Genomic DNA, 55201 nt, shown 5'->3' with positions numbered 1-55201 from the left:
TGACGGCGGTGCCCTGACGGCCTGGACCCGAGGGCGCGGCCCAGCAGGTCGGGTCTCGACCGCTACGACTTCCCGGTGCCGCCGCCCTTGCCCGGCGTCACGACCGACAGCGGGCTCGTGATCGACTCGAGCGACTTCCGCTCGGCCGACACCCCGAAGACGAACGCGATCACGCCTCCCGCGAGCATGATGCCCGCGCCGAGGAAGTACCCCGTCGTCAGCGGCCCGCGGTCGGTGCCGTCGCCGATCAGCGAGCCGTAGAGGGTCGGGGCGACCGCGCCGGCGATCTGGCCGAGGGCGAAGAAGTAGCCGATCACCTGGCCGCGCAGCTCGAGCGGGAAGATCTCGCTCACCGTGAGGTAGGCCGAGGAGGCGCCCGCCGACGCGAAGAAGAACGACACGCACCAGAACACGGTCTGGGTCGTCGCGCTCAGGACGTCCATGTGGAACAGCACGGCCGACACGGCGAGGACGACCGCCGAGACCCCGTAGGTCAGGAAGATCATCTGGCGGCGGCCCCAGGTGTCGAAGAGGTGGCCGAGCAGCAGCGGGCCGAGCAGGTTGCCGATCGCGAAGGGGAAGAAGAAGTACTGCGTCGACGCCGGGTCGGTGCCGTAGAAGTTCTGCAGCACGAGCGCGTAGGTGAAGAAGATCGCGTTGTAGAGGAACGACTGCGTGATCATCATCGTCGCGGCGACGAGGGTGCGCTTCGGGTAGTCCTTGACCAGGGTGCGGAGGATGACGCTGAACGGGATCCGGCCCTGGTCGGTCACCTCGAGCGCCTGGTCGTCGCTGACCGGCTCGAGGGTGCGTCCCTCGGCCTCGACGCGGTGCTCGATGTCGGTGACCGTCGCCTCCGCCTCCTCCTCTCGGCCGTGGGTCATCAGCCAGCGGGGGCTCTCGGGGATGTGCCGACGCAGGTAGATGATGATCAGGCCGAGCACCGGGCCGATGAAGAAGCCGATGCGCCAGCCGACGTTCTCGGCGAAGTAGTCGGTGTTCAGCAGGAACAGGTTGGCGGCCGAGCCGAGGGCCGCCCCGCCCCAGTACGTGCCGTTGATCGCGATGTCGACGCGGCCCCGGTAACGCGACGGGATGATCTCGTCGATGGCCGAGTTGATCGCGGCGTACTCGCCGCCGATGCCCATGCCCGCGATGAACCGGAACACCGCCAGGAACGCGAAGCTCGGCGACAGCCCGGCCAGACCGCTGGCGACGAGGTAGATCGCCAGCGTGAGGATGAAGAGCTTCTTGCGGCCGAGCGTGTCGCTCAGACGGCCGAAGATCAGGGCGCCCGCCACCTGGCCGAGCAGGTAGATCGTGCCGAGGTAGCCGACCTGCGCGGCGGTCAGGCCGAGGTCGGCCTGGAACCCGGCGGAGGCGACGATCTGGATCTCGAGGCCGTCCAGCACCCACGAGAAGCCGAGCCCGACGACGATCGTCCAGTGGAACGTGGTCCACGGGAGTCGGTCCATGCGGGCCGGGACCAGGCTGCGGACGCTGCCGCCGCCTCCTCGGGCCGTGGTCGACGACGAGCTGCTCATGGTGATCTCCCCTGTGCGCGGTGTGCATTCGTGCAGAGGGTGCACGAACACCGGCGACGGTACTCCCGGCGCCGGACGCACGACCGCCCTCCCCGGTGGTCGGGGAGGGCGGTCGTGGGGGAGGTGCGGCTAGTGCGCCACGATCGGCTCGGCGCCCTCGGTCACCGGGGGCCGGCGGACGAAGAAGGCGCCGGCCACGGCGAAGAGCGAGATGATCGCGCCCACCAGGAACGCGGCACGGACGCCGGCGCTCGCGGCGGCGATGTCGCCGGCCCCGCCGCTCGCCGCGGACACGGTGGCCAGCGTCATGACGGTCACGAACACGGCGGTGCCGGCCGCGCCCGCGACCTGCTGCACCGTGCCGACGATCGCCGAGCCGTGCGAGTAGAGACGGCCGGGCAGCGAGCCGAGGCCCGACGTGAAGAGCGGCGTGAACATCAGCGCGAGGCCGACGCTGAGGGCGACGTGCGCGCCGAGCACCATCGGGATGGGCGTCGACTCGGACACGGTCGAGAGGAACCACAGCACCGCGCTGACGAGCATCGTGCCGGGCACGAGCAGCACGGTCGGACCGTGCTTGTCGAAGATGCGGCCGACGATCGGCGAGAGCACGCCCTGCAGCAGGCCGCCGGGCAGCAGGAGCAGGCCGGTCGCCAGCGGGTCGAGGCCGTGGACGTTCTGCAGGTAGATCGGCAGCACGATCAGGGTGCCGAAGAGGGCGATCATGCCGACGCCGAGCACGAGGACCGACGTGGTGAAGGTGCGCGACAGGAAGGTACGGAGGTCGAGCAGCGCCTTGTCGTCGCGCTGCAGGGCGCGCTGGCGCAGGACGAACGCGAGCAGGGCGACGACCCCGACGCCGATCGGCAGCCACGCCGGCACGGCAGCCTCGGCGCCTTCCCCGATCGAGCTGAGCCCGAACACGATGCCGCCGAACGCGAAGGCGGACAGGATCACCGAGAAGACGTCGAGCGGCACCGTGCGGGGGGTGGTGACGTTCTTGACGCGCGCGGCGCCGAGGGCGAGGGCGCCCAGCGCGATGGGCAGCACGAGGATGAACATGAAGCGCCACTCGAAGACGCTGAGGATGATCCCCGAGATGGTCGGCCCGATCGCGGGCGCGACCGAGATGACGATCGAGATGTTCCCCATGGTGCGTCCGCGGGTCGCGGCCGGCACGAGCGTGAGCACGGTGGTCATCAGCAGCGGCATCATGATCGCCGTGCCGGACGCCTGCACGACACGGCCGAGCAGCAGCACGCCGAAGCCGGGCGCGATCGCCGAGATGGCGGTGCCGAGGCTGAACAGGCTCATCGCCGTGATGAAGACCGGGCGCGTGTTGAACCGCTGCAGCAGGAACCCGGTGATCGGGATGACGACCGCCATCGTCAGCATGAAGCCGGTCGTCAGCCACTGGCCGGCGGTCACGGTGATGTCGAGGTCGCGGGTCAGGCTCGGCAGGGCCACGCCCATGATCGTCTCGTTGAGGATGACGACGAAGGCGCTGACGAGCAGCAGGCCGATGACGAGCTTGTTGCGGGCCGCGAGGGCTGCGTCGTCCCCGTCGGGGGTCGCGCCGACCGAGCCGGTGTCGGCGGCGGTGGACGCGGCGATGTCGCTCGTCATGTGATCTCCCTGGTGGGGCTGGCGGGTGGCGGTGGCGGTGTCTCGCCGTCGAGACACCGGTGCAGCGCTCGCGAGGCGTCGTTCATTCCCGATCCGAGGTGGACGACAGGGGGCGGGCGTCGGAGCTGGCGGCAGAGCAGGCGGCAGAGGGGCACGAGGCGAAGGGCCGACGCGACCGGGTGGTCGCGTCGGCCCCTGCCGCCGAGGAGGCGCGGCTGCGGACTAGACGTCGCGTCGCTTCACGAGGGCGAGCGCGATCGCGAACAGCACCACGACCCAGCCAACCAGCACGAGCAGCGCCTGCCACGGCTCGAGCACGAGCGAGCCGTCGAGGCCCGGCAGCGCGGTGAGCGACTGTCCGTCGACCGGGTAGTCGTAGACGCGCGTCGCGGCCTGCGGCGGGATGAACTCGTAGAGCGAGTAGATCCACGGCTTCGCGATCAGCGCCTGGCCGATCGAGAAGATGATCGGCAGCACGAAGACGATCCCGATCGCCGAGGCGATCGCGCCGGCCCCGTTGCGGATGATCGCGCCGAGGCCGAAGGCGATCATGGCGATGAACCCGATGGTCGCGGCGCCGCCGAGCATCGACAGCCAGATGCGTCCGTCGGCGAGGTCGGTGTCGACGCCCGAGCTCGAGAGCAGCGGCGTGGACACGAGCAGCGCGACAGCCAGCGCGAGGGCCGACACGACGAAGGTCGTGACGCCGATGAGCAGGACCTTGGCGACGAGCGCCGGCGTGCGGCGGGGGACGGCCGCGAAGGTGGAGCGGACCATGCCGGTGCCGTACTCGCCGGTGATGACGAGGGCGCCGAGCACCGCGGCGACGAGCTGCGCGAACGGCACGCCGATCGTGGCGACGCTGACGGCGAGCGACTGCTGCTGCTCGTCGGTGGCCGGTGCCCCCTCGAAGCCGGACGCGAAAGCGCCGAACAGCAGGGCGAAGCCGATCAGCAGCACCACGATCACCGCGAAGCACCAGGCGGTCGAGCGGAGGCTGCGGAGCTTGATCCACTCCGAGCGGAGCACGTGGGCGAACGAGACCCCCGAGCCCGCCGTGTGGGCGTGGGGCGTCGGGCGGGGCGTGGTGGTCGTGGTCATCGCGTCGCTCCCGACGTCGTGGCGGATGCGGCGTCGGCGGCCGCGGGGGCGCCTCCGGCGTGATATTCGACCGAGTCCTGGGTGAGGGTCATGTAGGCCTCCTCCAGCGATCGGACCAGCGGGGTGAGCTCGTGCAGCACGATGCCCTGGGCGGCTGCCGCCTCGCCGACCTGTGCGGCGGTGACGCCCCGGAGGTCGAGCGCGCCGTCCTCGGTCGTCGTCACGACGACCTCGGTGCGGCTGCGGAGCAGGTCGGACAGCTGGGCGAGGTGCGGGCTGCGCACGCGCACGCCGTCGCCGGACGCCTGGGCGATCACGCTGCTGACGGGGGCGTCGGCCAGGACGCGGCCCCGGCCCAGGACGATGAGGTGGTCGGCGGTCTGCGCCATCTCGCTCATCAGGTGCGAGGAGAGGAAGACGGTGCGGCCCTCGCTGGCGAGGTGGCGGGCGAGGGTCCGCACCCACACCACGCCCTCGGGGTCGAGGCCGTTGACGGGCTCGTCGAAGATCAGGGTCGCCGGGTCGCCGAGCAGCGCGGCGGCGATGCCGAGGCGCTGGCCCATGCCGAGAGAGAAGCCGCCGACGCGCTTCTTCGCGACGGACTCGAGGCCGGTCAGGGCGATGACCTCGCGGACGCGGGCCTTGCCGATGCCGTGCGTGGCGGCCATGGCCAGGAGGTGGTCGTGGGCGCTGCGGCCGCTGTGCACGGCTTTCGCGTCGAGCAGCACGCCGACCTCGCGGAGCGGCGCGCGGTGGTCGGCGTACGGCCGGCCGTTGACGGTCACCGAGCCGGAGGTGGGCCGGTCGAGACCGACGATCATGCGCATGGTGGTCGACTTGCCCGCGCCGTTGGGGCCGAGGAACCCCGTGACGACGCCGGGTCGCACGGTGAAGCTGACGTCGTCGAGCGCCACCTTCGAGCCGTATCTCTTCGTGAGTGATCGAGCTTCGATCATGGGGGTGCCTCTCGTCGTCGTGCGGGTGCCGTCGCCCCGGGCACGCATCGTCGCGTACGGGGGCTGCCGACCTGCGTCGAGACTAGGAGAGGGGCACGGCCGCCGACATCCGCCGACCGGACGACACCCGCGGACGGCGGCCTGCGACCACCGGGGGAGGAGGCAGGCCGGAGGAGGCTGTCGTTACACTCGCCCGGTGACGACAGCCACCCTCCTCGCCTCCCTGCCCCTCGCCTCCGGCGGCTTCCTGCTCTTCGACCCCGAGGCGCTGCTGCCGGCGCTGGGCCCCTGGGCGCTCGCGGGCATCTCGCTGATGGTGTTCATCGAGTCGGGCGTGCTGTTCCCGTTCCTGCCGGGCGACTCGCTGCTGTTCACGGCAGGTCTGCTGCACGAGGCCCTCGAGCTGCCGGTCTGGCTGATCGCCCTCTGCGCCTTCGCCGCCGCGTTCCTCGGCGACCAGGTGGGGTACTTCCTCGGCAACCGCTTCGGCCGGCGCTGGTTCAAGCCCGACGCGCGGGTGCTGAAGACGGCCCACCTCGCCAAGGCCGAGGCGTTCTTCGCCAAGTACGGCGGCCTCTCGCTCATCCTCGGGCGCTTCGTGCCCATCGTGCGCACCTACGTCCCGCTCGCCGCGGGCACGGCGGGCTACCGCTACCCGGCGTTCCTCGCGTTCAACGTCATCGGCGCGTTCCTCTGGGCCGTGGGCCTCACGGTGCTCGGCTCGCTGCTCGGCGGCGTTCCGATCATCGCCGACCACATCGACGTCTGGGCGATCGTGATCGTGCTCGTCTCGGTGCTGCCGATCGTGATCACGGTCCTGCGCAAGGCGATCTCGGCGCGGCGCGCGACGCCCACGCCCGGCGCCTGACGCGAGCTCGGTCGTGACGTCGCCAGCGGACCTGCCGGCTCCGGGTCCTGACCCGATCGCCGTCGACGACGCCGTCGAGAGCCTCGTCGGCCTCCGGGCCAGGACGGGTCGGCGCGTCGTGGTCGGCCTCGCGGGCGAGCCCGGCAGCGGCAAGAGCACGACCGCGACGCTGCTCGTCGAGGCGCTCGTCGCGGCCGGCACCCCGGCCGTCGTCGTGCCCATGGACGGCTTCCACCTCGCCGGCGCGACCCTCGCCCGCCTGGGTCGGCTCGACCGCAAGGGCGCGATCGACACGTTCGACGGGACGGGCTGGCTCGCGCTCCTCCGTCGCATCCGACGGCTAGGGACCGGCGAGACGGTCTGGGCTCCCGACTACGTCAGGGGCCTCGAGGAGGCGGTGGCCGGCTCGATCGAGGTCGCCCCCGACGTCGAGGTGGTGATCGTGGAGGGCAACTACCTGCTCGTCGACCAGGAGCCGTGGCGGAGCGCCCGCGCCGAGCTCGACCTCGCCTGGTGGGTGGAGGTGCCGCAGGTCGAGCGGCTGCGGCGCCTCGTCGCGCGGCACGTGCGGCACGGCATGTCCGAGGAGGCGGCGCTCGCCTGGGCGTCCGGCCCCGACGGGCGCTCGGCCGCGCTGGTCCGTGCCACCCGCGAGCGCGCCGACGCGGTGCTCGCCGGCTGCCCCGCGCCCGGGGCGGTGTCGGCGGCCGTCCGTAGGGTGGTGAGCCATGCGCCTCTACCTCATCAGACACGGTCAGACCCCCGACAACGTCCGCGGCGAGCTCGGCACGACCGTGCCCGGCCCGGGCCTCACCGACCTCGGCCTCGAGCAGGCCGCCGCCCTGCCCGGGGCGCTCGCCGCGGCGGGCATCCGGGCGCTGTCGACCAGCACCATGCTGCGGACGCAGCTGACCGCGGCCCCGCTCGCCGCCTCCCTCGGCCTCGTGCCGACCGTCCGGGACGGCCTGCGCGAGGTCGAGGCGGGCGAGCTCGAGCTGCGCTCCGACCACGAGGCCGTGTCGACCTACCTCGGCACCGTCCTGCGCTGGGTCGACGGCGACCTCGACGCTCGCGTCCCCGGCGCCGAGGACGGCCACGCGTTCTTCGCCCGCTTCGACGGCGCCGTCGAGAGCGCGGTCGCCGAGTCCTCGTCACGGGGTGAGGACGTCGTCGCCCTCGTCAGCCACGGGGCGGCGATCCGAGGCTGGGCCGGGCGACGGGCGTCGAACGTCGACGCCGACTTCGTCCGTGCGCACCAGCTCGCCAACACCGGAGTGGTCGTCTGCGAGGGCAGTCCCTCCGAGGGCTGGCAGCTCGTCGAGTGGGCCGACGAGCCCGTCGGCGGTGCCCTCCTCGCCGACCCGGCCGCGAGCGACCCGACCGGCGAGGCCGTCTGACCTGCGGTCCGCGCGGCGGGGTCGACCGGCTGACCGACCACGCTCGCCGAGCCCGGATCGGGGGACAGATCACGGGGGCGCTGTGACTCGTGTGACTCGTGTGAACGGGAGTGGCCCCACATCTGGGGGTCGTCGGGTGACACCCGAACCTTCTACCTCGGGTTTACCCTCGCCCTCTTCCGCCGTAGGGTGGTCACGCATCCGACCTCGGTGACGAGCTGCCGACAGGCAGCTCGACGCAGGTCGCCCCCCTCGAGTCAGGACACGACCACGTGAGTTCTCTGCCGCCTGCACCGCTGCTCCCGGCCCTGCGTTCGCGCAGCGCGTTCGCCGTCGTCTCGACGATGCTCCTCGCGCTGGTCTTCGTCGTCGCCGGTGTCGTGGTCGGCGGCTCGCCTGCGCGCGCAGCGACCTACCCCACCTGGGACGACGTCAAGGCTGCCCAGGCGAACGAGTCGTCCAAGCAGGCACAGATCTCCGAGCTGCAGGGGCTGCTCGACCAGCTGCAGTCCGACGCGGTGAACGCGCAGGCCGAGGCCGAGCGCCTGGGCGCCGCGTTCCAGGCCGCACAGGACCTCGCCGACCAGGGCGCCGCGAAGCTCGCCGGGCTGGAGGCGCAGGTCGACGAGAAGAACGCGATCGCGGACGAGAGCGAGAAGCGCGCCGGCCAGGTCTCCGCGCAGCTCGCCCGCACCGGCGGCGGCGACGTCTCGACGCAGCTCGTCGGCGACGGCGAGGCCGCCGACGACCTGCTCTACCGCCTCGGCGCCATGAGCAAGATCACCGAGCAGGCCGACGGCATCCGTCAGCAGGCCGTCTCCGACCGCAACGTGGCCCAGTCGCTCGGCGACCAGGCTGCGGTCGCGAAGGAGGCGCTGGTCGGCCTCCGCGACACGGCGCAGGTCTCGATGGACGAGGCGCAGGCCGCGGCCGACGCCGCGACGGCTGCGGTGACCGCGCAGCAGGAGAACGAGTCGCGCCTCCAGGCGCAGCTGGCCGTGCTGCAGGACACGACCGCACAGACCCAGGAGCAGTACGAGGCCGGCGTCGAGGCGGAGCGCCAGCGCGTCGCCGCCGAGCAGGCCGCGGCTGCCGCCGAAGCTGCCCGCCAGGCGGAGGAGCTGCGTCAGCAGCGTGCGGCGGCGGCCGCAGCAGCAGCCGCGGCTGCCGCCGCGCGTCCTGCCCCGAGCGCCGGTGCCCCGGCCCCTGCCCCGGCGGCGCCCCCGGTGTCCTCCGGCGGAGGCGGCGGGTCGGGATCCGGCTCCGGCTGGGTCCGCCCCAGCGGCGGCGGCATCTCGAGCGGCTACGGCTACCGGGTCAACCCGGTGTCCAAGGAGTGGAAGCTGCACGACGGCGTCGACCTCGCGCCCGGCTGCTCCACCCCGATCTACGCGGCGGCCGCGGGCACGGTGAACTACGCCGGTGCCTACGGCGGCTACGGCAACTATGTGCGGATCGCCCACAGCGGCGGCCTCAGCACGGCCTACGGCCACATCGTCAACGGCGGCATCAAGGTGCGCAACGGCCAGTCCGTCGTCGCCGGCCAGCTCATCGCCCTCGTCGGCTCCACCGGCAACTCGACCGGCTGCCACCTGCACTTCGAGACGCGCGTCAACGGCGCCTCGACCGACCCGGTGCCGTTCATGGCCGCCCGGGGCGTCAGCCTGCGCTAGCGGGCACGGGGTCCGGAGTCTCCCGGCTCCGGCGCGACGTGCACAGCGTGCAGGGAGTTCCGGGGCGGCGATGGCAGGATGTCTCGGTGACGAACGCCGCTCCTCCTGCCCAGGTCTTCCCTCAGCCCTCGCCCCTCGAGGCGGGCGTCCCCGCCGCCTCGTCCGGGGCGGCGCTGCACGTGCAGCACGTCGCGTGGGACGACCCTCGGGCCCTCGAGCTCCGGGCGCGCATGGACGCCGAGATGAACGAGCGCTACTCCGACCCCGGCGTCGTGGAGGACCCGGCGGTCACGGCCGCCCGCGACGACGCCCTGCGCGTGCACCCCGAGCAGGTCCACGCCACCGTCCTCGTCACCGACGACGCGGGCCGTGCCGTCGCGCACGCCGTCCTGCGCGACCTGCACGGCGAGTGGGAAGTCAAGCGCGTCATCGTCGACCCGACCGAGCGCGGCCGTGGCCTCGGCCGGGTGCTGATGGCCGAGGTCGAGGCCGTCGCGCGGGCCGCCGGGGCGCCGCGGCTCATCCTGCAGACCGGTGATCGCCAGCCCGAGGCGGTCCACCTCTACGAACGCGTCGGCTACCGGCCGATCCCGACGTACGAGCCCTACGTCGAGGCGCTCCCGAACTCGATCTGCTTCGAGAAGGTGCTGGTCGCCCCGTAGGCTGGGCGCGATGATCACGCGACGAGACGCTGCCCTGCAGCTCGACATCCCGCTCGAGATGGCGGTGCGGCACGGCATCCCCGCGACGCTGACGCTCGACGAGCTGCTCGAGCTCGAGAAGTCCCCGCCCGCGTGGCTGCTGCAGTCCCGGGCGAACCGCACGGGCAAGCCCGTCTGGGTCGATCTGGCCTGCGTGGTGTGCGGCTACCACGAGGCCGCCCGGCCCAAGAAGTGGTGGCCCTCCTGGACGCACCTCAGCTGCGACGACCACGGTGTCGACGAGCTGCCCGAGCCCGAACAGGGCACGGCGCGCAGCGAGGTGACCGGCGTGGGCAGCCGCTTCGTCGCCATCGTCGACTGGCGGCCGTAGTCCCCGTTCCCGTCCCCGTGCCCGGCAGGTCTGTCCCGAGCGTGTCTCGAGCCCGCTCGGCCGGTCAGCCGCGGTAGCCCACCGACGCCGGCGCGTCGAGTCCGGCCAGCAGGTGCACCAGCGCCTGGCGGGCGTCGTCGGCGAGCATCTGCCGTTGGATGTGCTGGTCGTGCCAGTGGACCAGGTCGGCCGGGACGACGTCGGCCGGTCCCTCGGCCGGGCCGGCCTCGACCTCGTCGACCACGACGTAGCGGAACGCCCAGGGGTCGCCCTCGTCGGCGAGCGTGGTCCGGTGTCCGAGCAGGCGGCCCGTCGAGACGTCGACGAGGACCTCGTGGCCAGGGTCGCCGGGGTCGGGCAGACGGACGTCGACCCTTCCGTGGCCGGACCCGGCATTCGGCCCGGCGACGCGGGTACCCAGGACTGCCGTGCCGATCGTGCGGCCGGGGGCGTCGTCCGAGTCGTCGACAGCGTCGCCGTCAGCCGGCGTCGAGGTGAGCCGAGGAGGTGCGCTCCGGTCGAGCCCCGACACGACGTCGTCGACCACCCGGGTCACCGCGGCCTCGACCGCGTCGGCCTCGGACGCGAGCCGTCGCGCGGCGTCGCGGAGCCACCGCTCGAGGGCGACGAGGTCGTCGGACGAGAAGGGCTCCGGCTCGAGCGAGTGGACCGAGAAGTCGGCAGCCTCGACCGACCACTCCCACGACAGCACGACACGCACCATCGCGGTGCTGCGGGGCAGCAGCGCCAGCACGCCTCGTCGCAGGCCGGGCGTCCAGTGCAGCTCGGGGTCGTCGAGCAGGGGGCGGACGAGGTCGGCCGACGCCCTCGCATCGACCGGGACGTCGAACTCCGCCACCACGTCGCGCCAAGGGGTCGCCCGATCCGGCACGACGTCGTGCTCGCGCCAGAGGGTCAGGACGGTCGCGGGATCGTCCGTGAGGCGTCGTGGGCCCCGCGCGTCGGGGACGTCACGGGCGGCAGGATCGGGAGGCACGAGGACGGATCCTGCCACGCCCACCTCCGGCCGAGCCGAGCCGGCCGGGCCGAGCCGAGCCGAGCCGGGCGGGGCCGAGCCGGGCCGAGCCGGGCGGGGCCGAGCCGGGCCGAGCCGGGCGGGGCCGAGCCGGGCCGGGCCGAGCCGGGCCGGGCCGGGCAGACCCGGGCCGAGATCCGATCCGACCCGGCGTGCCCCGCTAGAACGTCAGCTGGTCGGGCGAGTCGAGCGGCACCCACCCCTCGGGGAGCCCCGACGGCGGCCGGACCGTCGGGACGACCTGCAGGGAGTCGGCCTCGGCCAGCTGCGCGAGCTCGAGCCCGGTCAGTGCGGCGATGTCGCGCACCGGCACCTGGAAGGTGCGGTACGGCCCGAGCGGGGGCAGCTCGCCCTCGTCGCCGGCCCGGGCGGTCGCCTGCCCGAGGTCGGCGTCGTCGAGCTGGGGCGACTGGTCGAGCAGGTAGGCGGAGGTGCGCAGCGCGGCGCCGTCGCGCGTCGACCAGGCCGCGATCTTCCAGAATCGGAGCGGCAGCTGGACGCCGCGGTAGGTCGGGTCGCCGGGGTGCAGCACCGGACCGGTCAGCACGGTGAGGCGCTGCTGGTGCACGGCCGCGTACTCGAGGACCAGGTCTTCCAGGCCGAGCCAGAGCTCGGACGACTGGTTGAAGTCGCCGGCCTGCGGCGCCGCGTTCGTGTAGGTGAACGAGTCGAGGTTCGCGCGCGACGCGATCGCCGGCGTGCCCCAGACCGGGTCGCGGCGCCGCACGAGGTGGCCCCGGTCGAGGTCGTTGCGGGCGTAGACCTCTGGCCCGCACTGCTCGTCGGCCGCGACGCGCTCGTCGAGGTGCCAGTCGTCGCCCCGCTCGAGGTCGACGAGCGAGGACCCGTCGACGTTCACCGCGGTCAGCGCCGCCAGGCGCCGGCCGGGATCGAGCAGCACGGTGAAGTGCGCGTAGGGCAGCTCTCGCACGGCACGGGGGCCGGGGCGGGGCAGCGGCACCTGCACGGCGAGGAACCCGGGGTCGTACCCGAGGGCGGCTGCCGCCTCCGGCTGGTCGTCTGCGATCGTCATCCGCGCCTCCTGGTGGTCGGTGGGTGGTCCGAGCCCATCGTGCACTGCCCCTCCGACACCGGCCCGTGCCTCCGTGCCGTCGCCGCTCAGGCGCGGGCCACGAGCGCCGTCTCGCAGAGCCGCCGCAGCTCGGCGGGGCCGCCGCGCCGCACGGCCGCGCGCTGCCGCTCGGCGCCCGTCCCCTCGGTCGTCACGCGGTCGAGCAGGGCGCGCGTCCGTTCGTGGTCGCCCGACGCGTCGAGCGCGTCGCCGACGTGCACGAGGAGGCGGTGCAGCACCTCCCGGGACCCGCGCAGCTCCCCGGCGACGGGGTCGAGCAGCTCGCCGCCGAGCCCGTCACGGGCGGCGTGCCAGAGGCCGGCGTCGAGCAGCTCGGGCTCGACCTCGAGCGGGGCGACGTCCGCCTCGGCCTCCGCGCGGGCCGTGTCGACGAGGGCGCGCACCAGGGTCGCGGCGAGCAGGGCACCGCCCGTGTCGAGCTGGGCGTCGGCGACCCGGACCTCGACGGTGGGGTGGTCCTCCGCGAGTCGGGCGTTCCACCAGATCGTGCGCGTGTCGTAGGTGCCGCCGACGCCGACGAGCCGACGGATCCGCCGGTCGTAGTCGGCCGCGTCCGCGAAGGGAGGCGGGCAGCCGCCGGTCGACCAGCGCCGCATGTGCATCGCGCGCCAGCTCGCGAAGCCCGTGTCGGCACCGTGCCAGTACGGCGAGTTGCCCGTGAGGGCGAGCAGCGTCGGCAGCCAGGTGCGCACCCGGTTCAGCACAGCGACGCCGACGTCCCGCGACCGCACCCCGACGTGGACGTGCGTCCCGTTGATGAGGTGGTCGGTGACGAGGCCGCGGAACTCCTCCTCGACACGGTGGTACCGCTCGGTGTCGGTCACCGCCGGCCAGCCGCTGCACATGAAGGGCGTGCCGACCGCGGCGGCGACGACGCCGCGACTGCGGGCCTGGGCGGCGAGCCGGGTACGGAAGGTCACGAGGTCCGCCTCGGCCTGGTCCATCTGCGTGAAAACGGGGCTCGAGCGCTCGATCTGCGACGCCAGGAACTCGTGGCTGACGAACTTCGACTCGTGGGCCGAGCCGAGCAGCTCGGCGTGCACGGACGCGGCGACGTCGGCCGGCGTCAGGGTCACGGGGTCGACCAGGATGAACTCCTCCTCGATGCCGAACGTCGTCATGCGGCCCCCTGTCGTCGGGGGGATGCTAGCGACCCGGCCGGGGAGCGCCCGCCGATCGGCCGAGAGGCGACCGTGACGACGGGGTACGCGCGTCCTGTGCGCGGGACGGGGGAGACGTGCGGGGCCGAGCTCCGGGCCGTCGCCGAGGGGGCACAGGAAGGAGGCGCGGTGCAGGCGTGCCTGCACCGCGCCTCCTGGGCGGGACCCGTCCGACGTCAGTCGGCGAGGATCGCGTAGAGCGCGCGCCGCGTCTCGTCGAGCTTGGCGGTGGCCGCCGCGCGCTGCGCGTCGGTCACGCCCGAGCGGAACTGCTGCACGACGCCGAAGAGCTTGCCGAGGCTCTCGCGGAACTCGTCCGAGGCCTCGTCCCCGGTCGTGGCGGCCCAGGCCGCCTCGACGGCGTCCGCGTGCTCGGTCACGTAGGTGCGGCCGGCCTCGGTGAGCGAGTACTCGCCCTTGGCGGCTTCGTCGCCCGCGACGATGAGCTCTTCGTCGACGAGCTGCTGCAGCGTGGGGTAGACGGAGCCGGGGCTCGGCTTCCAGACGCCGTCGGTGCGCTCGGCGATGGCCTTGATCAGGCCGTAGCCGTTCGACGGGGCGTCGGCGAGCAGCGACAGGACCGCGAGGCGGACGTCGCCCTTGCGGGCTCGGCCGCGGCCGCCGCGGTGGCCGCCGGGGCCGAAGCCGGGGAACCCGGGGAAGCCGCCGAAGGGGCCGGGGCCCCCGGGGCCGAAGCCGGGGCCGAAGCCGGCGCTGCCGGGGCGGCCGCCGCGGGCGAAGGGGCGACCGAAGCGGCCGCCGCCGGCGAAGCGGTCGTGCTGGTCACGGCGGTCGGAGTGGTCGGGGTGGTCGGGGTTCATGTGGTGGTGTGCGTTGCCCATGGGGAACGTCCTCTCGATCTCAAGTCTGTGTCGCGGTGGTTGTCGCGATGTATCAAAGATATGTCGTTAACTATCGCTTGTCAAGGGTCGACAAAAAGAAGGAGGCGCACCCTGGTGGGGTGCGCCTCCTCGGCTCTGCTCTCGGTCGGCTAGCTGGCCGGCGCGACGCCGAACGCCGTGGCGAGCTTCTCGATCTTCTGCGCGCGGCCGAGACGGGGCAGGTCGCTGCCGTCGCGGATGACGCGTCCGCGGCCCTCGAAGTCGGCCAGGAAGTCCTGGGCCCAGGCCACGTCGGACGGCGTCGGGCTGATGACCTCGTTGATGACGGGCAGCTGCTCGACGTCGAGGCAGAGCTTGCCCGTCAGGCCGAGCGCGACGGCGACGCCCGCCTGCTCGCGGAGCACGGGGTGGCTGCTGCCGACGGTGGGGCCGTCGATCGGGCCGGGCAGGCCGCCGATGCGGCTCGCGACGACCAGGCGGGAGCGCGGGTAGGCCATGGCGAGGTCGTCGGCGCTCGTGCCCGTGTCGCGGCGGTAGTCGCCGCTGCCGAAGGCGAGGCGGAACGCGCCGCGCGCCTTGGCGATCGAGGGGCTCTCCTCGATGCCGAGCGCGGACTCGACGAGCGCGAGGACCCGCACCGCGCCGCCCAGCCGGTCGAACGTCTCGGTGACGTGCTCGGGCGCCTCGGTCTTGGCGAGCATGACGCCCTGGAGGCCCGGCAGGCCGAGGAGGGCGTCGACGTCGTCCGACCAGAAGTCGGTCGAGCGGTCGTTGATCCTGACCCAGGCGCTGCCGCCGGCAGTGAGCCAGGCGACCACGTCGTCGCGGGCGGCGGGCTTGCGGGCCGGGTCGACGGCGTCCTCGATGTCGAGCACGATCTGGTCGGCGCGGGAGTGCGCGGCCTGGTCGAAGCGCTCGGGGGCCGTGCCGGGCACGAGCAGCCACGAGCGGGCGATGTCGGCCGGCGGCTTCGAGCGGCCGGTCGTGGTCGAGCCCGTCGTGGTCGTTCCCGTGGCGGCGGAGCCGGACGGGGCGGCGTCGGGGGCGCCGGCGGTGGTGGCTGTGTCGGTCATGGGACGTCCTCGTCTGTCTCGTCGTCGCGTCTCGCCGGGTCCGCTCGTCGCGGGCGGCGTGCCCCACCACGCTACCGGGCCGCCCGGAGCCCGCGGGCGACGGCGCGCAGCGACGCGCGGCCACGGGTCTCCGCCCGGCAGGCGAGGGGTCCAGCCCTGACGCGGCTGTCGGGCGTACCGTTCAGGAAGACCACAGGCGACACCCGGGGTCACGGAGCACCGGCGACGTGCCCCGGGGCGTCGCGAGGCCACGATCACGAGGAGCTGCCATGACCGACGCGAACACCCCGAGAGACCGCGCCGACGAGGGCGACGCCCGCGACCGCGCCCCGCGCGAGCCCGCCCGCGACCCGCTCGACGACGCGGCGCTGACCCGCGACGACCGCGACGCCGACACGGGCGATCGCCCCGCCGACGGCCCCGCCGTCGACTTCGGCGCTCCCGCTGCCGACCGGCCCGCGGTCGACTTCGGCGCTCCCGCTGCCGACCGGCCCGCCGTCGACTTCGGCGCACCGTCCGACGGGCCTGCCGAGCCCGCCGTCGCACCCGAGGACCGCGTCGAGGATTCAGGTGCGGGCGACCGCGACGGCGCGGCCGACCGTCGTGCCGACGACACGTCGACCACGTCTCCTGACTCGTCGACGGGCCCGGCCGCGCCGCCTGCCGTCGCGTTCGGCGACGCCCCCGCCGACCGGACGAGCGACACGGGCTCCGCCGACGTCGACCGTTCAGGCGACGCCGACGTCCGTGGCGGCACCGGTGCGTTCGCCGCACCGGCCGCGACGACGACGCCTGATCCCTCGTCCGACGACGAGCGCCTGCCGGGCTCCGACGAGCGTGCGTCGTCCGACCACGCCGACACCGAGGTCCTCCACGACCGCGTCGAGCCCGCGCCCCGCGACGACGCCGACCTGCGAGACGACGACCACGCCGACCGTCGTGACGACGTCGACCGTCAGAGGGACGCCGACCGCGCGAGCGACCGCGACCGTGCGGACGACGCCCGCCGCGCGGACGACGCCGACCGTCGTGACGACGAGGCCCGGGTCGTCCCGCCCGTCGTCGCCCCGACGCCCCCGGCGTCGCGCGCCTGGTCCGCCTCGCCCCAGGACGACTCCGGCCGTCCCCTGCACGACGACGACGCCCTCCGCGCCGCCGAGGCCCACCGTGCCCCCGGCGACGACGGCTCGCGGGTCGACGGCGACGCCGCGGACGACGGCGACCGACGCGACGACTCGCCGACCGTGGTCGCCCCCGTGGCGGCACCCGGCCGCGGCGACGACGCCCCCACCTCCTCCTGGCGCACGGACGACGGCCGTGTGGCCGGTCGTCCGGGAGGCGCCGGTCCGGCCACCGGGTCGCAGGCGTACCCGCTCGTGGCCGAGACCGCGGACCCCGTCGCCCTGCGCCGTGAGCTGCTCACGGAGCAGAAGCAGGAGTTCTCCGGCATCCGCTTCGGCGCCGGCCTCCTCGGCTGGTTGGCCGCGACGGGCTTCGGCGTCTCCGTGTTCGTCGTCTTCGCCGCGATCGCTTCCGCCGTCGTCGCCGCGTCGTCCGGCTCGAGCTCGGGGGGCTTCCGCGGCTACCTGGGCGAGAACGCCGAGGTCCTCTCGATCACGACCGGGATCGTCGTCCTGGTGATCGTCTTCGCCGGGTACTTCGTCGGCGGGTTCACGGCCTCGCGCGTCGCCCGGTTCTCCGGCTTCAAGCAGGGCCTGGCCACCTGGCTGTGGGGCCTCGTGATCACGATCGTCGTCGGCGTGGTCGGCGCCGTCATCGGTGTCCAGGCCGGCGACCAGTCCGCGCCGAACCCGATGATCCCCTCCATGGACGACATGTCGTCGACCTCGGTCGAGTCGATCGTCTTCCTGGGCCTCCTCGTGGTCCTGAGCTTCGCCGGGGCCGTCCTCGGCGGCCTCCTCGGACAGCGCTGGCACCGCAAGGTCGACCGCTTCGTGCCCGAGCACCAGGTCTGATCCCCGGGTCCTGACGGCGGCCAGGTCGCCGTCGGGGCCCCCGCCGTGAGCGGGTCCGGCAATCCGGCAGGGCCCGCGAGCCGAACCACCGACGCACGGACGCACCGAACCACCGACGCACCGAACCACCGACACCGGCCCGCGACGCCGCGCAGCAGCGGCGACACGGGCAGCGACACGCAAAGGACCCTCATGCACCTCCTCGACCGCTCCTCCCTCGTCCGCAGCACCCTCGCCGTCGTCGCGGCGGGCACCCTCGTGCTCGGCCTCGCGGCCTGCTCGTCCACCTCCGACTCGGAGAGCAACAACACCGCGCCGACGCACCCCGTCAACGCGACCGAGCCCGCCGAGGAGTCGACGGAGGAGCCCCTGGCGACGATCCCGGCGCTCACGGGCGGCGTGGACACCCAGGTCGCCGTCGACGCCTCGTTCGTCGACGCGCTCGGCACCCTCGGCCTCACCCCCGGGGTCGTCGGCGACGCGACGTTCACCGACGGCACCTTCTCGTTCCCCATCACGGGCGGGAACGTGACCTACTACGACCCCGAGGGCGACGTGCGCCCCTACGTGCAGGGCAACATCGACCACGACGCCTCGGGCCTGTCGCTGACCGCCGCCGACGGCACGGTCGTCGAGCTGAGCGACTTCCGCATCGACCCGGGCGAGAGCAAGCTCTACGGCACCGTGACCGCGAACGGGACGATCGCGGCGCAGGACGCCTACCTCTTCAACCTCTGGGGCGGCAGCCTGGAGCCCCTCCGGACGGAGGGCGCGAACGCCGTCCTCGAGGGCACGACCGTGCACGTGAGCCCCGACGCGGCGGCCCTGCTGAACGCCACGTTCGACACCGACGCGGTCCAGGACGAGATGCTCGTCGGCGTCGCGAAGATCACCGTCGCGACCGAGTAGCCGAGCAGGAACACCGGCGTCGGCACCTCGACGCCGGGACAGGAGCCCCGTGCCGCGTCTGCGGGACGGGGCTCCTCGCGTCGCCCGGCCGGCGCCTCCTCCGCACCCGCTCAGCGCGGTGCAGTGCAGGCGGTTTCACGGTGCAGCAAGTGAAAGTTCGGGTCCCCGAAACCTGTGTAGGGTCGAGGCATGGCGACGACACGACCCCCCGGCCCCGCCGTGCAGGAGGCGCCCGACCGTCGACCGGCACGGCGCCCGCACCCCAGGCCGCGCGGCACCCTGCTCGGCCCGGCGTTCGTCGCCGCCATCGCGTACGTCGACCCGGGCAACGTCGCGGCGAACCTGACCGCCGGCGCGCAGTTCCAGTACCTGCTGCTGTGGGTGCTCGTCGCCGCGAACGCGATCGCGGTGCTCGTCCAGTACCTGTCGGCCAAGCTCGGCGTGGTCACGGGGCAGTCGCTGCCCGAGGTGATGGGACGCCGGCTCCCTCGCCCCGCCCGGCTGGCGTACTGGGGACAGGCCGAGGTCGTCGCGGCGGCCACCGACGTCGCCGAGATCATCGGCGGTGCACTGGCGCTGCAGCTGCTCTTCGGCGTCCCCCTCGTCGTCGGCGGCCTGATCACGGGCGTCGTGTCGCTGGGGCTGCTGATGCTGACGCAGTACCGCGGGGGCCACGTGTTCCAGTCGGTCATCATCGGGATGCTGGCGATCCTCACCGTCGGGTTCTGCGCCGGCCTGTTCTTCTCGCCTCCGTCGGGCCCCGGCATGCTCGAGGGGCTCGTGCCGCGCTTCGAGGGGGCGCAGTCGGTGCTGCTGGCCGCCTCCATGCTGGGGGCGACCGTGATGCCGCACGCCGTCTACCTGCACTCCGCCCTCGTCCGTGACCACCACGGCACCGTCACCGAGGGCGACGACCGTCGTCGGGTGCTGCGGGCCACGCGGTGGGACGTCGTGCTGGCGCTCGTCGTCGCCGGCGGGGTCAACATCTCGATGCTCGTGCTGGCCGCCTCGACGCTGCCCGGCCGGACCGGCACCGACACCATCCCGGGCGCCCACGACGCCATCCGCGACGCCCTCGGGCCGGTCGTGGGCGTGCTCTTCGCGGTGGGGCTGCTCGCGTCGGGACTCGCCTCGACCTCGATCGGCTCCATGGCCGGCGCCGAGATCATGCACGGGCTGCTGAAGGTGCGGGTGCCCCTGTTCGTGCGCCGCGTCGTCACGCTCGTTCCTGCCCTCGTGCTGCTCGCGACGGGCGTCAGCCCGACCTGGCTGCTGGTGCTGAGCCAGGTGGTGTTGAGCTTCGGGATCGCGTTCGCCCTCGTCCCGCTCGTCGTGGTGACGAGCGACGCGCGCCTGATGGGCACGGGGCGGAACGCGACCGGCACGCGCGTCGCCGCGTGGGCGGCGATCGCGGTCGTCATCGCGCTGAACGTCGCGCTGATCGTCCTGACGGTGACGGGCGCGGGCTAGGGGCCGCGAGCCTGGGAGCAGCGAGCCTAGGAGGCGGTGGTCCGGCCGTCCCGCTCGGTGCTGCCAGTGCGGCTGCCGTCGTCGGCGTCCTCGTCGTCGGCCCGCGCCTCCTGGTCCGACTGCGCCTCCTCTGACTGCTCGTCGGCTCGGCGTCGCTCGGCGCGGTCGTGGGCCGCGAGCATCGCCTCGGCGTGCTCGGACTTGGCCTCGCCGATGGCGGCGTCGTCGCCGCGGGCGATGGCGACGCCCTCGCGGACGGTGGCCCGCACCGCCTGCGCTGCCTCCTGCGGGGTGAAGTCGAACTCGCCCCGCTCGGTGCCGTCGCCGGCGTCCGCGTAGTGCTGCAGCTCGCCGCCCTCGCCTGGCCGCGGGGGCTGCTCGGCGTGCTCGACGCAGAGCCGCGCCACCTCCTCCGCGTGCGCGTGCATGACGGAGTGGGCCGCGCCGGGCATCTCCCAGAGCCGCGACGACGGCACGAGCCGCCCGATCTGCTCGACCCAGCTGCGCGGTGCGACCGCGTCGTGCTCGCCGCGGATGACGAGCGTGTGGGCGCGTACCTTCGGCAGCTGCTGCTCGATCGGGTAGGTCATCATCTTCGGCAGGACCTGCGAGAACCAGTGCACGCCGCAGACGAGGTAGGCCCGCAGCGCGAGCACCTTGACCCGGCCGGGCTCGTGCCAGGCGGCCTGCAGGAACCGCCGTGCCGCGACGGTCACGCGTCGCTCGGCGGGGTTCACGACGGGGCCGATCAGCACGAGCGTCGACAGCTCGGGGCGCCGGGCCGCGAGGTCGGTGACGATCTGGGTGCCCATCGAGTGGCCGACGACGATGGGGTCCTTGAGCCCGAGGTCGTCGATGGCGGCGCCCACGAGGTCGGCGAACTGGCGGATCGTCAGGGCCTTGCGGGGATGCGTCACGCCCGCGAAGCCCGGCAGGTCGAGGGCGTGCACGGGACCGAACGAGTTCAGGTTCGGGGCCAGCCGCTCGAAGTAGTCGGACGAGACCCCGATGCCGGGGACGAGCACGAACGGGCGCTCGCCGGTCGTGCCGATGGTGCTCACGCGCACCCAGAGGTCGCCGCGCTCGACCCGGCTGACGCGCACGCGGGTGCTGGACTCGTCGCGGCCTCGCCTGCGCGAGCCGGTGCGTGTGACGGCCATGCGCCTCCTCGTCGGTGTCCGCGCCACAGCGCTGCCGGGGGCAGGAGGTGCGGGACGGTGGGCGACCAGTCTCGCACCCCGGCGGGGGCCGAGGCTCAGCGGCGCAGGACGGGGTCGAGCGCGCGGAGGTTGCGGCGCAGCAGGAGGCGCAGCGCGAGCCCGGACGCCGGGCCCGCCAGGCGCATCCACCAGGCTCCCGGGCGCCAGACGACGCGGATGTCGAGGGTGACGCGGTCGTCGGGGTGGTGCGTGACGAGGTAGCTCTCCCAGCCGCGCTGCGGGTGGCCGACCAGGGCCGCGTGCAGGAACCCCGTCGAGCGGGGGAGCACCGGGGTGCCGCCTTGCCGTGCTGATCCGCGTGGGTCGGCGGAGTCGTCCGCGACGTCGGCGACGGGCTCGTCGTCGAGCACCCGGACGACCTTGCACGCGACCCGGGGGCGCAGCGGCCCGAACGGGATCGCCCAGCAGCTGACCGCGCCGACCTGCACCCGGTCGGGCGCCCGGAGCGGGACGAAGCCGGAGCGCCGGTGCACCTGCCAGCCGAGGACGGCGTCCCCGGCGATCCGTGCGTCGTCCGCTCCGTGGCCGACGAGTCGCGACACCGCCGTCACGTGGAAGCCCTCCGGGACAGGGCCCGACAGCGTGGGCTCGCCCTCGAAGGCCCACGCGTCGACGAACCCGGGCGGGACGCTCTGTGACGACATGGGTCGAGCCTGGCACGTCCGCCGGCCGGGCTCGGGCAGGATCGGCGGATGACGACGAGCGCGCCCGGGTTCCTGCTGCTGCACGGCTGGCAGAACAGGCGCCCCGCCGACCACTGGCAGCACCTCCTCGCCGACGAGCTGCGGGGGCGCGGCCTCGCGGTGCGCTACCCGCAGCTGCCCTCGCCGGACGAGCCCGACCTCGCAGCGTGGGAGGCGGCGGTCCGGTCGGAGCACGCCGCCCTCGGCCCCGGCCCGGTGACGGTCGTCTGCCACAGCCTCTCGACCCTGCTCTGGCTGCGGATCCAGGCCGGGGCACGCCCCCTCGCGGCCGACCGGGTCGCGCTCGTGTCGCCTCCGTCGCCCGAGCTCATCGCGGGGCAGGACGTCGTGCACGCGTTCGTCGACGGCGACGGCGGCGACGGCGACGGCGACGGCGACGGCGACCGTGACGGTGACGGCGGCGCCGACGGCTCGGACGCGGATGCAGGTGCGCGGGACGTGCTGCTGTTCGACAGCCGTCTCCTGGGGACGGGTGCCGTCGGCGACTCGGTCGTCGTGGCCGGCGACGACGACCCGTGGCTCCCCCTCGGCCTCGGCGACACCTGGCGCGGCCGCCTCGACGGCCGCCAGGTCGTGGTGCGCGGCGGCGGGCACCTCACCCCCGACTCCGGCTTCGGGGAGTGGCCGGCGATGACCGCGTGGGCCCTGGGCCAGCGAGGAGAGGTCGCTCTCGGCTGACGTACAGGGCGGCCGTCGGTCGGCGGCCGCACGGCTGCGCCGGCGAAGCGGGCGGGTTCGTCCTGCACGGGCGCTCGTGACGGACCGCTGACGACGGACCCGCCCGCCCTGCGAGCACGAGCCCCTAGGAGGCGGGGGCCAGGAACGCAGCGGCGGCAGACGAGAGCGAGGCCGGGTCGTCGACGCCGCAGAGCTCGCGCGCCGAGTGCATGCCGAGCAGGGGGACGCCGACGTCGATCGTGCGGATGCCGAGGCGGGTCGCCGTGATCGGCCCGATGGTCGAGCCGCACGGCACGCTGTTGCTCGAGACGAACTCCTGGAACGGCACGCCGGCCTGCTCGCACGCCCGCACCCACTCGGCCGCGCCGAGACCGTCGGTGGCGTAGCGCTGGTTCGCGTTGATCTTGAGCAGCGGCCCGCCGTTGACGACGGGCTGGTTCGCGGGGTCGTGCCGCTCGGGGTAGTTCGGGTGGACGGCGTGCCCGGCGTCGGCGCTGAGGCACCACGAGGCCGCGAGCGCGCGCCGGTGGTCGGTCGCGTCGGCGCCGAGACCCGCCGAGACGCGGGCGAGGACGTCCTCGAGGAACGGCCCGGCGGCCCCGGACGGAGTGGCCGACCCGACCTCCTCGTGGTCGAACGCGGCGAACACGGCGACGTGGTCGAGCTCGGCGTAGGCCGTCGCGAGGAGGGCCGCCAGCCCCGCGTGGGTCGACGAGAGGTTGTCCATCCGCCCGGCCGCGAAGAGCTCGCCCGAGAGGCCGAGCACGGCGGGGGCGGCGGTGTCGGCGACGACCACGTCGTAGCCGACCACGTCCGAGCCCGAGAGGCCGGCGAGGCCCGCGAGGTGGCCGAGCACGTCGGCCTGGTCGAGCGGTCCGGCGCCGACCACCGGGGCGAGGTGACGCTGGGGGTCGAGCTTGAGCCCCTCGGCGTTGACGCCCCGGTCGAGGTGCACCGCGAGCTGGGGGATGCGGAGGAGCGGCCCGGTCCGCACGAGGTGGGTCTCGCCCGAGCGGGTCACGAGCCTCCCGGCGAACTCGAGGTCGCGGTCGAGCCAGGAGTTGAACAGCGGGCCGCCGTAGACCTCGACGCCCGCCTGCACCCAGCCCCGCGTGCCCGTCGTGGGCTTCGGCTTGAGCTTGAAGCCGGGGGAGTCGGTGTGCGCGCCCACGACCCGGAACGGAGTGGTCGACGAGGCGCCGCCCGGCTCGACCCACGCGATCACGGCGCCGTCACGGACGACGTAGCGCCGTCCAGGACCGGTCGGCCACTCGGCCGTCTCGTCGAGGGCCGTGAAGCCGGCCGCGTCGAGCCGACGAGCAGCCTCGGCCGCGGCGTGGAAGGAGGAGGGGGACGCCTGGATGAAGGAGGCGAAGTCGTCGAGGTGCGCGCGCGAGGAAGTCATCCCCACCAGCTTGCACCATGCCGGCGACGGGGCGGCGTCGTCAGCGCCCGCCGCTGCCCGTGACCTGGGCGCCGGGCTCGGCCCCGCTCTCGCCACGGCCGTCCTCGTCGTCGGCGGTCAGCCCGTCCGTCCGGTTCCCGGAGACACCCGCGGGGTCGACGGCGACGTAGCCGTCCTCGCCCGACAACGGGCCGCCGAGGCGCTCGGTGACGTCGCCCTCCGGAGTCGCGTCCCCGTCCCCGGCGGGACGGCCCTGGGTGTCGGTGGCTCCGTCGGCCGGGTGCCCGGCGGAGGTCGGGGCGGCGTCGTCGTGGGAGGCGAGCGCCGCCTCCTCGAGGCGCTCCTCGAGGGCGCTGCCCTCGGTGGCGTGGCTCTCGGTCGCGTCGTCGTGGGGCTCGTGGTCGTGGCTGGTGCTCATGGGGTCGTCCTCTCGTGGGCGGTGCCGTTCCGACAGTAGGCGTCGTGCGGGGGGCAGGTCAGGGGACGGTCGGCAGGGCGTGCGACCACAGGTGGAAGAGGGCGTAGGCGCGCCACGGGGCCCAGGGCGCGGAGGCGACCTCGGCCTGCTTCGTGGTCACGCCGCCGAGCGCCCGCCTGAGCACGAGGTCGCCCGCCGGGTACGCGTCCCGGTCGCCCAGGGCCCGGACCGACAGGTAGTCGACCGTCCACGGACCGATGCCGGGAAGGGCCAGCAGCGACGCGCGGACGGCGGCGACGTCGCGATCGGGTGCGATGACGAGACCGCCGGCCACGGACTCGGCGACGGCGTGCAGGGTCCGGCCCCGGGCGCCGGTGACCCCGACGGCGGCACGGAGCTCGTCGACCGGCAGGGCCGCGACGACGTCGGCGCGGGGGAACCTGCGGAGTCCCGTCCCGGGCACGTCGGCGCCCAGCGCGGCGACGAGCCGTCCCGCGAAGGTGCGGGCCGCGGCGAGCGAGACCTGCTGGCCCAGCACGGTGGTCACCGCCGCCTCCCACCCGTCGGGGCTGCCGGTGATGCGGATGCCGGGCCGTGCGCGGACGAGCGGGCCGAGCACGGGGTCGTCGCCGAGTGCGGCGAGCACCCCGGAGGTGTCGGCGTCGAGGTCGAGCCACCGACGGACGAGACGCTCGACCCGGTCGCGGTCGTCCGGCGAGGGAGCGAGCCCCGCGGAGGCGGTGGCCACGACGTCGACGCCGCTCGGCTCGAGGCGCAGGTCGAGCCGCAGCACGCGCGACGGCTCGTCGGCCGCTGCCACGTCGACGAGGCGGGAGTGCGTGCCGGCCGTGACGTCGGTCAGCTCCGCTCCCGGCATGCTGTGCGCCGCGAGGAGGCCTATCGCGTGCGCGGCGTCGTACGGGCCGTCGGTCTCGAGGCGCAGCTCGAGCGGGCGGAGGACGAGGTCGGTCACCGTGCCGCCTCCCACACGCCCGACGACCCTCGTCGGTGGCTGTCGACCAGGTGGGTGTCGACGATCCCGGTGGCCTCCATCAGCGCGTGCATCGTCGTCGGGCCGACGAAGGCGAAGCCGACGGCCTTGAGCGACTTCGAGAGCGCGACCGACTCGGGCGAGGTCGTAGGGACGTCGGCGAGCTCGACGGGACGAGGGGTCTCGGCGGGCCGGTGCGACCACACGAGGTCGACGAGCCCGCCGCGCTCGCGGAGGGCCACCGTCGCGCGGGCGTTCGTGATCGTCGCATCGATCTTGAGCCGGTTCCGCACGATGCCCGCGTCGGCGAGCAGGCGCTCGCGGTCGGCGTCGTCGAAGCCGGCCACCACGTCGGGGTCGAAGTCGCGGAACGCGGAGCGGAACGCCTCGCGCTTGCGGAGGATGGTGGCCCACGACAGCCCCGACTGGAAGGCCTCGAGGCTCAGCCGCTCGAAGAGCCCGCGCTCGTCGCGGACGGGCATGCCCCACTCGGTGTCGTAGTACTCGCGCATCAGCGGGTCGACCGCAGCCCACGGCGGTCGGGCCAGGCCGTCGTCGCCGACCACCACGCCGCTCACGAGCGCGCTCCGGCCGAGAGCTGCGACTCGAGCCCGAGCAGGACCGCCTTCGCGGCCTCGCCGCCGCGGTAACGACCCGGGGTGCCGTCGCTGCGGACCACACGGTGGCAGGGCACGACGACCGGCAGGGGGTTCGTCGCGCAGGCCGTGCCGACGGCTCGGACGGCTCTCGGGCTGCCGCTCGCGGTGGCGACGCGGGCATAGCTCGCCGTCTCGCCGTAGGGGATCTCGGGCAGGTGCTCGAGCACGGTCCGCTGGAAGCCCCGGGACAGCCTGCGGTCGAGCACGAGGTCGAAGTCCCGGCGCCGCCCGGCGAAGTACTGGTCGATCTCGACCGCCACCTCGTCGAGCTGCCGGCCGGACCGGAGCACCCGGGAGCCGACCTGCTCGGCGACGCGGTCGAGCACGGCGTCGTGGTCCTCGATGTCGAAGGCCACGCGCACGAGACCGACGTCCGTCGCGCAGAGCAGCAACAGCCCGACGGGGGAGGGAACGGTTCGCCAGAAGACGTCGACGGTGCCGACGACCGCAGCCTGGTCCGCGAGTCGGCCGCGGAGGAGGTCGAGGTGCGCGTCGAGGTCGGGGCCCGGCTCGGTGTCGGTCGCCACGACGAGGCGGTGCTGCACCGCCGTGTCGACGTCGGGTGCGGTGTCGGTCATCGCCGTGCTCCTTCTCGGGGTCTCGCGCGTCGGGGCGCTCCAGGCCGGATGTCCGTCGCGCCGGTCGGACGGGTCGGGGTGGAGCCCCTCTCGTCGTGTTCGCCGAGCACGCGGCGCAGGGCGGCGACGCCGTCGGCAGCCGAGCGTCGACAGGCGGCGTGGCTGCGGCCGGTCAGCTCGGCGACCTCGAGGTGGCTCAGCCCGGCGAGGTGGTGCAGCACGACCGCGTCGCGCTGCCCCTCGGGCAGGGACCGGACCGCGCGGAGCAGGGCGTCGTCGCGGGCGAGGACCTCGTCGAAGGCCGCCGACGAGGCGCTGCCCGGCTCGGGCTCCGGCAGGTGCTCGACGGGCTGGGGCCGACGGCCCCTGGCACGGATGACGTCGAGGGCCTTGCGGCGGGCGACGGTCACGAGCCACGCCTCGACGTTGACGTCGGACGGGAGGTCCGGCCACGCGACCAGGGCGGCCAGGAACGTCTCGGACCAGGCGTCGTCGGCGTCGGTCGGGTCGAGCAGCGCACGACAGACCCGGAGGACCGTGGTGCCGTGCCGCTCGACGACGCGATCGAAGGGCGGCATCTCAGAAGAGCCGACCGGAGCCGGCCGACGCCGGTGCTTCGTGGTCGAGCAGGAACCGCTTGCGGACCAGCCCGCCGGCGTACCCGATGAGCGAACCGGCGGAGCCGACGACACGGTGGCACGGCACGAGGATGCTGAGCGGGTTGGCCCCGTTGGCGGTGCCGACGGCTCGGGCGAGCCTGACGTCGCCGAGGGCGGCCGCGAGCTGCCCGTACGTGCGGGTCTCGCCCCACGGGATGGTCGCGAGCTGTCGCCACACGCGCTGCCGGAACTCCGTGCCGACCGGCGCGAGGGGCAGGTCGAAGGCGCGACGCTCGCCCGCGAACCACGCCGCGAGCTGGCTCTCGACCTCGACGAAGTCGGACAGGCCGGTGCCGACCGACGATCGGGCGCCGAAGCTCGCAGGGTCGGGCAGACGACGGTGGCCGGAGAAGAACAAGCCCGTGAGGCCGTCTTCGCGGCCGACGAGCGTCAACTCGCCCACGGGGCTGTCGATCGTCGTGTGGACGACGGAGATCGTGCTCATCGGGGGCTCCTGTCTCGGCTGATCGTACTCATCATGGAGACGCACGCCGCGCCTCCTGTGTGAGGTGAGGTGCGAGAACCTGCGGAAGCTGCACGGATCAGAAGATGAGCCGCGAGTCCCAGCGGACGCCCCGGCGCGGCCTGGTACTACTGAGGGCGCGCCCTTCGCGGGCGCCACCGGCCCGGTCCGGGGACTCCACGCTGTCGGGTGCGTGCGAGCACCCGGGCCGGGTCCCTCTCGCCCGGGCCGCACAGCTCAGCGACGCGTCTCGAAGCCGCCCTCGCCGGTCGGCGCGAGCTCCTCCACGTCGACCCGCGACACGTCGGCCCCGGTCGGTCCCTCCTCGAGCCAGGCCAGCAGCTGGCCGACGGCCTCCGGCGTGCCCTCGACCTCCACCTCGACGGTGCCGTCCGACCTGTTGCGCACGAACCCGTCGACGCCGAGGCGGTCCGCCTCGCCCTCGGTCGAGAAGCGGTACCCGACGCCCTGCACGGTGCCGTGCACGAGGGCGCGTCGTCTGATCACGTCGTCCATCGGTCGACCGTACCCGCGCCTCCTCGTCCCCGGACGCGTCGAGGGCGGGCCTCCCGGGCCGAGGACGGGTCGCGACCGACCTGCACACGAGCCGGAGACCCGCCCTCGCGGACCGTGCTCAGCGGTCGATGGTCGACATGTCCGAGTAGCGGTCGCCCTTCGGCGCCGCGACGTCGTCGAGCTGGTGCACCTGCTCCTCGGTGAGCTCGATCGCGTCGGCGGCGACGTTCTCGTCGAGGTACGTGCGGCGCTTCGTGCCCGGGATCGGCACGATGCCCTCGCCCTTGGCGAGCAACCAGGCGAGCGCGACCTGACCGGGCTTCGCGCCGACCTGGCGGGCGACCTCGTCGACCTGCTCCACGATCCGCACGTTGGCCTTCAGGTTGTCGCCCTCGAACCGCGGGTTGAAGCGGCGGAAGTCGTCGTCGGCGAGCTCGTCGACCGAGCGCAGGGTGCCCGTCAGGAACCCGCGGCCGAGCGGCGAGTAGGGCACGAAGCCGATGCCGAGCTCGCGGACGGTCGGCAGCACCTCGGCCTCGGCCTCGCGGCTCCACAGCGACCACTCCGTCTGCAGCGCCGTGATCGCGTGGGTGGCGTGCGCGCGGCGGATCGTCTCGGGCGACGCCTCGGAGAGCCCGAGGAACCGCACCTTGCCGGCCTCGACGAGCTCGCCCATCGCGCCGACGGTGTCCTCGATCGGCACCAGCGGGTCCACGCGGTGCTGGTAGTAGAGGTCGACGTGGTCGATCCCGAGTCGCTTCAGCGAGCCGTCGATCGACCTGCGGACGTACTCGGGGCGACCGTCGATCGCCCGCTCGGCCCGCGCCTCCGGGTCGGTGACGTTGCCGAACTTGGTCGCGACGACGGCGTCGTCGCGACGGCCCTTGAGCGCCCGGCCGAGCAGCTGCTCGTTCGTGTGCGGGCCGTACATGTCGGCCGTGTCGAGCAGGGTGACGCCGTGGCCGAGAGCGGCGTGGATCACGCGCACCGACTCGTCGTCGTCGGTCCCGCTGCCGGTGTAGAAGGCGGACATTCCCATGAGGCCGAGGCCGATGCGGCCCACGTCGAGTCCGCCGTCGACGCTGCCGAGTGTGGTGTTCTTCATGGCGCCAGGCAACACCCGTGGGCTGTGCGCCGACCAGGTGCAGGAGGCGCGGTGCAGGTCGTCCTTGCACCGCGCCTCCTCGTCCGCCTCGCGCCCCGAGGTGCCGGCGCCTACGCCGTCGTCAGCTCGACCTTGAGCCAGCCCGGCTCGCGCCGGTCGAACGCCTCGTACGCGGCGATCGCGTCGCCGACGGGCTCGCGCTCGGTGATGAGCGCGGTCGGGTCGAACAGCCCGGCGGCGACCCGCTCGATCAGCGGGGGAGTGACCGAGTGGTGGTCGCAGTTGCCCATCCGGATCGTCAGGTTCTTGAGCATGGCCGCCCCGATCGGGTACGACTCGACGGTGGGCGAGTAGACGCCGATGATGCCGATCCGGCCGTACTTCGCGACGATCTCGACGGCCCAGCGCGCCGCCTGCGACGGCGCGCTGCCGGGCACCCACAGGTCGCCCTGAGGGGCGGCGTCGGGGGCGACCTGAGCGACCTCCTGCTCGAAGCTGCTCTTCTCCTCGTCGGAGGGAGCGGCAGGGCCTGAGACGGGGTGCTGCGCGTCGACCCCGACGGCGTCGATGACGGCGTCGACGCCGACGCCTCCCGTGAGGTCCTTGACGGCCTGGACCGGGTCCTCGTGGTTGAAGTCGACCACCTCGGCGTTCTGGGCCAGCGCCTGGGCCAGGCGGTCCTCGAGGCCGTCGATCGCGATGACTCGGGAGGCGCCCTGCTGGAACGCGGACGCGATCGCGAACTGCCCGACGATGCCCGCCCCGAGAACGGCGACGACGTCGCCGCGACGGACGCCGGCGAGCTCCGCCCCGAACCAGCCGGTGGGGTAGATGTCGCTGAGCAGGATCGCCTGCTCGTCGCTGACCGTGTCGGGCAGCGGGTGCAGCGTGTTGCGCGCCCACGGGACGCGCACGTACTCGGCCTGGAGGCCGTCGATGGGCCCGGTCGAGGCCGGCCCGCCGAAGAAGGCGGTGCCCGCGTCCGGTCCGTTCGCGTTCGCGACGTCGCACTGTGCGGTGTGGCCCTCGCGGCAGTACCGGCAGGCGCCGCACGACACGGTGCTGTTGATCACGACGCGGTCGCCGGGGCTGAAGCCGCGCACCGCGTCGCCGACCTGCTCCACGACGCCGACGGCCTCGTGCCCGAGGACCGTGCCTTCCTCCATCGGCGCCATCGTGCCGCGCACGAAGTGGAGGTCCGTGCCGCAGATCGCGCTGCGGGTGATGCGGACGATCGCGTCGTTCGCGTCCTGGATGGTGGGCTTCTCGACCTCGTCGAGACGGATGTCCCCGATGCCGTGCCAGACGACTGCCTTCATGTGTGCCTCCTCGATCGGTGCGGCTGCGCCCGCGGGAGTCCGCCGGGCACGGCGTGCACGGTAGGCCCGGGCGACCGGCGGCACCCGCCGAGTCGCCTCCGCGTCCGGGGTACAGGCCCTGCCTGCCCAGCGGGGAGACCGAGCCCGCAGAGCGCGTGGCCGACCCGCAGCGGGCAGCGGCCAGCGGGCAGCAGGCAGCCTGACGCGGCGACGCCCCCGACCCGAGAGGGCCGAGGGCGTCGTGCGTCTCGGTGCTGCCGAGCCGAGGAGGCGCGGGTCAGCCCCGTGAGGAGCGCGCCTCCGCCGCCGTGGCCAGCGCCGCGCGACGACGCCGCAGCGCGGCCCCGCCGGCCACGAGGCCGAGCCCCGCCGCCAGCAGCCCGCCCGCGAGCAGGAGCGGCTGGTCGACGTCGCTGCCGGTGAAGGCGAGCGGCCCGCGACCGCCGGCTGCGCCGGTGCTCGTGCCGGAGCCGGTCCCGGTTCCGCCGGTGCCTGCTCCGCCTCCGGGAGGCGTGCTCGGGGTGCCCGCTCCGGGGTCGGTGACCGGCGGCTCGACCGGGGGCACCTCGGCGGCGAGCAGGGCGAAGGTGCCCAGGGTGCGGTCGACGTACGCGACGAACTCGGTCGGGTCTCCGGCGCCCGTCACCGCGAGGCGGTACGTGGTCCCGGGCCTCAGGTCGGCGAACACGAAGCGGCCGGCCGCGTCGGTGGTGGCGGTCGCGACGGGCACGTCGCTGCCGACCGGGAGGACGCTCACCACGACGCCGGGGGCGGGCGCACCGGCCGAGTCGACGACCGTGCCGTCCACGGCGACGGCCGCGGCCGTGGGCACGACGAGCGCGAAGGGCGCGGGCGTCTCGCCCAGCTCGGGTGCCGCGAACGGGATCGGGTGCTCGGCGTCGTCCCCGACGACGACGACGTAGTCGGCGCCGGGCGTGAGCCCGTCGGCCTCGAAGCTACCGTCGGGGCCGGTCACGACAGACACGTCGGGGCCCGTCGGCTGGGCACTCGCGTCGTCCGGCACCGGGACGAAGTCGAGCGTCTCGTTCGCGGCCGGCGAGCCGTCGGCGTTCGAGACCGTGCCGGTGACGTCGACCGTCGCGGCGGCGTCGGGAACAACGATCTCCGTCAGCCCAGCCAGGGGTCGGAACTCCGTCACCCCGCCTCCCGTCACGTCGACGATCGCGTAGCGCTTCTCGGGATCGAGGCCGTCGAAGACGAAGCCACCGTCAGCGTCTGCCGTGACCGTGGCGGACGGGGTGTCCGTCCCCTCGGCCAGGATCTGCAGCTCTCGACCCGGGGCCGTGGGCCCTGACTCGAAGAAGACCGTTCCCGTCAGCGTGGTCGTCGCGGGGACCGCAGCGTCCTCGGGGAACACGAAGTCCAGACCCGCGGCACCAGCTGAGCTGAGCGCGAACGGGACAGGTGAAGCGGTTTCGTCTCCCCGTGGTGTGATCGTCGCCGAGTACCCGGCGGTCGCGACGAGAGACGGGACGTTCCAGCGCCCCTCGGCGTCCGTCTCGGCGACTGCTACCACCCGTCCGGCTTCGTTCGTGACCGTCACGACGGCGCCCGCGTACGGCGTCGCCGCGTCGCCCGTGCCCACGGTCGCCGTCCCCGAGGCGCTGAACGTCTTGGTGGCGAACCAGGTCTGGTACACCGGGAACCCGCTGCGCTGCTGGTACGTGATGGTCAGCGTCCTGAGCGGCACGCTCGGGCTGAACCAGCCGGCCGCGCCCTCGGTGTCGGCGGCGGCGGAGTTGCCGACCAGCGTCGCCGTGGCGGCGTCCCAGCGCGGCTGGTCGCCGGTGCCGGCGCTGTCGCACGACGGGGTGCCCGTGCCGGCGCAGTAGTTGTAAGTGCCCTGGAAGCCGAGCTGCGCTGCCGTCACGGGCGCGCCTCCGACACCGGTGGCGGTGATCGTCGCCTGGTCGGCGTCGATGTCGCCGAGCACGAACGACCAGCCCGACGACGGCGTGGCCGAGGCGAACGTGTAGGTGGTGACGGCGGCGCCCGCCGTGGTCGGCGAGTCCTGCGAGGGCCGCTGGTTCAGGTACGGCAGCCCCCGGCTCGTGCCGTACTGGGCGCCGGGCGGCGTCGAGGCCGCCTGCCACGTGCTCGAGCCGCTCGGGACCGTCGCCTGTCGTGAGGTCGAGGTGAAGGTCGTGACGGGGAACCCGCCCGCGAGCGTCATCGTCCCGGTGTAGGCGCGTGCCGAGCCGGAGACCTGGAACTGGCCCCAGGACGAGCCCTGGGCGGCGGAGGCGCCGGTCGCGCCCCCGAGGGCGAGGGCCAGGGCGACGACGCCGGTGGTGGTCGCGGCGGCGAGGCCGCGGAGCGAGGCTCGACGCGGCAGCCGCGAGGGCCGGGCGGAACGGGCGGTGGAACGGGCGAGCATGCGGGCCTCCCAGACGGGGGCCGTGGTGCCCCCCGGCTGAGGTTATTTCACGAAGGGCCCGCTTGTCACCCGCTGGCCGGATCGCGAGCACGAGAAGCCCCTGCGGTCAGGGGGATCACGTCGCCGTGACGTCCCCCGACCGGCGGTCTAGCGCTTCTTGACGTTCGAGACCGCGTCCTCGGAGTGCGACGCGGTGCCGCTCTTGGCCTTCTTGTCCGCGCGCTTCTCCTTGAGGCTGCGGACTGCGACCTTCGCGGTGGTCTTCTTCGCTGATTTCTCTGCCATGGTGGTGCCTCCGTCTCGGACCGAGCTGGTCCGGTGCGCGGAGCCTACGGGCACATCGTCCCCGCCCCGTCCTCGCCGGGCACTCTCACGGCTCGTACACTGCGGGCATGGTCCGCGCCTCCTCGACCGGCCGTCAGACCGGACCGGTCTCCACAGCGCACCTGCGCGAGGTCGCCGTCGCCCGGACCGCAGCCCAGCGCATCTCCGTCGCCGGCGAGCCGACGGTCGCGGCGACGACGCGGGCGATGCTCGGCACGCAGGCGCAGGACCTCGCCGCGGCGACCTGGGCACTCGCGCTGCGCACCCCCGGCGCCGACGCCGCCGCCGTGCAGGCCGCCCTCGCCGACCGCAGCGTCGTCCGCGGCTGGCCGGCCCGCGGCACGCTGTTCCTCGTCGCGGCCGACGACCTGCGCTGGCTCACCCAGCTGCTCGCGCCGCGCTCGCTCGCCGCGAGCACGGGCCTCTGGCGACGTGCCGGCCTCGAGCCGGAGCACTTCTCCCGGGCCGAGGAGGCGGTGGTCGCGGCCCTCGCCGAGCACGGCGAGCTCTCGAGGCCCGACCTCCTCGGGGCCGTCGCCCGTCACGGCGTCGACACCGCCGGCGAGCGCGGCTCGCACCTGCTGCGCTGGCTGAGCGCCCGGTGCGTGATCGTGTTCGCGGCGCCCCGGGGCACGCAGCAGCGCTTCGCCCTGTTCGAGGAGTGGATCCCCGTCTCCCGCCGCATCGACGACCGGGAGGAGGCGCTCGCCGAGTACGTCCGCCGGTGGCTGGCCCGGCGCGGCCCCGCGACCGTGCGCGACCTGGCGTGGTGGGGCGGGCTGACGCTCACCGAGGCGCGGCACGCGGTCTCCCTCGTCCACGACGTCGAGACCACCGTCGTCGACGGCGAGACCTGGATCGAGCGCACGGAGGGGGAGGCGGAGCCGGGGCGTCCCGCCCGAGGCGACCTGCGCCTCCTGCCGTCGTTCGACGAGCTGCTGCTCGGCTACGGAGGCCGGGAGGCGTCGCTCGACCCGGCCGACGCCTCCCGCCTCGTGCCGTCCTCGAACGGGCTGTTCCTGCCGGCCGTCACGGTCGACGGGCGGGTGGTCGGCACCTGGCGACGCACGGTCGCGCGCGGCACGGTCGCGATCGAGGTCGATCCCTGGGTAGCGTGGACCGAACGTCGACGCGCCCAGGTGCGACGCCGGGCCGAGCAGTACGCGCAGCACCTCGGCCTCGCGCTCGCCGAGGGCCCCGCGTCGGCGCCCACGCCGCCCTGACCCTGCGTCGTGCCGTCCTCAGCACAGGAACCTCGATGACCGACGACGTCGCGACCCCCACGCCCGGCACGCCCGGGCCTCCCACCCGCACCGAGCGGCTCGACGAGCTGCCGTTCACGCGCAAGCACGGGCGCCTGCTCGTCGGGTCGGGCCTCGGCTGGGCCCTCGACGCGCTGGACGTCGGGCTGCTGTCGTTCGTCATCGCCCAGCTCGCGGTCGTGTGGAGCAGCGACAAGGGGGCCCTCGCCTTCGTCGCCTCGGCCGGCTTCGCGGGCATGGCGATCGGCGCCGCCGTCGGCGGGTCGCTCTCCGACCGGCTCGGCCGCAAGACGGTGTTCGCCCTGACCCTGCTCGTCTACGGCCTCGCGACGGGCCTCAGCGCCCTCAGCTGGTCGGTGGGGGCGCTGCTGGTGCTCCGCTTCGTGGTCGGGCTCGGCCTCGGCGCCGAGCTGCCGGTGGCCTCGACCCTCGTGTCCGAGTTCTCGCCCCGCCGCATTCGCGGCCGTGTCGTCGTGCTGCTCGAGGCGTTCTGGGCCCTCGGCTCGATCGCCGCCGCACTGGTCGGCTGGCTCGTGATCCCCCTGAGCGACGACGGCTGGCGCTGGGCGCTCCTGATCGGTGCGCTGCCGGCCCTCTACGCCGTGTTCGTGCGGCTGCGGATGCCCGAGTCGGTGCGGTTCCTCGAGGCGAGGGGTCGGCACGACGAGGCCGAGCGGACGGTGCGCGCGTTCGAGGAGGCAGCGGGCATCGCCCGGCCCGCGGCGGCACCGCGAGCGGCGGCCGACACGCGCCCGGCCGACACGCGCCCGGCCGACCCGAGCCGGGCCGACGCACGCCCTGCCGACGCGCCCCGCGCCTCCTCGGCGGCTGCGCTGCTCCGTGACGGCCTCCGGCGTCGCACCGTCGCGATCTGGGTCGTCTGGTTCATGACCAACTTCTCGTACTACGGGGCCTTCGTCTGGCTGCCGACCCTGCTGGTCGAGGCGGGCTTCCCGCTCGTGAAGTCGTTCGAGTACACGCTGCTGATCACGCTCGCGCAGCTGCCCGGCTACGCCGCGTCGGCCTGGCTGATCGAGCGGTGGGGGCGTCGCGGCACGCTCGCCGTGTTCCTGCTCGGGTCGGCCGTCGCCGCGACCGCGTTCGGCTTCGGCGCGGTCAGCGGCAGCGCGACGCAGATCGTCGTGTCGGGCATGTTCCTGTCGTTCTTCAACCTCGGGGCATGGGGCGCGCTGTACGCCGTCACCCCCGAGCTCTACCCGACGCGGCTGCGCGGCACAGGGGCGGGCTGGGCCGCGGGAGTGGGGCGCATCGCGTCGATCGCGGCCCCGCTGACGGTGCCGCCCCTCCTCGTCCTCGGCGGGACGCCGGTGCTCTTCGCGGTGTTCGGCGGCGTGTTCGTCGTCGCGGCCGTGGCGGCGCTGGCCCTGCCCGAGCTCCGCGGCACGAGGCTCGCCGAGTGAGCCGCTCGACCGCGGCGTCGCGTCGCCGCAGCCGCTCTCGTGCCCGGACCCGGGGCGCCGGTCGCCGTGCCCTCCTCGGGCTCGCCGTGGTGGTGGTCGGGGCCGTCGTCGTCATCGCGTTCCCCCAGCTGCTCGACGGCGGGGCGACCGGCGGCTCGTCCGGCGGCTCGTCCGACGGGACCGTCCGGCCTCCCTCGGCCGACGCCTCCGTCCCGTCGAGCGTCCCCGCCGCGGCCGTCCCGGCGACCGTCGAGCGCGTCGTCGACGGCGACACGGTCGTGGTGGTCGCCGCCGACGGCGCTCGCGAGCGCCTCCGCCTGATCGGCGTCGACACCCCCGAGACCGTCAAGCCCGACGCCCCCGTCGACTGCTTCGGCCCCGAGGCGAGCGCGTTCACGACCGACGCCCTGCCCGTCGGGTCGACCGTCTGGCTCGAGGACGACGCCTCGCAGGGCGACGCCGACCGCTACGACCGGCTGCTCCGCTACGTCTGGACCGAGGGAGGCGGCCTGCTGAACCAGCAGCTGGTCGCCTCCGGCCTCGGCGAGGAGGACACCTACGACCAGCCGTACCGCTACCGTGACGCGTTCGTCGCGGCCGAGGCCGCCGCCCGCGACTCCGGCGCCGGCCTCTGGGGCGCCTGCCGCTGACCTGCCCTGCCCGGCCGGACTCCGCCCCGACGGCCCGGAGCCGCGGCGTCCCGGCGGCCCGACGGCCCGGCGCCCTGGTGGCTGAGCCGTCACGACGTGCTCTCGCCGGCCGCCGGGGGAGCACTTCCTGCCGGTTCGTCCCTGCCGCGAGGGACGAGAGGCCTCAGCTCGACGTCGGGAGGGGCTCGGAGGTCGATCCGGGGACTCTCGCCGGGCCTCGCCGGCTCGGCCACCAGAACGCGTCGCCCGTGAGGAACACCAGCGCCGGCACGAGCACGGTCCGGACGACGAGCGTGTCGAGCAGCACGCCGATGCAGACGATGACGCCGACCTGCGTCAGCGCGACGACGGGCAGCACGCCGAGCACCGCGAACACGGCGGCGAGCAGCACGCCGGCGCTCGTGATGACCCCTCCCGTCGACGACAGGGCGCGCACCATGCCCTCGCGCGTGCCGTGCCGCAGCCGCTCCTCCTTAGCCCGCGTCGTGAGGAAGATGTTGTAGTCGACCCCGAGCGCCACCAGGAAGAGGAACGCGTAGAGCGTGACGCTCGTGTCGAGGGCCGGGAACCCGAGGAGGTGCGTGAACAGCCACGTCGCCGCCCCGAGGCTCGCCGCGAAGGTGGCGAGCACCGACGCGATGAGCAGCACCGGCGCGACGAGCGAGCGCAGCAGCACGGCGAGGATCGCGACGACGATCGCGAGGATGACCGGGGCGATCAGCCCGAGGTCGTGGGAGGCGGCGGTGCGCTCGTCGTACGCGGTCGCGTCGGTGCCGCCGACGAGGGCGTCGGCCACCGCGCCTCCGTCGTCGTGCAGGGCGTCGCGCAGGTCCTGCACGGTCGCGGACGCCTCGTCGCTCTCGGGCTCGGCGTCGAGCCGGACGTCGACGCGGGTCAGCCCGTCGGCCTGCTCGCCGGCCGTGGCGCTGGCGACGCCGTCGACGCCCTCGACGACCCGCAGGACGTCGTCGGTCGCCGCGGTCGGGGCGAGCACGATGGTCTGGCTCGTGAGCCCCGCCGAGAACGAGTCGTCGACGATCCGCTGAGCCGTGACGGAGTCGGGGTCGCCGAGCAGCTGGTCGGTCTGCGAGAGGCCGACGGCGTAGCCGCCGAGGCCGAGGCAGAGCACGCCGAGGCCGGCGACCGCGGCGACGGCGACGCGGCCGGGCCGGCGCTGGACGCCGCGGCCGAGACGCTCCCAGAAGCCCTGGCGGGGACGGGCGTGGCCGGCGTGGCCGACGTGCTCGGCGCCCGGCCCGTCCGTCGAGGCAGAGGAGGCGCGGGGCACGAACGGCCAGAACAGCCCGCGTCCGCAGACCACGAGCGCCGCCGGCAGCACCACGAGGGCGAACGCGATCGCGACGACGACGCCGATCGCGCAGGCGGCCCCGAGTGCGCGGTTGCCCGAGAGCTCGGCGAGCAGCAGCGTCGCGAGGCTGAGCGCGACGGTCCCGCCGCTCGCGGCGATCGCCGGGCCGGCGCTCCGCACGGCCGTCCGCATCGCCTCGTGCCGGTCGGGCCGGACGAGCAGCTCCTCCCGGTAGCGGGCCACCAGCAGCAGGGCGTAGTTCGTGCCCGCGCCGAAGACGAGCACCGAGAGGATGCCCGAGATCGACGCGTCGACGGTGACGCCGAGGGGCTCGGCGAGGGCGGCGACCACCCGGCCGGCGAGGAAGTCGGCGACGCCGACGACGACCAGGGGCACGATCCAGAGGACGGGACTGCGGTAGGTCACGATCAGCAGCACGGCCACCACGAGCACGGTGACGAGCAGGAGGCGGAAGTCGGCCCCCGCGAACGCGTTCGAGACGTCGTCCTGGAACCCCACAGGCCCGGTCAGGTACGCACGGAGCCCGTCGGGCAGCCCGGCGGAGGCGGCGTCGCGGAGGCTCGTCGCCGTGCCGCTGACGTCGGCCTCGACGTCGGCGGCCGAGAGCGGCACGGCCACGAGGGCGGCGGAGCCGTCGTCGCTCACCTGCGGGCGGACGGCCTGCGGCGTGGTCGACTGCTCCGCGAGGGCGGACGCGGCCGTGTCGACGGCCGCGAGGTCGGCGCTCGACAGCTGCGCGCCTCCTCTGCTCCAGACCAGGATCCCCACGGTGGCGTCGGCCGACGGGAACTCCTCGAGCAGCGCGGTCACCTGTGCGGCCTCGCTCGAGTCGGGCAGGCCCGACGGCGGGAACGCCTCGTCGTCGCCCGAGGGCAGCAGGGCGAGCAGCAGGGCGACGACGACGAGCGTGCCGCCGAGCACCGCCCAGGCGGTGCGGTGTCCGCTGACGAGTCGGGCGAGTGCGCGCACGGGGTCCTCCGAGGATGGTCGAGCAGGATGAAGTGGTTCGCTGACAAAGAGTCTTAGCAAGTAAGACTATGGCACACGGGACGCCGTGCGTCCGCGAGAATCAGACGAGGAGGCGCGATGACCGACACCACGACGACGCCCGCCCCGCAGGGCGACGGCACCGCAGGCGGCGGCGCGCATGCGGGCGGGCACGCGGGCGCGCACGACGACCCCGTCCGCCGCGACGTGGTCGCCTCGATGCAGCGCCTGACGACCGAGTCGCAGCGCGTCGCCCAGGCGTTCGCCGGGCAGCAGGGCCTCGGCCACATCGACCTCGAGGCGCTGCTGCACGTGATGCAGGCCGAGCAGCGCGGCGACCCCGTCACGTCGGGCCGGCTCGGCGACCTGCTCGGGGTCACCTCCGGCGCCGCGACCGGGGTCATCGACCGGCTCGAGCGCGCCGGCCACGTGCACCGCAGCCGCGACGACGCCGACCGGCGTCGCGTGCTCGTGCACTACTCGGAGGCCGCCCGGGCGGTCGCCGGCCAGTTCTTCGGCCCCCTCGGCCGGCTCAGCGCGACCGTGATGGACCAGTTCGACGCCGCCGAGCTGCGCACCGTCCAGCGGTTCCTCGCCGACATGTCCGTCGCCATGGCCGAGCACGCCCGCGGCACCGGCGACCGCTCAGCCTCGGCCGCGGCGGGCGCCTCCGCCGCGGGCCCCTCCGCGCCGACGCCCGACTCCCCGACAGCACCAGGAGCAGCACGATGACCGACTACGTCTCCGGCCTCGACCTCTTCTCGATCGGCATCGGCCCGTCGAGCTCGCACACCGTGGGCCCCATGCGCGCCGCCCGCCTCTTCCTCGAGACGGTGCGCGACGCCGGCCGCCTGGGCGACGTCGCCCGGGTCGAGGTCGTGCTCTACGGCTCGCTCGCCGCCACCGGGCTCGGGCACGGCACCCCGTCGGCCGTGCTCGCCGGCCTCGCGGGCCTCGCGCCCGAGACGGGCGACCCGGCCACGATCTCGCGCATGCAGGAGGCGGTGGAGGCGGGCGGCGGCATCCGCCTGCTCGGCACGCACCAGATCGCCTTCGCCCGGGGCGACCTGCGGATGGCCCCGCTCACCCGGATCCCGCGGCACCCCAACGCGATGGGCCTCGAGGCGCTCGACGCCGCCGGGCAGAGCATCGCGCGCGACACGTTCTTCTCGATCGGCGGCGGCTTCGTCGTGCGCGACGGCGACGACGAGCACGCGGTGCCCGCCCGCGAGGCGCCGCTCGCCTTCCGCGACGCCGACGACCTGCTCCGGCTCTGCGACGCCGAGGGCATCGGCATCGCCGAGCTGGCCTGGCGCAACGAGGTCGCCCTGCACGGCGAAGAGACCGCGCAGGCGGGCCTCGACGCCCGCTGGGCCGCGATGGAGGCGTGCATCGACACCGGCCTCGCCGCCTCCGGCGTCCTGCCCGGCTGGATGAAGGTGCCCCGCCGCGCCCGCCAGGTCGCCGAGCGGCTGCGCCTGCAGGAGGAGCGGGCCGAGCGGTACGCCCTCTCCGGCACCGCGATCGAGCAGGGCCAGGCCTCGTCGCTGCTCACCTCCGACCTGCCCGCCCAGTGGCTGCAGGCCTACGCGATGGCCGTCAACGAGGAGAACGCGGGCGGCGGACGCGTCGTCACCGCGCCGACGAACGGCGCCGCGGGCATCGTGCCGGCCGTGGGCTACTACGCGATGCGGTTCCACGGGGCGACCCGCGCCTCCCTGGCTCGCGACTACCTGCTGACCGCCGCCGCGATCGGTTCCCTCTACAAGCGCAACGCCTCGATCTCGGGCGCCGAGGCCGGCTGCCAGGGCGAGGTCGGCTCGGCCTCGTCGATGGCCGCCGGGGCGCTCACCGGCCTGCTGGGCGGCACGCCGCGCCAGGTCGAGAACGCCGCCGAGATCGCGATGGAGCACCACCTCGGCCTCACCTGCGACCCGGTCGGCGGCTTCGTCCAGGTGCCCTGCATCGAGCGGAACGCGATCGCCGCCGGCACCGCTGTGGCCGCCGCGCGCATGGCCCTGCTGGGCGACGGCAGCCACGTCGTCAGCCTCGACACCGTGATCGAGACGATGCGCCAGACCGGGCGCGACATGGCCGACAGCTACAAGGAGACGAGCCGGGCGGGCCTCGCGGTCAACGTCGTCGAGTGCTGACGGAGGCGCGGGGCCGGCTCGGGACCGGGGCCGCCGAGGAGGCGCGGGCGCTGTCGGACCCCGCCGCTACCGTGGTCGCATGACCCCGCCGCGCCGCCCCTCGTCCCGCACCGTCGCCAGCCCGGGCGGCGGCACCGACGCCCCGCGGCTCGACCCGCTCGACCCGCAGGGCCTCGTCGACATGGGCGCCGACCTGCTGGGGCCGCGCGACCACCGCGAGCTCGAGCGCTTCGTCGACGCCGACCTGGCCGGCCGCGACCTCGAGGGCTCCTCCTTCTCCGAGTGCGTGTTCGCGGTGCCTCGGCTCGACGGAGCCCGGCTGCGCGGCACCCGCATCGTCGAGTCGGTCGTCTCCGACTCGTTCGCCCCCGAGCTCTCGTCGGCCAGGGCGACGTGGCGCGACGTCCGCGTCGAGCGGCCGCGCTGGGGCTCGGCCGAGCTCTTCGACGCCTCGTGGCAGTCGGTGCGGATCGTCGGCGGCAAGATCGACTACCTGAACCTCCGCGGCGCGCGGCTGACCGACGTCGTGCTCGAGGGCTGCGTGGTCGGCGAGCTCGACCTGCAGGGGGCCGAGGCGCTGCGCGTCGCGTTCGTCGACTGCCGTGTCGGCACGCTCGACCTGACCGGCGCCTCCCTCGCCCACACCGACCTGCGCACCACCGACCTCGACCGGGTCGACGGGCTCGACGGCCTCCGCGGCGCGACGATCGACCACCTCCAGCTCGCGTCGATGGCGGGCGTGTTCGCCGCGCACCTCGGCGTCGTCGTCGACTGAGCGGATGCCCGGTGGCCTCCGCGGCGGCGGTGCTAGGGTCGCCGTGAGCAACGCGCTCCGGGGTCAGTGCAAATCTGAACCGGCGGTCACAGCCCGCGACCCGGCACGACGCCCTTCGGGGGGTCGTCCGGTTGAACCGGTGGAACTCCGGTGCCGACGGTCACAGTCCGGATGAGAGGAAGCGCGGGCCGGGCGTCGTCTCGTGAGAGCGCGCCCAGCTGAGCGACCCTGCGTCGTCCCCCGGAGCCGCCCCTTCCGGACGGAGACCGACATGACCTCGCTGCACCGCACCTCCTCGTGCGCCCCTGACACCACGCCACCGTCCGACGCCTCCGTGGCCGCTGCCCCGACCGCGACGGCGGGCCGCTGATGTTCACCGGGCTCGTGGAGGAGGTCGGCCAGGTCGTCCGGATCGACGACGTCGGCGACAGCGTCCGGCTCACCGTCCGTGGACCGCTCGTGGTCGACGACGCCGGGCACGGCGACTCGATCTCGGTCAGCGGCGTGTGCCTCACGGTCGTCGACCGCAGCGAGGGCGCCTTCACCGCCGACGTCATGAGGCAGACGCTCGCCGTCAGCACCCTCGCCGGGCTCGGCGCCGGCTCGCCGGTCAACCTCGAGCGCGCCGCGCGGGTGGGCGACCGCCTCGGCGGGCACATCGTCCAGGGCCACGTCGACGGGACGGCGTCCGTCGTCGAGGTCGAGCCGGGCGAGGCCTGGCGCCGTGTCCGGCTGACGCTCGACGACGAGCTGTCGCCGCTGCTGGTCGACAAGGGCTCGGTCACCCTCGACGGGGTCAGCCTCACGGTGAGCGCGATCAGCGAGCCGCACGAGCAGCCCGGCTGGTTCGAGGTCAGCCTCATCCCCGAGACGCTCGCCGCGACGACCCTCGGCGGCGCGGTCGCCGGCAGCCGGGTCAACGTCGAGACCGACGTGGTCGCGCGGCACGTGCGCCGCATGCTCGCCCTCGGGGCGGGGGCGACGTCGTGACCGGCACGGCAGGCGTGACCGGCGCGGCAGGCGCGGCAGGCGCGGGCGACGCAGCGGGAGCCGGCGACGCGGTCGGCGTGCCTCCCGTCACCGACCCGGGTGCCGCGGCCGACACGGCCGAGTCGACGGGCGCCTCCTCGATCGAGGCCGCGCTCGACCACCTGCGTCAGGGGCGTCCCGTCATCGTGGCCGACGACGCGTCGCGCGAGGACGAGGGCGACGTCGTGCTCTCAGCCGAGCTCGCGACGCCCGAGTGGCTGGCCTGGACGGTCCGGGTGTCCTCGGGCTTCGTCTGCGCGCCGATGGCGGCGGAGATCGCGGACGCCCTCGACCTGCCGCCGATGGTGGCCCACAACGAGGACGCGCGCGGCACCGCCTACACGGTCAGCGTGGACGCGTCGGCGGGCGTGACGACCGGCATCAGCGCCTCCGACCGGGCGACGACGCTGCGGGTCCTCGCCGATCCTGCGTCCGTGCGCGACGACCTGCGTCGCCCGGGGCACGTGCTGCCCCTGCGCGCCCGCCCGGGCGGCGTGCGCGAGCGCAACGGGCACACGGAGGCGGCGGTCGACCTGATGCGTGCGGCCGGGCTCCGTCCCGTCGCCGCCATCAGCGAGATCGTCGCCGACGACGGCGAGATGATGCGCTGGCCCGGGCTCGTCGCCCTCGGCGCCCGCGACGGCGTGCCCGTCGTGTCGATCGCCCAGCTCGTGGTCTGGCTCGACGAGCGCGACCGCCGGGGCTGAGCCCGACGGCCGGCGGCCGACGGCCCGACGGCCCGAAGGCCCGACCACCCGACGGCCCGACCACCCGACGGCCCGACGGCCCGACCGGCCGGCGACGGTGGCGAGCGGTCACCGGTCACGGCCGATCCGTCGACCGCCTGCCCCACCTACCCCACCCGCACCACCACCCCACCCGAGGAGACACACATGAGCGTCGAGGGCGCCCCCACCGAGATCGACGTCGACGGGACCGGCGTGCGCGTCGCGATCGTCGCCGGGACCTGGCACGAGACCATCACCGACGGCCTGCTCGCCGGGGCGCTGGCCACCGTCGAGCGCCTCGGCGCCACGGCCGAGGTGCTGCGCGTGCCCGGCAGCTTCGAGCTGCCCGTGGTCGCGAAGGCCGCGCTCGAGGCCGGCGCCGATGCGGTCGTGGCGCTCGGCGTGATCATCCGGGGCGGCACGCCGCACTTCGAGTACGTCTCGGACGCGGCCACGTCGGGCCTGCTGCGCGTCTCGCTCGACACGGGCAAGCCCGTCGGGTTCGGCGTGCTCACCCTCGACGACGAACAGCAGGGCCTCGACCGCGCCGGCCTGCCCGGCTCGAAGGAGGACAAGGGCGCCGAGGCCGCCCACGCCGCCGTCGCGACGGCCGCCCAGCTCCGCGCGATCGCCGCGGCCGGCTCCGGCCACGTGGCTTAGGGGGCCTGCCTGGCACCACGGTCGGCGAGTGCCGCGAGGGGGGCGTCGAGGGACAGGGGCGGCGTGGGCCCACGCCGTCGCTGTCCCTTCTCCCCTCCGGGGAGCACGTGGACGGGCTCGCCTGGACCGAGGCGGCGCCCGGCACGGCAGGCCCGGCACGGCAGGCCCGGCCGGGCAAGCCCGGCCGGGCCTGCCCCGCCGGTCGCGCCTAGAGCACCTCGTCGAGGAAGGCGCGCATCTGTGCCCACGAGCGGCGGTCGGCGACGGCCTGGTACTGGGCGCCGTGCTCGGGGGAGTCCGTGCCGGGCACCGCGAAGGCGTGCATCGCGTCGCTGTAGCTGACGACCTGCCAGTCCGTGGCGCCGGCGGCGCGGAGCTCGTCCTCGAAGGCGACGACGGCGTCGTCGGGGACGACCGGGTCGGCCGTGCCCGTCATCACGAGCAGCGGCGCCGTCACGGCCCCCTCCTCGGCGGGCAGCTGCGTGCCGAGGCCGCCGTGGAACGAGGCGACCGCCGCGACGTCGGCACCCGAGCGGGCGAGCTCGAGGGCGCCCGAGCCACCGAAGCAGTACCCCATCACGGCGATGCGCGCGGGGTCGACGCCGGGCTCGGCCCGCAGCCGCTCGAGGTTGGCCGCGAGGCGTGCGCGGAACGCGGGGACGTCGCCGTACCAGGCGCCCGCCTGGGCGCCCGCCTCCTCCGGCCCGGGGCGGACGCCCTGGCCGTAGACGTCCCCGGCCAGGGCGACGTAGCCGAGACGGGCGAGCATCACGGCCCGCACCTTGACGTGGTCGACGACGCCGAACCAGTCGTGCAGCACGAGCACCGCGGGGCGCAGCTCGTCGGGGTCGGCCGAGGCGGCGGTGTCCGGGGTCGCGAGCCAGCCCTCGAGGGGCGTCCCGTCGTCGTCCCAGACGACGTCGCCGCCCTGGACGGTGCCGGTGTCGGGCACCGTGTCGAGCACGGTGCGGAGTTCGGGGGAGAGGTCGGGCAGCAGCTCTGTCGTGGTCACGAGCGCGACGCTACTCCCGGCCCGTGAGGCGAGGACGTGAGGAGGCGACGACCCGAGGAGGCGCGGACCCGAGGAGGCGCGGCTCAGCCGACCAGGCGCCTCACGGCCTCCTCCACGACGTCGCAGCGCCGCTCGTGCGGGCCGCCGTGCAGGTTCGTCGCGGACGGTGTGACGAACCAGCCGAGGACGACCCCGAACACCATGGTCAGCAGCTCGTCGGCGTTCCAGCCGGGCGCGATGTGGCCGGTCTCCTGCGCCTCCTGTACGGCGGCGCGACGCGCCTCGAGCTGGGCGTGGTCGACCACGCCCGGGCTCGGCAACGAGGCGCCCTCGATCTGGCCCCAGAGCAGCATGCGGGCGTCGTCGGGGTGCAGGGCCAGGTGGTCGTAGAGGCGCCGGGCCCAGCCGGGCAGGTCGTGGGCGTCGAACGGGATGGCCTGCACCCAGCGGTCGATGCTCTCGCCGAGGACCGCGTCGAAGAGGTCGCGCTTCGTCGAGAAGTGCGCGTAGAGGCGCTCCTTGCTCGCCTCGGCCTCGCGCGCGATCGCGTCGATGCGGGCACCGGCCAGGCCGGTGGCGGCGAACTCGCCCCTCGCCGCGGCGAGGATGCGCTCACGGGGCGGGGTCGCACGGCGTTCCATGGCCCGAGTGTAGGGCCGGGGACGTCCTCAGTGCGCGGTGGCGGCCCGCGACATCGGCACGTGCGGGATGCCGTCCTCGAGGAACCCGGGGCCGTCGACGACGAAACCGAAGCGCGCGTACCAGCCCTCGAGGTGCGCCTGTGCGTCGAGCCGCACGAGACGCCCCTCGGCGCGGTCGAGCGCGAGTCTCATCAGGTCGGCGGCGAGGCCGCGTCCGCGTGCGGCGGTCGCGGTGGCGACCCGCCCGATCCGCAGGGCGTCGGCGGCACTGGCGGCATCGGCCTCGGCGTCGGCGTGGTCCACGAGCAGCCGCACGGTGGCGAGCACCTGCTCGTCCTCCTCGGCCCAGAGCATCACCGCGTCGGGCTCGACGTCGCGGCCGTCGAGCTCGGGGTAGGCGCACTCCTGCTCGACGACGAAGACGTCGACGCGCAGCCGCAGCAGGTCGTAGAGGCGCAGGGGGTCGATCAGGGCGACGGAGGAGATGCGGAACTGGACGGTCACCTCACCAGGCTAGGGCCCCGGGGCCCGCAGCCAGGTCCGCGACAGACGGCCGCCGTCAGCGCGCCGGGACCGCCCGCACGCCGATCGTCTGCACGCGGGGCCGGCCCTCCGGCGTCAGCCGGATCTCGAGGCGCAGCGAGCCTCGTCGGGCGGGGAGGTGCCAGACCCGGTGCGAGGGCACGGACGAGGAGGCGACGGGCGCGTCGGGCTCGTCGCGCACCATCGAGGAGGCGCCGGTCGAGGCCTCCTGCGCGTCCACGAGACCGCCGAGCGAGCCCACCGCCTCGGCCCACAGCCGTCGTCGCCGCTCGAGCGGCACGTCGAGCTCGACGTTCTCGCTCAGCAGGCCGGCCGGCACTTCGCCGCCGCGCACGACGGCCTCGACGGCTGCTGCCGCCGCGAGCGTCTCGGGCCAGGGCGCCACGACGACCCGCGCCTCCTCGGTGTCGGCCATCATGCCGTCGAGTGCGAGGCCCACGGGCACGGACACCTGGGCGTACGTCGCGTTCTCGAACCCGACGACGCCGAGCCCGGTGGCGGTCTGCCAGCGCATGTGGGCCGAGAACCCGGGGTAGCCGCCGCTGTGCGAGACGACCGTGCCGAGGTCGGGGTAGTGCTCGACGACGAGGCCGAAGCCGTAGCCGGCGGGATGCGCCCCGAGGCCGGGCACGAAGCGCTGCAGCTGCTGCATCTCGCGCCGGGAGGCACGGCTCAGGACGCCGTCGACGTCGCCGCGGCCCTCGTCGTCGAACGCCGACGCGAGCCAGCGGGCCCAGCGGGCGAGGTCGGTGGTGGTGCTGAACAGGCCGCCGATCGGCGAGAAGGCGCCGGGGCCGGAGAAGGGGAGGGGCTCCCAGCCGTCGTCGCCGCGGCGGTGCCCCACGGCGAGGCCGCCCGAGGCGTCGACGTCGCTCGTGAAGCCCGTCGACCTGAGGCCGAGCGGCTCGAGGACCGTCTGCTCGACGACCTCGCGGTACGGGCGACCCGTGACCGAGGACACGACGCGGCCGAGCAGGGCCCAGCCGAGGTTGGAGTAGGCGAAGGCCGTGCCCGGCACGCTGTCGAAGCGGAGGCCGCCGCGCAGCAGGCCGTCGAGTTCGTCGTCGGTGATCGACTCCTGCCGGTCGCCCCATGGGTCGTCGGTGGGCAGGCCGCCCGACATGGTCATCAGCATGCGCACCGTCGGCACGGGGGAGTCGGCGGTCGGCAGCACGACGTCCGCGAAGGCGGGCACGAAGTCCGTGACGGGCGCGTCGAGCACGAGCCGCCCCTCGTCGCGCAGCGCCAGCAGCGCCACGGCGGTGAAGCTCTTCGTGCACGAGGCGACGCGGTAGGCCGTGTGGGGCCCGGGCACGGCACCGGCCGGTGAGCCGTCGAGCGTGCCGCGGCTGCCGTGGTGCGTGACGCCGTCGTGGTCGAAGGTCGCGAAGACCGAGCTCGGCGCCTTCTCGTCGGACTGGCGGGCGTCGAACACGGCGTCCACGCCGGAGGTGCGGGGCGAGCTGGTCATCGTGTCTCTCGTCGGGAGGCGGGGCGCGTCAGGAGGAGGCGCGTCACGAGCGGGAACTCGTCACGAGCCGTGGCTCGTCACGAGTCGGCAGGCGGGCTGCGCCGCATCTTCTCGTAGGCGTCGAGCGCCTCGCGTCGGGACTGCTTCAGGTCGACCATCGGCTCGGGGTAGGCGTCGTCGTCGATCTCGGGCACCCACTCGCGCACGTAGCCGCGGTGCCCGTCGAACTTGCTGGCCTGCAGCTCGGGGTTGAACACCCGGAAGTACGGTGCCGCGTCGGCGCCCGAGCCGGCCGTCCACTGCCAGTTGGCGGGGTTGTTCGCCTCGTCGGCGTCGACGAGGGTGTCCCAGAACCAGTCTTCGCCCACGCGCCAGTCGACGAGCAGGTTCTTGACGAGGAAGCTCGCGGTCACCATGCGCACGCGGTTGTGCATCCAGCCCGTCGTCCAGAGCTGGCGCATGCCGGCGTCGACGAGCGGGACGCCGGTCGTGCCCTGCCGCCACCGGTCGAGGTCGGCCTCGGGGAGGTCCTCCCACGGGAAGGCGTCGAACTCGGGCCGGTAGTTCTTCGTCGCGAGGTGCGGGTTCGCGAACAGCACGGTGTGGTTGAACTCGCGCCAGACCAGCTCGCGGAGGAACCCCTGCGCCTGCTCGCGGGAGGCGGCGGGCAGGTCGGCCTGCATGCGGTGCCAGACCTGGAACGGGCTGACCTCGCCCCAGCGGAGGCGGGGCGACAGCCGGCTCGTCGCCTCCTGCGAGGGGAAGTCCCGCTGGTCGTAGTCGGCGAGGTGCCCGGTCGCGAACTCCTCGAGGACGTCGAGGGCGGCGGACTCGCCCGGCGTCCACGTCTCGCGGAGGCCGGCGGCCCAGTCGGGCTGCGTGGGCAGCAGCTGCCAGGAGTCGAGGTCGTCGCTGGCGGGGAGCGCGTCGGGCGCCGTGAGCCGCTCGGGCGCGGCGAGCGGCTCACGCGGCTCGGGCCGGCTGAGGCACGCGCGCCAGAACGGGGTGAAGACCTTGAACGGCTCGCCCGAGCCGGTCTGCACCGTCCACGGCTCGAACATCAGCGAGCCCTGGAAGCTGTGGGCGTCGACGCCGTCGTCGTGCAGCGCCGACTTGAGGGCCGCGTCGACCTCGCGGGCGGCGAGGCCGTAGCGGCGGTTCCAGGACACGGCACCGGCGCCGGTCTCGGCGACGAGCGCGGGCACCTCCGTGGCCGCCGCGCCCCGGCGCAGCGTCAGCGAGGCGCCGAGCTCGCGGAGGTCGTGGTCGAGCGACGCGAGGCTGTGGTGCAGCCACCAGCGAGCGGCGCCGCCGAGCGCCCTGATGCCCGGCGACTGCTCGTCGAGCAGGTAGAGCACGACCACGGGGCCGCCGCGCGTGACCGCCGCGTCGAGCGCGGGGTTGTCCGCGATCCGGAGGTCGTCGCGCAGCCAGACGATCGTCGGGCTGGTGGTCGAGGAGGCGGTGCTCACGCGGTGCCGTCCGTCCCGGGCGCCGGCACGGCGCCCTCGTCGTCGGGTGCCGGCTCGTCGTCGGACGACCCGGCACGCAGCCGGGTGCAGAGGTCGGTGAGGGCCACGAGCTCGTCGTGGTCGAGGCTGCCGCCGACCCGCTCGGCGATCGCGGCGGCGTGGCTGACCGCGGTGCGGCGGTAGAGCGCCGACCCCTCGTCGGTCATCGACACGATGATGCCGCGGCCGTCGCCCGGATCGCTGTGCTTCGCGACGATCCCGCGCGAGGCGAGACGGTCGACGAGCCGGCTGATGCTCGGCTGCGTGAGGAGGAGGTGACGCGTGAGGTCACGGATGCGTGCGCTGCGGCCGGGCTGGTTCGACAGGTTGAAGAGCACGTCGTACTCGTTGAACGAGATCTCGTCGGTGGGGAAGCGCGCGTTCAGCTCGCGCATCACCGTGACCTGTGCCCGGAAGAGCGACTCCCAGGCCCCGACGGCCACCGCTGTGTCGCTCATGCTGCTCCTCGTGCTCTCGGTCCTCTCGAGAGTCTAGGGAAGACGGCCGACACGGGGCCGACGGAGGGCAGGGAGCCCGTCGCGCGTCCGGGAACGACAGAAGGCCGGTCGCTGAGCGACCGGCCTTCATTCCCTTGCACCAGAGTTGTCCTGCAATCACATCCTGCCTCGGCCGCCACAGCAAACGACCTCGACCCGCTCACGATATAACGGCCAGGTAACGGTCGTCTAGTTATCGAAACGTTATTTTCCTGGGAACTCTCCGCGAGCGCCCGCGACACGATCGTCCCCCGGCCGCGTACCCCGAACGGGCGACCGGTCGGAGCCGCCTAGAAGAGGTCGGGCGAGGGGGTCGACGCGTGGCGGATCGACACGTCGGCGTGCCGGTCGAACCGGTAGCCGGCGCCGCGCACGGTGCGGACGACGTCCTCGAACGCGCCGAGCTTCGCGCGGAGGCGACGCACGTGGACGTCGATGGTGCGCTCGTTCGGCACCTCGTCGTCGCCGTCGGCCCAGAGCCCCCCGATCAGCTCGGAGCGCTCGATCGTGCGGCCCTCGCGGAGCACGAGGTACTGCAGCAGCTCGAACTCCTTGTACGTGAGGTTGGCGGCCTCGCCGTCGAGCAGCACGCGCTTGCGCGAGATGTCGACGACCACGCCGCCGCGGGCCCCGGGCTCCTCGGCCACCTCGGCGGCCTGGCGACGGGCGGCGACGGCCGACGGGTCCTGCAGGGCGAGACGGACGACGTCGACGTCGCGACCGCCGGCGCCGGTGGGCGCGATGGCGACCGCGGCGTGCGTCTCGGCGGCCGGGGCGATCTGGGCGACGAGCGCCTTGATCTGCGCCACGATGTCGCCGAGCTCGGTGCCGGTCTGGGCGGCGGTGACCTCGTCGATGCCGACGTAGAGGGCGAAGCCGCGGGCCTCGGTGCCCTCGGGCAGCGAGCGGGTCCGGGGCGCAGCCGGCTCAGCGGGTGCGGGTGCGGTCGCAGCGGCGGCGGCAGCAGCTGCGGTCCGGCTCAGCGGAGCAGCGGTCGAGGAGGTGCGGGCCGGCGAGACGGTGCGGGCTGCGGTGACGGGGCGGTCGAGGATGAGGGACATGACAGGCGGGGTCCTTGCGGGAGGGCGGCAGGACGACTCCGTGCCCGGCGGCAGCCAGGGGCAGGAGCGTCGTGCTCGATGTGTGTCGGTGCTCGATCCCGCCGGCGATGGTGCCGTGCGTCACGAGCAGTCGGTGCGGTGCACCGTCCGGACGCGCGTCGGGTGACGACGCGGATCGTCCGGGAGTCGATGACTCGACGTCCGGGTGGGGACGTGAGCTCAGCTGGCGGTGTCAGCAGCTGCGACTCGGCGAGGTGTGTGGCCGGGTCAGGCACACATTCGACACATGACCGCGTGCATCGGCATCATGATGCCGGCGCTCCCGAAGGCCTCGAGGGAGGTCGGAGCGTACACGGGGGAAGTCATGGAGCGATTCTCGGCCAGGGGCAGGACGCGTGTCAAGGCGACACGACGGAGCGCCCGATCCGTGCGCACGCCGCGAGGGCGTGGCCGGATCGGGCGCTCGGGTCGAGCAGGGCCGAGCAGGGTCGCTCAGGCGAGGCCGTAGAGGCGGTCGCCCGCGTCGCCCAGCCCGGGCACGATGTACCCGTTCTCGTCGAGCTTCTCGTCGACGGCGCCGAGGACGACGTGCACGTCGCGTCCCTCCATCGCGGCCTCGACGGCGGCGAGGCCCTCGGGGGCGGCGAGGATGCAGACGGCCGTGACGTCGACGGCCCCCCGGTCGAGCAGGTAGTCGATCGCGGCGATCAGCGAGCCGCCCGTCGCGAGCATCGGGTCGAGCACGAAGCACTGTCGGTTCGAGAGGTCGTCGGGCAGGCGCTCGGCGTAGGTCGTCGGCTGCAGCGTCTCCTCGTCGCGGACCATGCCGAGGAACCCGACCTCGGCGGTCGGGACGAGCTTCGTCATGCCCTCGAGCATCCCGAGGCCGGCGCGCAGGATCGGGACGACCAGCGGGCGCGGCTGGCTGATCTCGAGGCCGGTGGCCGGGCCGACCGGCGTCTCGATGTCGACGGGGGTCGTCCGCACGTCACGGGTCGCCTCGTAGGCGAGCAGCGTGACGAGCTCCTCGGTCAGGGCCCGGAAGGTCGGCGACGGCGTGTTCTTGTCGCGGAGCACGGTCAGCTTGTGGGTGATGAGGGGGTGGTCCGCTACGTGCACTCGCATAGGCTCCACGGTAGCGGAGTCGACCGGCCCGCGAGTCCCGTCCCTGGAGCGTCGCCGTGCCCCTCGTCCCGTCGCAGCTCGAGGCGTGGATGGGCGACGCGCTCGCCCAGGCCGAGGGCTGCCGCGTCTCCGGGGACGTCCCCGTCGGCGCCGTCGTGCTGGACGCCTCCGGCGAGGTGATCGGCACCGGCCGCAACGAGCGGGAGCTGCTGCAGGACCCGACGGCGCACGCCGAGGTCCTCGCCCTCCGGGCCGCGGCCCGGCACACGGGCGACTGGCACCTCACCGGCACGACGCTCGTCGTCACGCTCGAGCCGTGCCCGATGTGCGCCGGCGCGATCCTCGCGGCGCGTGTGCCGCGGGTCGTCTACGGCGCGTGGGACGAGAAGGCAGGAGGCGCGGGCAGCGTCTACGACATCCTCCGCGACCGCAGGCTGCCGCACCGCGCCGAGGTGTTCGCCGGCGTCCGCGAGGCCGAGTGCCGGGCCCAGCTCGACGCCTTCTTCGCCGAGCGGCGCTAGTCGGCGGCCTTGATCACGATCGCGTCGGTGGGCGGGTCGACCCGGTCCGGCTCGTGCCAGACGTCGGGCTCGACGTAGATCACCCGCGCGATCGGCACGGCCTCGCGGACGCGTGCCTCGATCGCGTCGATGGTCGACGACACGTCGCGCAGCGCGGTGCGACCGTCCATGGCGACCTTGACGGCGACGAGCAGCTCGTCGGGGCCGAGGTAGAGGGTCTTCATGTGCACGATCTGCTCGACCTCGGGGCCGGCGGTGATCGCCGTGCGGATGGCCTCGACGTCGCCGGCGGAGGCGCCCTCGCCGACGAGCAGGCTCTTCGTCTCGATGCCCAGCACGACCGCGACGGCCACGAGCAGCAGGCCGATCGCGAGCGTCCCGATCGCGTCGAAGACGCCGTTCCCGGTGATCCAGGTCAGGACGACGCCGATCATGGCGAAGCTGAGGCCGAGCAGCGCCGCGGCGTCCTCGAGCAGCACCACCGGCAGCTCGGGCGCCTTGGCCCGGCGGATGAAGGCAGGCCAGCTCTGTGCGCCCTTCGCAGGGCGCGCCTCCTTGATCGCGGTGCGCAGCGAGAAGCTCTCCAGGCCGAGCGAGATCGCGAGCACGAGGACGGGCAGCCAGGGCACGTCGAGGGGGTGCGGCTCGCGGAGCTTCTCGACGCCCTCGTACAGCGAGAAGACGCCGCCGACGCTGAACAGGATGATCGAGACGACGAAGGCGTAGACGTAGCGCTCGCGGCCGTAGCCGAAGGGATGCTCGGCGTCGGCGGCCTTGCGCGCCTGCTTGCCGCCGAGCAGCAGCAGCAGCTGGTTGCCCGAGTCGGCCAGGGAGTGCACGCCCTCGGCGAGCATCGACGACGACCCCGAGAAGAACCAGGCGACGAACTTCGTCACCGCGATCCCGAGGTTGGCGCCGAGCGCCGCGAAGATCGCCTTGTTGCCGCCGGACGTGCTCATGTGGAGGTCCCCTCGTGTCTGGGTCGATCTTAGGATGGCCCGATGGTCACGACTCTCCCCGCCACCGCAGTTCTCGGAGCCGGCTCGATGGGCGGCGCCGTCCTCGCGGGCCTGCTCGGCCCCGACGTCGTCGTCGAGGGAGGCATACGCGTCACGAACCGCACCGAGGCCAAGGCGGGCCCGCTCCGGCAGCAGGGCGTCACCTCCCTGGCCACCGAGACCGATCCCGGCGCCAACACGGCCGCGGTCGAGGGCGCCCGCCTGGTGCTGATCGGCGTGAAGCCGCACATGGTGGTCGACCTGCTGACCGAGATCGCCCCGGCCCTCGAGCCCGACGCCGTCGTCGTGAGCCTCGCCGCGGGCGTCACGACCGCCACGATGGAGGCGGCGCTGCCCGCGTCCGTCGCCGTCGTCCGCTCGATGCCCAACACCCCGTCGCACGTCGGCCTCGGCGTCACGGGCCTGAGCGCCGGCTCGCGCTCGTCCGACGACGACCTCGCGCTCGCCAGGCGGCTCTTCGAGGTGGTCGGCGACGTCGTCGTCGTGCCCGAGTCGCAGATCGACGCCCTGAGCACGATCTCGGGCTCCGGTCCCGCCTACGTCTACCTGCTGGTCGAGGCCCTGCAGGAGGCGGCGGTCGGCCTGGGCTTCACGCCCGCCCAGGCCGCCACGATGGTCCAGGGCACCTTCCGGGGAGCGAGCGAGCTGCTCGCCGCGAGCGACCTGACGCCCGCCGAGGAGGCGCCCGCCGAGCTCCGCAGGCGCGTCACCAGCCCCGGCGGCACGACCGAGCGGGCCGTCGCCGTGCTCGAGCAGGGCGGCCTCGCCGACCTCTTCGGCCGGGCTGCCCAGGCCGCCCTCGCCCGCAACCGCGAGATCGCCGAGGGCCGCTGAGGCTGCCCCGCCGCCCTGGCGTCAGCCCTCGAGCGCCGCGAACTTCTCGATGGTGCGGCTGTCGCCCGACACGATGATGAGGTCGTGGTTGCTGATGACCGTCTCGGGCGTCGCCTCCTTGAAGGCGCCTCCCGGGCTCTTCACGCCGACGACCGTGACGCCGTACTTCGTGCGGATGTTGGAGGCGGCCAAGGAGGCGCCGCGCACCGGCTTCGGCGGGTACATCTTCACGATCGCGAAGGCGTCGTCGAACTCGATGTAGTCGAGCATGCGTCCCGAGACGAGGTGCGCGACGCGCTCGCCGGCCTCGCGCTCCGGGTAGATGACGTGGTTCGCGCCGATGCGGGCGAGGATCTTGCCGTGCGACTGGCTGATCGCCTTCGCCCAGATCTGAGGCACCTTGAGGTCGACGAGGTTGGCCGTGATGAGCACGCTGGCCTCGATGGACGAGCCCACCGCGACGACAGCGATGGAGAAGTCCTGGGCGCCGATCTGCTTGAGCGCGTCGATGCTGCGGGCGTCGGCCTGGACGGCGTGCGTGACCCGGTCGGCCCACTTCTGCACGAGCCCGGCGTCGGTGTCGACGGCGAGCACGTCGCGGTCCTGCCGCTCGAGCTGGCCTGCGGTCGCGGCGCCGAAGCGGCCGAGGCCGATGACGAGCACCGGCGCGTCGTGCTTGATCCTGTCAACCAACGATCGGTCGCTCCTCGGCTCTCGTGAACAGCTGGCGTCGCTGGCTGGCGGCCAGGGCGACGGAGAGCGTCACTGTACCAACGCG

General features: G+C 74.3%; 55 protein-coding genes, 2 pseudogenes and 1 riboswitch (2 of these 58 only partly in view). Of the genes and pseudogenes, 22 read left to right on the top strand and 35 right to left on the bottom strand.

The annotated features are described in order from the left end of the window. Positions 1-3: the 3' portion of an NAD(P)H-hydrate epimerase gene (locus ITJ48_RS06250; RefSeq protein ID WP_194612819.1), read on the top strand. 711 nt of this gene lie to the left of the window's left edge; only the last 3 of its 714 coding nucleotides appear in the window; the start codon falls outside the window, past its left edge; it ends in the stop codon at positions 1-3. A gap of 59 nt (positions 4-62) precedes the next feature. Here ITJ48_RS06250 and ITJ48_RS06245 read toward each other — a convergent pair whose 3' ends face one another. The 4 genes from ITJ48_RS06245 to ITJ48_RS06230 form a co-directional block, all read right to left on the bottom strand. After that, positions 63-1544, bottom strand: a complete 1482-nt coding sequence (locus ITJ48_RS06245) for an MFS transporter (protein ID WP_194612818.1) — start codon at positions 1542-1544, stop codon at positions 63-65. A gap of 129 nt (positions 1545-1673) precedes the next feature. Further along, positions 1674-3170 carry a DHA2 family efflux MFS transporter permease subunit gene (locus ITJ48_RS06240; RefSeq protein WP_194612817.1) on the bottom strand — a complete coding sequence of 499 codons (1497 nt, stop codon included), beginning with the start codon at positions 3168-3170 and terminating at the stop codon, positions 1674-1676. A 222-nt stretch (positions 3171-3392) separates the two neighbouring features. Further along, complete coding sequence (locus ITJ48_RS06235) at positions 3393-4271, bottom strand: ABC transporter permease subunit (protein ID WP_194612816.1); 879 nt, start codon at positions 4269-4271, stop codon at positions 3393-3395. Beyond that, positions 4268-5227 carry an ABC transporter ATP-binding protein gene (locus tag ITJ48_RS06230; RefSeq protein WP_194612815.1) on the bottom strand — a complete coding sequence of 320 codons (960 nt, stop codon included), beginning with the start codon at positions 5225-5227 and terminating at the stop codon, positions 4268-4270. Before ITJ48_RS06230 ends, ITJ48_RS06235 begins: the two co-directional genes overlap by 4 nt. A gap of 196 nt (positions 5228-5423) precedes the next feature. On the opposite strand from ITJ48_RS06230, the gene ITJ48_RS16090 reads away from it, so the two are divergent. The 6 genes and pseudogenes from ITJ48_RS16090 to ITJ48_RS06200 all read left to right on the top strand — a co-directional run bounded on the left by ITJ48_RS16090 (position 5424) and on the right by ITJ48_RS06200 (position 10197). Beyond that, the gene (locus ITJ48_RS16090) at positions 5424-6095 is read left to right on the top strand and encodes a DedA family protein (RefSeq protein ID WP_370544802.1); all 672 of its coding nucleotides are present in this window, start codon (positions 5424-5426) and stop codon (positions 6093-6095) included. Positions 6096-6108: 13 nt separating this feature from the next. Next, positions 6109-6759 (top strand): annotated as a pseudogene (locus ITJ48_RS06220) (nucleoside/nucleotide kinase family protein); the annotation flags it as partial. A 64-nt stretch (positions 6760-6823) separates the two neighbouring features. Further along, complete coding sequence (locus ITJ48_RS06215) at positions 6824-7492, top strand: histidine phosphatase family protein (protein WP_194612813.1); 669 nt, start codon at positions 6824-6826, stop codon at positions 7490-7492. Between the two features lie 272 nt (positions 7493-7764). Beyond that, the gene (locus ITJ48_RS06210) at positions 7765-9165 is read left to right on the top strand and encodes a peptidoglycan DD-metalloendopeptidase family protein (protein ID WP_194612812.1); all 1401 of its coding nucleotides are present in this window, start codon (positions 7765-7767) and stop codon (positions 9163-9165) included. An 86-nt stretch (positions 9166-9251) separates the two neighbouring features. Continuing rightward, entirely contained in the window at positions 9252-9827 is a 576-nt protein-coding gene (locus ITJ48_RS06205) for a GNAT family N-acetyltransferase (RefSeq protein WP_370544801.1), read from the top strand. A gap of 10 nt (positions 9828-9837) precedes the next feature. Beyond that, positions 9838-10197 (top strand): hypothetical protein, encoded by a 360-nt coding sequence (locus ITJ48_RS06200; RefSeq protein ID WP_194612811.1) that lies wholly within the window; start codon positions 9838-9840, stop codon positions 10195-10197. 64 nt (positions 10198-10261) lie between these two features. Here ITJ48_RS06200 and ITJ48_RS06195 read toward each other — a convergent pair whose 3' ends face one another. From ITJ48_RS06195 to ITJ48_RS06175, 5 genes are all read right to left on the bottom strand, one after another. Beyond that, positions 10262-11212 carry a hypothetical protein gene (locus tag ITJ48_RS06195; RefSeq protein ID WP_194612810.1) on the bottom strand — a complete coding sequence of 317 codons (951 nt, stop codon included), beginning with the start codon at positions 11210-11212 and terminating at the stop codon, positions 10262-10264. A 181-nt stretch (positions 11213-11393) separates the two neighbouring features. Continuing rightward, positions 11394-12266, bottom strand: a complete 873-nt coding sequence (locus ITJ48_RS06190; RefSeq protein ID WP_194612809.1) for a DNA/RNA non-specific endonuclease — start codon at positions 12264-12266, stop codon at positions 11394-11396. Positions 12267-12352: 86 nt separating this feature from the next. Further along, on the bottom strand, positions 12353-13447 hold the full coding sequence (locus tag ITJ48_RS06185; RefSeq protein ID WP_194612808.1) for a glutamate--cysteine ligase: 1095 nt from the start codon (positions 13445-13447) through the stop codon (positions 12353-12355). Between the two features lie 215 nt (positions 13448-13662). Continuing rightward, entirely contained in the window at positions 13663-14328 is a 666-nt protein-coding gene (locus tag ITJ48_RS06180) for a PadR family transcriptional regulator (RefSeq protein ID WP_228506212.1), read from the bottom strand. A 149-nt stretch (positions 14329-14477) separates the two neighbouring features. Beyond that, on the bottom strand, positions 14478-15401 hold the full coding sequence (locus tag ITJ48_RS06175) for a CoA ester lyase (RefSeq protein ID WP_194612807.1): 924 nt from the start codon (positions 15399-15401) through the stop codon (positions 14478-14480). A 269-nt stretch (positions 15402-15670) separates the two neighbouring features. Here ITJ48_RS06175 and ITJ48_RS06170 point away from each other — a divergent pair, with 269 nt between their 5' ends. The 3 genes from ITJ48_RS06170 to ITJ48_RS06160 all read left to right on the top strand — a co-directional run bounded on the left by ITJ48_RS06170 (position 15671) and on the right by ITJ48_RS06160 (position 19756). Then, positions 15671-17377 (top strand): hypothetical protein, encoded by a 1707-nt coding sequence (locus ITJ48_RS06170; RefSeq protein WP_194612806.1) that lies wholly within the window; start codon positions 15671-15673, stop codon positions 17375-17377. A gap of 192 nt (positions 17378-17569) precedes the next feature. Then, positions 17570-18286, top strand: a complete 717-nt coding sequence (locus tag ITJ48_RS06165) for a hypothetical protein (RefSeq protein WP_194612805.1) — start codon at positions 17570-17572, stop codon at positions 18284-18286. 189 nt (positions 18287-18475) lie between these two features. Continuing rightward, the gene (locus tag ITJ48_RS06160) at positions 18476-19756 is read left to right on the top strand and encodes an Nramp family divalent metal transporter (protein WP_194612804.1); all 1281 of its coding nucleotides are present in this window, start codon (positions 18476-18478) and stop codon (positions 19754-19756) included. A gap of 26 nt (positions 19757-19782) precedes the next feature. On the opposite strand, the gene ITJ48_RS06155 is transcribed toward ITJ48_RS06160, so the two are convergent. Together ITJ48_RS06155 and ITJ48_RS06150 are read right to left on the bottom strand one after the other, a co-directional pair. Continuing rightward, complete coding sequence (locus ITJ48_RS06155) at positions 19783-20916, bottom strand: alpha/beta fold hydrolase (protein ID WP_194612803.1); 1134 nt, start codon at positions 20914-20916, stop codon at positions 19783-19785. A 95-nt stretch (positions 20917-21011) separates the two neighbouring features. Next, positions 21012-21620 carry a DUF1990 family protein gene (locus tag ITJ48_RS06150; protein WP_194612802.1) on the bottom strand — a complete coding sequence of 203 codons (609 nt, stop codon included), beginning with the start codon at positions 21618-21620 and terminating at the stop codon, positions 21012-21014. Between the two features lie 48 nt (positions 21621-21668). Between ITJ48_RS06150 and ITJ48_RS06145 the strand changes: the two genes are divergently transcribed. Beyond that, positions 21669-22358 (top strand): alpha/beta hydrolase, encoded by a 690-nt coding sequence (locus ITJ48_RS06145; protein WP_194612801.1) that lies wholly within the window; start codon positions 21669-21671, stop codon positions 22356-22358. 124 nt (positions 22359-22482) lie between these two features. Here the strand turns inward: ITJ48_RS06145 and ITJ48_RS06140 are convergent, their stop codons facing one another. From ITJ48_RS06140 to ITJ48_RS06085, 12 genes are all read right to left on the bottom strand, one after another. Continuing rightward, the gene (locus ITJ48_RS06140; protein ID WP_194612800.1) at positions 22483-23763 is read right to left on the bottom strand and encodes a M18 family aminopeptidase; all 1281 of its coding nucleotides are present in this window, start codon (positions 23761-23763) and stop codon (positions 22483-22485) included. Between the two features lie 40 nt (positions 23764-23803). Beyond that, complete coding sequence (locus ITJ48_RS06135) at positions 23804-24181, bottom strand: hypothetical protein (protein WP_194612799.1); 378 nt, start codon at positions 24179-24181, stop codon at positions 23804-23806. 58 nt (positions 24182-24239) lie between these two features. Further along, positions 24240-25154, bottom strand: coding sequence for a DNA-3-methyladenine glycosylase 2 (locus ITJ48_RS06130; protein WP_370544800.1), 915 nt, complete (start codon positions 25152-25154; stop codon positions 24240-24242). Further along, the gene (locus ITJ48_RS06125) at positions 25151-25750 is read right to left on the bottom strand and encodes a DNA-3-methyladenine glycosylase I (RefSeq protein ID WP_194612798.1); all 600 of its coding nucleotides are present in this window, start codon (positions 25748-25750) and stop codon (positions 25151-25153) included. The genes ITJ48_RS06130 and ITJ48_RS06125 overlap by 4 nt, the downstream gene beginning before the upstream one ends. Further along, entirely contained in the window at positions 25747-26409 is a 663-nt protein-coding gene (locus tag ITJ48_RS06120; RefSeq protein WP_194612797.1) for a methylated-DNA--[protein]-cysteine S-methyltransferase, read from the bottom strand. Before ITJ48_RS06120 ends, ITJ48_RS06125 begins: the two co-directional genes overlap by 4 nt. Continuing rightward, positions 26406-26987: an RNA polymerase sigma factor gene (locus ITJ48_RS06115; RefSeq protein WP_194612796.1), complete on the bottom strand. Its 582-nt coding sequence runs from the start codon at positions 26985-26987 to the stop codon at positions 26406-26408. Before ITJ48_RS06115 ends, ITJ48_RS06120 begins: the two co-directional genes overlap by 4 nt. A gap of 1 nt (position 26988) precedes the next feature. After that, the gene (locus ITJ48_RS06110; protein WP_194612795.1) at positions 26989-27513 is read right to left on the bottom strand and encodes a methylated-DNA--[protein]-cysteine S-methyltransferase; all 525 of its coding nucleotides are present in this window, start codon (positions 27511-27513) and stop codon (positions 26989-26991) included. A gap of 255 nt (positions 27514-27768) precedes the next feature. Further along, positions 27769-28047 (bottom strand): acylphosphatase, encoded by a 279-nt coding sequence (locus ITJ48_RS06105; protein ID WP_194612794.1) that lies wholly within the window; start codon positions 28045-28047, stop codon positions 27769-27771. 118 nt (positions 28048-28165) lie between these two features. Next, positions 28166-29152 carry an aldo/keto reductase gene (locus ITJ48_RS06100; protein ID WP_194612793.1) on the bottom strand — a complete coding sequence of 329 codons (987 nt, stop codon included), beginning with the start codon at positions 29150-29152 and terminating at the stop codon, positions 28166-28168. Between the two features lie 110 nt (positions 29153-29262). Further along, positions 29263-30471: an alcohol dehydrogenase catalytic domain-containing protein gene (locus tag ITJ48_RS06095; protein WP_194612792.1), complete on the bottom strand. Its 1209-nt coding sequence runs from the start codon at positions 30469-30471 to the stop codon at positions 29263-29265. Positions 30472-30748: 277 nt separating this feature from the next. Beyond that, positions 30749-32869, bottom strand: a complete 2121-nt coding sequence (locus ITJ48_RS06090; protein ID WP_194612791.1) for a carboxypeptidase-like regulatory domain-containing protein — start codon at positions 32867-32869, stop codon at positions 30749-30751. A gap of 147 nt (positions 32870-33016) precedes the next feature. Further along, a complete protein-coding gene (locus ITJ48_RS06085) occupies positions 33017-33154 on the bottom strand; it encodes a hypothetical protein (protein ID WP_166644753.1) in 138 nt (45 codons plus the stop codon). 107 nt (positions 33155-33261) lie between these two features. Here ITJ48_RS06085 and ITJ48_RS06080 point away from each other — a divergent pair, with 107 nt between their 5' ends. The 3 genes from ITJ48_RS06080 to ITJ48_RS06070 are packed head-to-tail and all read left to right on the top strand — an operon-like array spanning position 33262 to position 36526. After that, positions 33262-34416, top strand: a complete 1155-nt coding sequence (locus ITJ48_RS06080) for a winged helix DNA-binding domain-containing protein (protein ID WP_194612790.1) — start codon at positions 33262-33264, stop codon at positions 34414-34416. Between the two features lie 35 nt (positions 34417-34451). Next, positions 34452-35876, top strand: a complete 1425-nt coding sequence (locus tag ITJ48_RS06075; RefSeq protein WP_194612789.1) for an MFS transporter — start codon at positions 34452-34454, stop codon at positions 35874-35876. Then, on the top strand, positions 35873-36526 hold the full coding sequence (locus ITJ48_RS06070) for a thermonuclease family protein (RefSeq protein ID WP_194612788.1): 654 nt from the start codon (positions 35873-35875) through the stop codon (positions 36524-36526). Before ITJ48_RS06075 ends, ITJ48_RS06070 begins: the two co-directional genes overlap by 4 nt. Positions 36527-36689: 163 nt before the next feature. Here the strand turns inward: ITJ48_RS06070 and ITJ48_RS06065 are convergent, their stop codons facing one another. Then, positions 36690-38825: an MMPL family transporter gene (locus tag ITJ48_RS06065; protein ID WP_194612787.1), complete on the bottom strand. Its 2136-nt coding sequence runs from the start codon at positions 38823-38825 to the stop codon at positions 36690-36692. Positions 38826-38942: 117 nt separating this feature from the next. Between ITJ48_RS06065 and ITJ48_RS06060 the strand changes: the two genes are divergently transcribed. The 6 genes and pseudogenes from ITJ48_RS06060 to ribH all read left to right on the top strand — a co-directional run bounded on the left by ITJ48_RS06060 (position 38943) and on the right by ribH (position 44188). Further along, a complete protein-coding gene (locus ITJ48_RS06060) occupies positions 38943-39575 on the top strand; it encodes a MarR family winged helix-turn-helix transcriptional regulator (protein WP_228506210.1) in 633 nt (210 codons plus the stop codon). Continuing rightward, on the top strand, positions 39572-40996 hold the full coding sequence (locus tag ITJ48_RS06055; protein ID WP_194612786.1) for an L-serine ammonia-lyase: 1425 nt from the start codon (positions 39572-39574) through the stop codon (positions 40994-40996). The genes ITJ48_RS06060 and ITJ48_RS06055 overlap by 4 nt, the downstream gene beginning before the upstream one ends. A gap of 79 nt (positions 40997-41075) precedes the next feature. After that, positions 41076-41771 (top strand): pentapeptide repeat-containing protein, encoded by a 696-nt coding sequence (locus ITJ48_RS06050; protein WP_194612785.1) that lies wholly within the window; start codon positions 41076-41078, stop codon positions 41769-41771. 50 nt (positions 41772-41821) lie between these two features. Next, positions 41822-41958, top strand: a riboswitch (FMN riboswitch). 182 nt (positions 41959-42140) lie between these two features. Further along, positions 42141-42761: a riboflavin synthase gene (locus ITJ48_RS06045; RefSeq protein ID WP_194612784.1), complete on the top strand. Its 621-nt coding sequence runs from the start codon at positions 42141-42143 to the stop codon at positions 42759-42761. 77 nt (positions 42762-42838) lie between these two features. Next, a pseudogene (ribB, locus tag ITJ48_RS06040) lies at positions 42839-43495 on the top strand (3,4-dihydroxy-2-butanone-4-phosphate synthase); the annotation flags it as partial. A 198-nt stretch (positions 43496-43693) separates the two neighbouring features. Then, entirely contained in the window at positions 43694-44188 is a 495-nt protein-coding gene (ribH, locus tag ITJ48_RS06035) for a 6,7-dimethyl-8-ribityllumazine synthase (RefSeq protein WP_194612783.1), read from the top strand. A gap of 208 nt (positions 44189-44396) precedes the next feature. Here ribH and ITJ48_RS06030 read toward each other — a convergent pair whose 3' ends face one another. The 8 genes from ITJ48_RS06030 to upp form a co-directional block, all read right to left on the bottom strand. Then, the gene (locus ITJ48_RS06030; RefSeq protein WP_194612782.1) at positions 44397-45200 is read right to left on the bottom strand and encodes a dienelactone hydrolase family protein; all 804 of its coding nucleotides are present in this window, start codon (positions 45198-45200) and stop codon (positions 44397-44399) included. Between the two features lie 83 nt (positions 45201-45283). Then, positions 45284-45841 (bottom strand): TetR family transcriptional regulator, encoded by a 558-nt coding sequence (locus ITJ48_RS06025; protein WP_123546741.1) that lies wholly within the window; start codon positions 45839-45841, stop codon positions 45284-45286. A 27-nt stretch (positions 45842-45868) separates the two neighbouring features. Continuing rightward, entirely contained in the window at positions 45869-46345 is a 477-nt protein-coding gene (locus ITJ48_RS06020; protein WP_194612781.1) for a GNAT family N-acetyltransferase, read from the bottom strand. A gap of 55 nt (positions 46346-46400) precedes the next feature. Beyond that, entirely contained in the window at positions 46401-47855 is a 1455-nt protein-coding gene (locus tag ITJ48_RS06015; RefSeq protein WP_194612780.1) for a serine hydrolase, read from the bottom strand. A gap of 77 nt (positions 47856-47932) precedes the next feature. Then, positions 47933-49327, bottom strand: a complete 1395-nt coding sequence (locus ITJ48_RS06010) for a deoxyribodipyrimidine photo-lyase (protein WP_194612779.1) — start codon at positions 49325-49327, stop codon at positions 47933-47935. Next, positions 49324-49824, bottom strand: a complete 501-nt coding sequence (locus ITJ48_RS06005; protein WP_192169368.1) for a MarR family winged helix-turn-helix transcriptional regulator — start codon at positions 49822-49824, stop codon at positions 49324-49326. The genes ITJ48_RS06010 and ITJ48_RS06005 overlap by 4 nt, the downstream gene beginning before the upstream one ends. A gap of 329 nt (positions 49825-50153) precedes the next feature. Beyond that, positions 50154-50924, bottom strand: a complete 771-nt coding sequence (locus ITJ48_RS06000) for a winged helix-turn-helix domain-containing protein (RefSeq protein WP_192042200.1) — start codon at positions 50922-50924, stop codon at positions 50154-50156. Between the two features lie 492 nt (positions 50925-51416). Next, a complete protein-coding gene (gene upp, locus ITJ48_RS05995) occupies positions 51417-52049 on the bottom strand; it encodes a uracil phosphoribosyltransferase (protein ID WP_194612778.1) in 633 nt (210 codons plus the stop codon). A 56-nt stretch (positions 52050-52105) separates the two neighbouring features. On the opposite strand from upp, the gene ITJ48_RS05990 reads away from it, so the two are divergent. Continuing rightward, positions 52106-52570, top strand: a complete 465-nt coding sequence (locus ITJ48_RS05990; protein ID WP_307802948.1) for a nucleoside deaminase — start codon at positions 52106-52108, stop codon at positions 52568-52570. Here the strand turns inward: ITJ48_RS05990 and ITJ48_RS05985 are convergent. Beyond that, entirely contained in the window at positions 52567-53529 is a 963-nt protein-coding gene (locus tag ITJ48_RS05985; protein WP_123546734.1) for a cation diffusion facilitator family transporter, read from the bottom strand. The two genes, ITJ48_RS05990 and ITJ48_RS05985, sit on opposite strands and share 4 nt — an antisense overlap. Positions 53530-53571: 42 nt before the next feature. On the opposite strand from ITJ48_RS05985, the gene proC reads away from it, so the two are divergent. Next, positions 53572-54423 (top strand): pyrroline-5-carboxylate reductase, encoded by an 852-nt coding sequence (proC, locus tag ITJ48_RS05980; protein ID WP_123546733.1) that lies wholly within the window; start codon positions 53572-53574, stop codon positions 54421-54423. A 21-nt stretch (positions 54424-54444) separates the two neighbouring features. On the opposite strand, the gene ITJ48_RS05975 is transcribed toward proC, so the two are convergent. Together ITJ48_RS05975 and ITJ48_RS05970 are read right to left on the bottom strand one after the other, a co-directional pair. Further along, entirely contained in the window at positions 54445-55116 is a 672-nt protein-coding gene (locus ITJ48_RS05975; RefSeq protein ID WP_123546732.1) for a TrkA family potassium uptake protein, read from the bottom strand. Next, positions 55109-55201 carry the end of a TrkH family potassium uptake protein gene (locus ITJ48_RS05970; protein WP_194612777.1) on the bottom strand. The gene runs 1365 nt beyond the window's last position, so the window shows 93 of its 1458 coding nt (coding positions 1366-1458); its start codon lies beyond the right edge, outside the window; its stop codon occupies positions 55109-55111. The genes ITJ48_RS05975 and ITJ48_RS05970 overlap by 8 nt, the downstream gene beginning before the upstream one ends.

This window comes from Frigoribacterium sp. VKM Ac-2530 (genome assembly GCF_015350835.1).
Taxonomy (GTDB): domain Bacteria; phylum Actinomycetota; class Actinomycetes; order Actinomycetales; family Microbacteriaceae; genus Frigoribacterium.
This window is presented reverse-complemented; position numbering and strand designations above follow the sequence as displayed.

Bases quoted from the DNA above. Each gene is read 5' to 3' on its own strand.
- ITJ48_RS06145 (WP_194612801.1), top strand. From the start codon at position 21,669: ATGACGACGAGCGCGCCCGGGTTCCTGCTGCTGCACGGCTGGCAGAAC.
- ITJ48_RS06115 (WP_194612796.1), bottom strand. From the start codon at position 26,987: ATGCCGCCCTTCGATCGCGTCGTCGAGCGGCACGGCACCACGGTCCTC.
- ITJ48_RS06090 (WP_194612791.1), bottom strand. From the start codon at position 32,869: ATGCTCGCCCGTTCCACCGCCCGTTCCGCCCGGCCCTCGCGGCTGCCG.
- ITJ48_RS06110 (WP_194612795.1), bottom strand. From the start codon at position 27,513: ATGAGCACGATCTCCGTCGTCCACACGACGATCGACAGCCCCGTGGGC.
- ITJ48_RS06235 (WP_194612816.1), bottom strand. From the start codon at position 4,271: ATGACCACGACCACCACGCCCCGCCCGACGCCCCACGCCCACACGGCG.
- ITJ48_RS06155 (WP_194612803.1), bottom strand. From the start codon at position 20,916: ATGGCCGTCACACGCACCGGCTCGCGCAGGCGAGGCCGCGACGAGTCC.
- ITJ48_RS06120 (WP_194612797.1), bottom strand. From the start codon at position 26,409: ATGACCGACACCGCACCCGACGTCGACACGGCGGTGCAGCACCGCCTC.
- ITJ48_RS06190 (WP_194612809.1), bottom strand. From the start codon at position 12,266: ATGACGATCGCAGACGACCAGCCGGAGGCGGCAGCCGCCCTCGGGTAC.
- ITJ48_RS05985 (WP_123546734.1), bottom strand. From the start codon at position 53,529: ATGAGCACGTCCGGCGGCAACAAGGCGATCTTCGCGGCGCTCGGCGCC.
- ITJ48_RS06185 (WP_194612808.1), bottom strand. From the start codon at position 13,447: ATGACGACGTTCGGCATCGAGGAGGAGTTCATCCTGGTCGACCCCGTG.
- ITJ48_RS06085 (WP_166644753.1), bottom strand. From the start codon at position 33,154: ATGGCAGAGAAATCAGCGAAGAAGACCACCGCGAAGGTCGCAGTCCGC.
- ITJ48_RS06200 (WP_194612811.1), top strand. From the start codon at position 9,838: ATGATCACGCGACGAGACGCTGCCCTGCAGCTCGACATCCCGCTCGAG.
- ITJ48_RS06240 (WP_194612817.1), bottom strand. From the start codon at position 3,170: ATGACGAGCGACATCGCCGCGTCCACCGCCGCCGACACCGGCTCGGTC.
- ITJ48_RS06160 (WP_194612804.1), top strand. From the start codon at position 18,476: ATGGCGACGACACGACCCCCCGGCCCCGCCGTGCAGGAGGCGCCCGAC.
- ITJ48_RS06165 (WP_194612805.1), top strand. From the start codon at position 17,570: ATGCACCTCCTCGACCGCTCCTCCCTCGTCCGCAGCACCCTCGCCGTC.
- ITJ48_RS06215 (WP_194612813.1), top strand. From the start codon at position 6,824: ATGCGCCTCTACCTCATCAGACACGGTCAGACCCCCGACAACGTCCGC.
- ITJ48_RS06230 (WP_194612815.1), bottom strand. From the start codon at position 5,227: ATGATCGAAGCTCGATCACTCACGAAGAGATACGGCTCGAAGGTGGCG.
- ITJ48_RS06245 (WP_194612818.1), bottom strand. From the start codon at position 1,544: ATGAGCAGCTCGTCGTCGACCACGGCCCGAGGAGGCGGCGGCAGCGTC.
- ITJ48_RS06095 (WP_194612792.1), bottom strand. From the start codon at position 30,471: ATGAAGGCAGTCGTCTGGCACGGCATCGGGGACATCCGTCTCGACGAG.
- ITJ48_RS06105 (WP_194612794.1), bottom strand. From the start codon at position 28,047: ATGGACGACGTGATCAGACGACGCGCCCTCGTGCACGGCACCGTGCAG.
- ITJ48_RS06005 (WP_192169368.1), bottom strand. From the start codon at position 49,824: ATGAGCGACACAGCGGTGGCCGTCGGGGCCTGGGAGTCGCTCTTCCGG.
- upp (WP_194612778.1), bottom strand. From the start codon at position 52,049: ATGCGAGTGCACGTAGCGGACCACCCCCTCATCACCCACAAGCTGACC.
- proC (WP_123546733.1), top strand. From the start codon at position 53,572: ATGGTCACGACTCTCCCCGCCACCGCAGTTCTCGGAGCCGGCTCGATG.
- ITJ48_RS06025 (WP_123546741.1), bottom strand. From the start codon at position 45,841: ATGGAACGCCGTGCGACCCCGCCCCGTGAGCGCATCCTCGCCGCGGCG.
- ITJ48_RS06050 (WP_194612785.1), top strand. From the start codon at position 41,076: ATGACCCCGCCGCGCCGCCCCTCGTCCCGCACCGTCGCCAGCCCGGGC.
- ITJ48_RS06000 (WP_192042200.1), bottom strand. From the start codon at position 50,924: ATGTCCCTCATCCTCGACCGCCCCGTCACCGCAGCCCGCACCGTCTCG.
- ITJ48_RS06075 (WP_194612789.1), top strand. From the start codon at position 34,452: ATGACCGACGACGTCGCGACCCCCACGCCCGGCACGCCCGGGCCTCCC.
- ITJ48_RS06015 (WP_194612780.1), bottom strand. From the start codon at position 47,855: ATGACCAGCTCGCCCCGCACCTCCGGCGTGGACGCCGTGTTCGACGCC.
- ITJ48_RS06170 (WP_194612806.1), top strand. From the start codon at position 15,671: ATGACCGACGCGAACACCCCGAGAGACCGCGCCGACGAGGGCGACGCC.
- ribH (WP_194612783.1), top strand. From the start codon at position 43,694: ATGAGCGTCGAGGGCGCCCCCACCGAGATCGACGTCGACGGGACCGGC.
- ITJ48_RS06140 (WP_194612800.1), bottom strand. From the start codon at position 23,763: ATGACTTCCTCGCGCGCGCACCTCGACGACTTCGCCTCCTTCATCCAG.
- ITJ48_RS06175 (WP_194612807.1), bottom strand. From the start codon at position 15,401: ATGACCGACACAGCCACCACCGCCGGCGCCCCCGACGCCGCCCCGTCC.
- ITJ48_RS06135 (WP_194612799.1), bottom strand. From the start codon at position 24,181: ATGAGCACCAGCCACGACCACGAGCCCCACGACGACGCGACCGAGAGC.
- ITJ48_RS06080 (WP_194612790.1), top strand. From the start codon at position 33,262: ATGGTCCGCGCCTCCTCGACCGGCCGTCAGACCGGACCGGTCTCCACA.
- ITJ48_RS06180 (WP_228506212.1), bottom strand. From the start codon at position 14,328: ATGGGCAACGCACACCACCACATGAACCCCGACCACCCCGACCACTCC.
- ITJ48_RS06055 (WP_194612786.1), top strand. From the start codon at position 39,572: ATGACCGACTACGTCTCCGGCCTCGACCTCTTCTCGATCGGCATCGGC.
- ITJ48_RS06060 (WP_228506210.1), top strand. From the start codon at position 38,943: ATGACCGACACCACGACGACGCCCGCCCCGCAGGGCGACGGCACCGCA.
- ITJ48_RS06150 (WP_194612802.1), bottom strand. From the start codon at position 21,620: ATGTCGTCACAGAGCGTCCCGCCCGGGTTCGTCGACGCGTGGGCCTTC.
- ITJ48_RS06100 (WP_194612793.1), bottom strand. From the start codon at position 29,152: ATGAAGAACACCACACTCGGCAGCGTCGACGGCGGACTCGACGTGGGC.
- ITJ48_RS06045 (WP_194612784.1), top strand. From the start codon at position 42,141: ATGTTCACCGGGCTCGTGGAGGAGGTCGGCCAGGTCGTCCGGATCGAC.